The 56409-nt window shown below is 71.5% G+C and carries 49 protein-coding genes, 1 tRNA gene and 2 pseudogenes (1 of these 52 only partly in view); 33 read left to right on the top strand and 19 right to left on the bottom strand.

The features are described 5' to 3' along the window. A protein-coding gene (locus tag AB0J71_RS23855; protein ID WP_364416035.1) for a TetR/AcrR family transcriptional regulator C-terminal domain-containing protein crosses the window boundary here: on the bottom strand, nucleotides 1-599 show its 5' portion. 334 nt of this gene lie to the left of the window's left edge; the window shows 599 of its 933 coding nt (coding positions 1-599); its start codon is at nucleotides 597-599; its stop codon lies beyond the left edge, outside the window. Nucleotides 600-781: 182 nt separating this feature from the next. Here AB0J71_RS23855 and AB0J71_RS23850 point away from each other — a divergent pair, with 182 nt between their 5' ends. Then, a complete protein-coding gene (locus AB0J71_RS23850) occupies nucleotides 782-1585 on the top strand; it encodes an alpha/beta hydrolase (protein WP_352328420.1) in 804 nt (267 codons plus the stop codon). Between the two features lie 55 nt (nucleotides 1586-1640). Here the strand turns inward: AB0J71_RS23850 and AB0J71_RS23845 are convergent, their stop codons facing one another. After that, complete coding sequence (locus AB0J71_RS23845; RefSeq protein ID WP_364416033.1) at nucleotides 1641-5273, bottom strand: serine/threonine-protein kinase; 3633 nt, start codon at nucleotides 5271-5273, stop codon at nucleotides 1641-1643. A 296-nt stretch (nucleotides 5274-5569) separates the two neighbouring features. Here AB0J71_RS23845 and AB0J71_RS23840 point away from each other — a divergent pair, with 296 nt between their 5' ends. From AB0J71_RS23840 to AB0J71_RS23825, 4 genes are all read left to right on the top strand, one after another. Continuing rightward, nucleotides 5570-6136, top strand: coding sequence for a MauE/DoxX family redox-associated membrane protein (locus AB0J71_RS23840; protein ID WP_352328422.1), 567 nt, complete (start codon nucleotides 5570-5572; stop codon nucleotides 6134-6136). Next, nucleotides 6133-6687 (top strand): hypothetical protein, encoded by a 555-nt coding sequence (locus AB0J71_RS23835; RefSeq protein ID WP_352328423.1) that lies wholly within the window; start codon nucleotides 6133-6135, stop codon nucleotides 6685-6687. The genes AB0J71_RS23840 and AB0J71_RS23835 overlap by 4 nt, the downstream gene beginning before the upstream one ends. A gap of 33 nt (nucleotides 6688-6720) precedes the next feature. Continuing rightward, a complete protein-coding gene (locus AB0J71_RS23830; RefSeq protein ID WP_364389460.1) occupies nucleotides 6721-7089 on the top strand; it encodes a hypothetical protein in 369 nt (122 codons plus the stop codon). 206 nt (nucleotides 7090-7295) lie between these two features. Beyond that, nucleotides 7296-7856, top strand: a complete 561-nt coding sequence (locus AB0J71_RS23825; RefSeq protein WP_352328425.1) for a hypothetical protein — start codon at nucleotides 7296-7298, stop codon at nucleotides 7854-7856. Nucleotides 7857-7894: 38 nt separating this feature from the next. On the opposite strand, the gene AB0J71_RS23820 is transcribed toward AB0J71_RS23825, so the two are convergent. Continuing rightward, nucleotides 7895-8548, bottom strand: coding sequence for a hypothetical protein (locus tag AB0J71_RS23820; protein ID WP_364389462.1), 654 nt, complete (start codon nucleotides 8546-8548; stop codon nucleotides 7895-7897). A 72-nt stretch (nucleotides 8549-8620) separates the two neighbouring features. Here AB0J71_RS23820 and AB0J71_RS23815 point away from each other — a divergent pair. The 3 genes from AB0J71_RS23815 to selB all read left to right on the top strand — a co-directional run bounded on the left by AB0J71_RS23815 (nucleotide 8621) and on the right by selB (nucleotide 10927). Further along, nucleotides 8621-8716, top strand: a tRNA-Sec gene (locus AB0J71_RS23815). Next, the gene (locus AB0J71_RS23810; RefSeq protein ID WP_352327465.1) at nucleotides 8697-9197 is read left to right on the top strand and encodes a rhodanese-like domain-containing protein; all 501 of its coding nucleotides are present in this window, start codon (nucleotides 8697-8699) and stop codon (nucleotides 9195-9197) included. Before AB0J71_RS23815 ends, AB0J71_RS23810 begins: the two co-directional genes overlap by 20 nt. Continuing rightward, nucleotides 9188-10927, top strand: coding sequence for a selenocysteine-specific translation elongation factor (gene selB / locus AB0J71_RS23805; RefSeq protein WP_364416031.1), 1740 nt, complete (start codon nucleotides 9188-9190; stop codon nucleotides 10925-10927). Before AB0J71_RS23810 ends, selB begins: the two co-directional genes overlap by 10 nt. A gap of 28 nt (nucleotides 10928-10955) precedes the next feature. Here the strand turns inward: selB and AB0J71_RS23800 are convergent. Then, nucleotides 10956-11420 (bottom strand): annotated as a pseudogene (locus AB0J71_RS23800) (response regulator transcription factor); the annotation flags it as partial. 201 nt (nucleotides 11421-11621) lie between these two features. Between AB0J71_RS23800 and AB0J71_RS23795 the strand changes: the two are divergent. Then, nucleotides 11622-12293 carry a hypothetical protein gene (locus tag AB0J71_RS23795; protein WP_364416029.1) on the top strand — a complete coding sequence of 224 codons (672 nt, stop codon included), beginning with the start codon at nucleotides 11622-11624 and terminating at the stop codon, nucleotides 12291-12293. Nucleotides 12294-12357: 64 nt separating this feature from the next. On the opposite strand, the gene AB0J71_RS23790 is transcribed toward AB0J71_RS23795, so the two are convergent. Then, entirely contained in the window at nucleotides 12358-13326 is a 969-nt protein-coding gene (locus AB0J71_RS23790) for an oxidoreductase (protein WP_364416027.1), read from the bottom strand. 100 nt (nucleotides 13327-13426) lie between these two features. Between AB0J71_RS23790 and AB0J71_RS23785 the strand changes: the two genes are divergently transcribed. The 4 genes from AB0J71_RS23785 (at nucleotide 13427) to AB0J71_RS23770 (ending at nucleotide 17070) form a co-directional block, all read left to right on the top strand. Then, nucleotides 13427-14056: a TetR/AcrR family transcriptional regulator gene (locus AB0J71_RS23785; protein ID WP_352327455.1), complete on the top strand. Its 630-nt coding sequence runs from the start codon at nucleotides 13427-13429 to the stop codon at nucleotides 14054-14056. 566 nt (nucleotides 14057-14622) lie between these two features. Further along, nucleotides 14623-15420 (top strand): hypothetical protein, encoded by a 798-nt coding sequence (locus AB0J71_RS23780; protein WP_364416025.1) that lies wholly within the window; start codon nucleotides 14623-14625, stop codon nucleotides 15418-15420. Nucleotides 15421-15521: 101 nt separating this feature from the next. Next, a complete protein-coding gene (locus tag AB0J71_RS23775; protein ID WP_364416023.1) occupies nucleotides 15522-16001 on the top strand; it encodes a hypothetical protein in 480 nt (159 codons plus the stop codon). Nucleotides 16002-16134: 133 nt separating this feature from the next. After that, nucleotides 16135-17070: an aminoglycoside phosphotransferase family protein gene (locus AB0J71_RS23770; RefSeq protein ID WP_364416021.1), complete on the top strand. Its 936-nt coding sequence runs from the start codon at nucleotides 16135-16137 to the stop codon at nucleotides 17068-17070. Nucleotides 17071-17100: 30 nt separating this feature from the next. On the opposite strand, the gene AB0J71_RS23765 is transcribed toward AB0J71_RS23770, so the two are convergent. Next, nucleotides 17101-17343, bottom strand: a complete 243-nt coding sequence (locus AB0J71_RS23765) for a hypothetical protein (protein ID WP_364416019.1) — start codon at nucleotides 17341-17343, stop codon at nucleotides 17101-17103. Between the two features lie 395 nt (nucleotides 17344-17738). Between AB0J71_RS23765 and AB0J71_RS23760 the strand changes: the two genes are divergently transcribed. Together AB0J71_RS23760 and AB0J71_RS23755 are read left to right on the top strand one after the other, a co-directional pair. Beyond that, the gene (locus AB0J71_RS23760; RefSeq protein ID WP_364416017.1) at nucleotides 17739-18596 is read left to right on the top strand and encodes a CPBP family intramembrane glutamic endopeptidase; all 858 of its coding nucleotides are present in this window, start codon (nucleotides 17739-17741) and stop codon (nucleotides 18594-18596) included. A 168-nt stretch (nucleotides 18597-18764) separates the two neighbouring features. Then, entirely contained in the window at nucleotides 18765-20360 is a 1596-nt protein-coding gene (locus AB0J71_RS23755; RefSeq protein ID WP_364416015.1) for a histidine kinase, read from the top strand. A 171-nt stretch (nucleotides 20361-20531) separates the two neighbouring features. Here AB0J71_RS23755 and AB0J71_RS23750 read toward each other — a convergent pair whose 3' ends face one another. Both AB0J71_RS23750 and AB0J71_RS23745 read right to left on the bottom strand, forming a co-directional pair. Then, nucleotides 20532-21206 (bottom strand): alpha/beta hydrolase, encoded by a 675-nt coding sequence (locus AB0J71_RS23750; protein WP_352324677.1) that lies wholly within the window; start codon nucleotides 21204-21206, stop codon nucleotides 20532-20534. 217 nt (nucleotides 21207-21423) lie between these two features. Next, complete coding sequence (locus tag AB0J71_RS23745; RefSeq protein WP_352324676.1) at nucleotides 21424-22497, bottom strand: hypothetical protein; 1074 nt, start codon at nucleotides 22495-22497, stop codon at nucleotides 21424-21426. 177 nt (nucleotides 22498-22674) lie between these two features. Here AB0J71_RS23745 and AB0J71_RS23740 point away from each other — a divergent pair, with 177 nt between their 5' ends. After that, a complete protein-coding gene (locus tag AB0J71_RS23740) occupies nucleotides 22675-23199 on the top strand; it encodes a hypothetical protein (RefSeq protein WP_364416013.1) in 525 nt (174 codons plus the stop codon). Between the two features lie 42 nt (nucleotides 23200-23241). On the opposite strand, the gene AB0J71_RS23735 is transcribed toward AB0J71_RS23740, so the two are convergent. Next, entirely contained in the window at nucleotides 23242-24027 is a 786-nt protein-coding gene (locus AB0J71_RS23735) for an AraC family transcriptional regulator (protein WP_364416011.1), read from the bottom strand. A gap of 86 nt (nucleotides 24028-24113) precedes the next feature. Between AB0J71_RS23735 and AB0J71_RS23730 the strand changes: the two genes are divergently transcribed. Then, on the top strand, nucleotides 24114-24956 hold the full coding sequence (locus tag AB0J71_RS23730; protein WP_364416009.1) for an NAD(P)H-binding protein: 843 nt from the start codon (nucleotides 24114-24116) through the stop codon (nucleotides 24954-24956). A gap of 31 nt (nucleotides 24957-24987) precedes the next feature. Here the strand turns inward: AB0J71_RS23730 and AB0J71_RS23725 are convergent, their stop codons facing one another. Further along, entirely contained in the window at nucleotides 24988-25206 is a 219-nt protein-coding gene (locus tag AB0J71_RS23725) for an EF-hand domain-containing protein (protein ID WP_352324672.1), read from the bottom strand. A 170-nt stretch (nucleotides 25207-25376) separates the two neighbouring features. Here AB0J71_RS23725 and AB0J71_RS23720 point away from each other — a divergent pair. After that, a pseudogene (locus AB0J71_RS23720) lies at nucleotides 25377-25481 on the top strand (LysR family transcriptional regulator); the annotation flags it as partial. Between the two features lie 595 nt (nucleotides 25482-26076). Here the strand turns inward: AB0J71_RS23720 and AB0J71_RS23715 are convergent. The 4 genes from AB0J71_RS23715 to AB0J71_RS23700 form a co-directional block, all read right to left on the bottom strand. After that, nucleotides 26077-26205, bottom strand: a complete 129-nt coding sequence (locus tag AB0J71_RS23715; protein WP_364416183.1) for a hypothetical protein — start codon at nucleotides 26203-26205, stop codon at nucleotides 26077-26079. Between the two features lie 94 nt (nucleotides 26206-26299). Next, nucleotides 26300-26842: a hypothetical protein gene (locus tag AB0J71_RS23710; protein WP_352324671.1), complete on the bottom strand. Its 543-nt coding sequence runs from the start codon at nucleotides 26840-26842 to the stop codon at nucleotides 26300-26302. A 100-nt stretch (nucleotides 26843-26942) separates the two neighbouring features. Further along, nucleotides 26943-28190 carry an alpha-L-fucosidase gene (locus tag AB0J71_RS23705; RefSeq protein ID WP_364416179.1) on the bottom strand — a complete coding sequence of 416 codons (1248 nt, stop codon included), beginning with the start codon at nucleotides 28188-28190 and terminating at the stop codon, nucleotides 26943-26945. Nucleotides 28191-28217: 27 nt separating this feature from the next. Then, complete coding sequence (locus tag AB0J71_RS23700) at nucleotides 28218-29405, bottom strand: ROK family protein (protein ID WP_352324669.1); 1188 nt, start codon at nucleotides 29403-29405, stop codon at nucleotides 28218-28220. Between the two features lie 95 nt (nucleotides 29406-29500). Here AB0J71_RS23700 and AB0J71_RS23695 point away from each other — a divergent pair, with 95 nt between their 5' ends. The 8 genes from AB0J71_RS23695 to AB0J71_RS23660 all read left to right on the top strand — a co-directional run bounded on the left by AB0J71_RS23695 (nucleotide 29501) and on the right by AB0J71_RS23660 (nucleotide 40177). Continuing rightward, nucleotides 29501-30790, top strand: a complete 1290-nt coding sequence (locus AB0J71_RS23695; RefSeq protein WP_352324668.1) for an ABC transporter substrate-binding protein — start codon at nucleotides 29501-29503, stop codon at nucleotides 30788-30790. Next, nucleotides 30787-31755 (top strand): sugar ABC transporter permease, encoded by a 969-nt coding sequence (locus AB0J71_RS23690; protein WP_352324667.1) that lies wholly within the window; start codon nucleotides 30787-30789, stop codon nucleotides 31753-31755. The genes AB0J71_RS23695 and AB0J71_RS23690 overlap by 4 nt, the downstream gene beginning before the upstream one ends. Next, a complete protein-coding gene (locus AB0J71_RS23685) occupies nucleotides 31752-32603 on the top strand; it encodes a carbohydrate ABC transporter permease (RefSeq protein ID WP_352324666.1) in 852 nt (283 codons plus the stop codon). Before AB0J71_RS23690 ends, AB0J71_RS23685 begins: the two co-directional genes overlap by 4 nt. A gap of 17 nt (nucleotides 32604-32620) precedes the next feature. Next, nucleotides 32621-33595, top strand: a complete 975-nt coding sequence (locus tag AB0J71_RS23680) for a Gfo/Idh/MocA family oxidoreductase (RefSeq protein ID WP_364416007.1) — start codon at nucleotides 32621-32623, stop codon at nucleotides 33593-33595. Beyond that, nucleotides 33592-34557 (top strand): Gfo/Idh/MocA family oxidoreductase, encoded by a 966-nt coding sequence (locus AB0J71_RS23675; protein ID WP_364416005.1) that lies wholly within the window; start codon nucleotides 33592-33594, stop codon nucleotides 34555-34557. Before AB0J71_RS23680 ends, AB0J71_RS23675 begins: the two co-directional genes overlap by 4 nt. Continuing rightward, nucleotides 34557-38183, top strand: a complete 3627-nt coding sequence (locus tag AB0J71_RS23670; RefSeq protein ID WP_364416003.1) for a carbohydrate-binding protein — start codon at nucleotides 34557-34559, stop codon at nucleotides 38181-38183. The genes AB0J71_RS23675 and AB0J71_RS23670 overlap by 1 nt, the downstream gene beginning before the upstream one ends. A 225-nt stretch (nucleotides 38184-38408) precedes the next feature. After that, a complete protein-coding gene (locus AB0J71_RS23665) occupies nucleotides 38409-38927 on the top strand; it encodes a SigE family RNA polymerase sigma factor (protein ID WP_364344464.1) in 519 nt (172 codons plus the stop codon). Further along, nucleotides 38924-40177 (top strand): hypothetical protein, encoded by a 1254-nt coding sequence (locus AB0J71_RS23660; protein ID WP_364416001.1) that lies wholly within the window; start codon nucleotides 38924-38926, stop codon nucleotides 40175-40177. Before AB0J71_RS23665 ends, AB0J71_RS23660 begins: the two co-directional genes overlap by 4 nt. Nucleotides 40178-40256: 79 nt before the next feature. Here AB0J71_RS23660 and AB0J71_RS23655 read toward each other — a convergent pair whose 3' ends face one another. After that, complete coding sequence (locus tag AB0J71_RS23655) at nucleotides 40257-41093, bottom strand: hypothetical protein (protein WP_364415999.1); 837 nt, start codon at nucleotides 41091-41093, stop codon at nucleotides 40257-40259. Between the two features lie 90 nt (nucleotides 41094-41183). Between AB0J71_RS23655 and AB0J71_RS23650 the strand changes: the two genes are divergently transcribed. Then, nucleotides 41184-44237 (top strand): tetratricopeptide repeat protein, encoded by a 3054-nt coding sequence (locus tag AB0J71_RS23650; RefSeq protein ID WP_364415997.1) that lies wholly within the window; start codon nucleotides 41184-41186, stop codon nucleotides 44235-44237. A 123-nt stretch (nucleotides 44238-44360) separates the two neighbouring features. Further along, entirely contained in the window at nucleotides 44361-45632 is a 1272-nt protein-coding gene (locus AB0J71_RS23645; RefSeq protein WP_352323432.1) for an FAD-dependent monooxygenase, read from the top strand. 87 nt (nucleotides 45633-45719) lie between these two features. On the opposite strand, the gene AB0J71_RS23640 is transcribed toward AB0J71_RS23645, so the two are convergent. Further along, on the bottom strand, nucleotides 45720-46412 hold the full coding sequence (locus AB0J71_RS23640) for an SDR family oxidoreductase (RefSeq protein ID WP_352323431.1): 693 nt from the start codon (nucleotides 46410-46412) through the stop codon (nucleotides 45720-45722). A 95-nt stretch (nucleotides 46413-46507) separates the two neighbouring features. Between AB0J71_RS23640 and AB0J71_RS23635 the strand changes: the two genes are divergently transcribed. Both AB0J71_RS23635 and AB0J71_RS23630 read left to right on the top strand, forming a co-directional pair. Next, complete coding sequence (locus AB0J71_RS23635; protein WP_364415995.1) at nucleotides 46508-47077, top strand: TetR/AcrR family transcriptional regulator; 570 nt, start codon at nucleotides 46508-46510, stop codon at nucleotides 47075-47077. A gap of 943 nt (nucleotides 47078-48020) precedes the next feature. Next, nucleotides 48021-49685 carry a TROVE domain-containing protein gene (locus AB0J71_RS23630; RefSeq protein ID WP_364415993.1) on the top strand — a complete coding sequence of 555 codons (1665 nt, stop codon included), beginning with the start codon at nucleotides 48021-48023 and terminating at the stop codon, nucleotides 49683-49685. Between the two features lie 373 nt (nucleotides 49686-50058). Here the strand turns inward: AB0J71_RS23630 and AB0J71_RS23625 are convergent, their stop codons facing one another. Both AB0J71_RS23625 and AB0J71_RS23620 read right to left on the bottom strand, forming a co-directional pair. After that, nucleotides 50059-50964 carry a S41 family peptidase gene (locus AB0J71_RS23625; protein ID WP_364415991.1) on the bottom strand — a complete coding sequence of 302 codons (906 nt, stop codon included), beginning with the start codon at nucleotides 50962-50964 and terminating at the stop codon, nucleotides 50059-50061. Between the two features lie 105 nt (nucleotides 50965-51069). Further along, nucleotides 51070-52062, bottom strand: coding sequence for a DUF5937 family protein (locus AB0J71_RS23620; RefSeq protein WP_364415989.1), 993 nt, complete (start codon nucleotides 52060-52062; stop codon nucleotides 51070-51072). 68 nt (nucleotides 52063-52130) lie between these two features. Between AB0J71_RS23620 and AB0J71_RS23615 the strand changes: the two genes are divergently transcribed. Continuing rightward, nucleotides 52131-53039, top strand: coding sequence for an alpha/beta hydrolase (locus AB0J71_RS23615; RefSeq protein ID WP_364415987.1), 909 nt, complete (start codon nucleotides 52131-52133; stop codon nucleotides 53037-53039). On the opposite strand, the gene AB0J71_RS23610 is transcribed toward AB0J71_RS23615, so the two are convergent. Continuing rightward, the gene (locus AB0J71_RS23610; RefSeq protein WP_364415985.1) at nucleotides 52967-54466 is read right to left on the bottom strand and encodes a carboxylesterase family protein; all 1500 of its coding nucleotides are present in this window, start codon (nucleotides 54464-54466) and stop codon (nucleotides 52967-52969) included. The genes AB0J71_RS23615 and AB0J71_RS23610 overlap by 73 nt on opposite strands. A gap of 92 nt (nucleotides 54467-54558) precedes the next feature. Between AB0J71_RS23610 and AB0J71_RS23605 the strand changes: the two genes are divergently transcribed. Both AB0J71_RS23605 and AB0J71_RS23600 read left to right on the top strand, forming a co-directional pair. Next, nucleotides 54559-55170, top strand: a complete 612-nt coding sequence (locus AB0J71_RS23605; protein WP_364415983.1) for a TetR family transcriptional regulator C-terminal domain-containing protein — start codon at nucleotides 54559-54561, stop codon at nucleotides 55168-55170. A gap of 598 nt (nucleotides 55171-55768) precedes the next feature. Beyond that, nucleotides 55769-56278 (top strand): hypothetical protein, encoded by a 510-nt coding sequence (locus tag AB0J71_RS23600; protein WP_352329989.1) that lies wholly within the window; start codon nucleotides 55769-55771, stop codon nucleotides 56276-56278. Nucleotides 56279-56409 lie beyond the last annotated feature (131 nt).

The raw sequence follows: 56409 nt of genomic DNA, 5'->3' as shown, positions 1-56409 counted from the left end.
GCGCGGGGAGCGAGCAGGGGGCGGGTGAAGGAGACGGCCTGAGCCAGCCACGGGTGACGCCGATACATGGCCCACTGCTGCCTGGCCGCCGTCTCCAGACGGTGGCGCCAGCCGGGCGGAAGGGGCGCCGGAAGCGGGAACTCGCCGAAGGCGGCGTCGGCCATGAGCAGGATCAGCTGCTCTCTGCCGGCCACGTGGCGGTAGAGGGCCATGGTGGTGACGTCCAGCTCGGCGGCGAGGCGGCGCATGGACAGTGCGGCCAGCCCCTCGGCATCCGCGATGGCCGACCCCGCGCGGACGATCCGGCCCCGGTCCAAGGACGCCGCCGGACGTCTGCGGTCGTGCGGCGTCCTCGGGGAGACGCCCGGGGTGTCGACGACCGTGCCGATCCCGGGAACCGGCCGCGCCAGGCCGGCCTGCCGCAGGGCGGTCAGCGCCTTGCTGGCCGTGGCCATGGCGACGCCGAACTCCCGGACGATCTGCCGCGTGGAGGGCAGCAGATCACCGGGGCGGAGCTCGCCGCCTTCGATGCGTCGGCGCAGCTCGGCGGCGATGCGCAGGAAGGGCGGATCGGCGGAGGACTCGGCAGGGCTCGTCACAGAACTCCCTCCATGGGGCCGCACTAGTGCACCCAAGCTCGGGCTGGCCGTTGATCCGGCTTCATCATCCCACTTGAACCAGCTGCACTAGGGCGCGCTTGGCCGTGGGCACCTGCGCAGTCTACGGTGCACACATCCAGCCGGAACCCCTGGCCGGAGACCGAGACGAGCGGAGCACCGAGATGCCGAGCGCGATCCCCACCCCGGTACGCGCAGCACTGGAACTGGACGGACGCCACCTGTCCTACCTCGACTTCGGCGGCCCCGGCCGGCCCCTGCTGGCCCTGCACGGACATCTCGACCAGGGCGCGACGTGGAGCGGCCTGGCGGCCGAGCTGGGCCCGCACTGGCGGGTCATCGCGCCCGACCAGCGAGGGCACGGCGAGTCGGACCGAGCCGCGGACTACTCCCGCGAGGGGTACGTCGCCGACCTCGCGGCCCTGCTGGAGCACCTGGACGCCGGCCCGGTCGTGGCTCTGGGGCACTCTCTGGGCGGACTGAACGCCTACCAGCTCGCCGCCCGTCACCCGGCGCTCGTCCGCGCCCTGGTCGTCGAGGAGATCGGCGCCGTCGTCTCAGGTCCGAGCCGTCTGGACTTCCTGCTGTCCAGTCCGTACGAGGCCGCCACCCGTGACGAGCTGGTGGCCGGGCTCGGCGCAGCGGGTCCGATGTTCGCGGGCCGCCTGCGGCACCTGCCGGACGGCCGCTGGCGCCTGCCGTTCCATCCCCGCGACACGGTCGAGTCGGAACGCTCCAACTGGGGCGACCACTGGGCCGACTGGCTGGCGACCGACGTCCCCGCGCTGCTTGTGGTAGGCGAGAACAGCCCGATCACCTGCGGTCAGGCGCACGAGATGGCCGAGCGGCGGCCGCACACCCGGCTGGTGACCCTCCACGGTGACCACTTCGTGCACCTCCAGGACCCGGCGGGTTTCATCGGCGCGCTCCAGGACTTCCTGCGAACGCTCGACGTCCCCTCCGCGTGACCAGCGGGAGCCGGCATCGCCTGGGTCGTCGCGGCCCGTCTGATCGGACGGTGGCCTATTCGCAGGTGTTGACGTACTCGATCTCGCGGAGGTGTCTCTTCCACTCCGCGGGGCTCAACGGTCCGCGTGCCCGGTCGCAGACCGCCGTGGCGGCTCGCTCGCCGTCGAGGGGATGCGCGCGCACCACGCCGTCCGGCGTGGCGCTGAACAACGTCCGGCCGTCCGCGCTGAACGCCAGCGTCGCGCTGCTCTCGAAGCCCACGTCGACATGGCCGTCGAAGATCGTCCCCAGGGGTTGCCGGGTGTCCGCGTCCCACAGCCGGATTCTGTCGCCGGCCGCGTACGTGGCGATGGTCCGTCCGTCCGCGGACCAGACAAGGGTGTAGATCCCGCCGTCACCCACGGCCGGGAACCGGAGGCCGCTGGTGCCGGTGAAATCCGGACTCCAGAGCGACAGCGGCTCGGCCTCCATGCTGACGGCCACGCGCCCACCGTCAGGGCTGAACGCGTACGGTCCGCCGGGCAGGCTTCCCGCCCCTTCCGGCCGCGGCAACCGGGCGCCGCGCAGCGGATCCACCAGCGTGATCTCCGGTGCGAACCCGGCCACCAGCAGCTTTCCGTCAGGACGGAAGGCCATGTTCGCCGACCCGTGCACGTCCTTCACCGTCCGCACGGTGGAGGAGGACAGAGTCCACAGTTCGAGCGGGAAGGGCATGGCCCCGTCCACGGCCTCGCGGGCGGGGGCGACTGCGAGCGTGGCGCCGTCAGGACTGAAGGCGAGACCGTCGACGCTGTTCGCCTGCTTGTTCGCGACCCCGAAAGAGCTGACCGGCAGGGCCGTGGACGTGTCCACGATCATCACCCCGACAGGGGACCCGGCCATCCGTGGCGTGCCGCCGATGGCGAGTCTTCTCCCATCCCTGCTGAAAGCGAGCGCAGGGCGGTGCAACGTCCCTTCGCCCACGTCGATCGGCGGACCGAGACTTCTCCGGCGGGCCACGTCCCACAACCGCACCCGGCCGGCTCCGTACAGGGCGAGCACCCGCCCCCCGGGCCCGAGGAGGGCCCTTCCGCCAGTCGTTCCGGGCAGCGCGGGGCGGTCGTCCAGGCTCCGCAGGTCCATCGTCGACACGGTGCCCGTCAGGCGGACCCTCATGACGTGGTCCGGCTCGTCGAAACGGACCTGGTCGATCGGCGCGCCGAGTTCGCGCTGCAGGACCATCTGGCCGTCGCTGAGTCGCATCACGGTCAGGCTCTTCGCCCCCTCACCTTCGTAGGCGAGGAACCGGTCGCCGTAGCCGAAGGAGTAGATCTTGCCTGCCGGCCCCCCTCCGTCCCCCTTGAGCGCGGCTCCCGAGGGCACGCTTCGCAACAGGAGCCTGTTTCCCGCCACACCAGCCTGACCAGGCGGATGCGGGACGGCGGCCGTGACGGCCAGTGCCCGGCCGTCCTCACTGAACACGGCGCTCTGGACGTCCTTCTTCCGAGGCAGCCAGTCCGCCCGGAGCGCTCGGTTCGTCTTCAGCGCCCACAGCTCCGCCCGTCCGCCTCCGGTGGAGTAGACGACGCCCAGGGTGCCGTCGGCGTTCACGGCGTCCACGCCCGCGCCGGAGCCGGCGCGGATCTGGCGACGGGTGGCCACGTCCCACCAGTGCGCGCCGGTGCGGCTGCGCGAGAGGTCGGGGACGGCGAGGAACCGTCCGGCGGGGTCGAACGCCAATCTGCCCGCGTTGCCCTGACTTGCTCCGCCGGCGAAGCCGTTCCCCATCGCCGTGCCGGTCGGGACGTCCCACAACCGCACCTCGTGGTCGTCCTGGACCGCCAGGACTCGGCCGTCGGGACTCAGCGCCCCCATCACCGCCGTAGGGCTCACGCCCGGGAACTCGCGAACCTTCCGGTGTTCGCGTACGTCCCAGATCCTCACCAGACCGGCCCGGACGCTCACCAGCGTGCGCCCGTCCCGGCTGGTCGCGTAGACGGTGCCGGCGGTCACGTCCGGATCGGTGAACGAGTCGAGTCCGTCGTCCGACAGGGAGTCGTACAGACCGCCGCGCGACTGGGGGATCGAGGGGCTGAGCCGCCATGCCGCCACGCTCAGCCGCATCGCGAGCCGGGGGTCCCGCCGGCGCAGGTCGGCCGCGCGCAGCAGGAGCGACCGGGCCGTCGCCTCGTCGCGCTGGCGGCTGGAGACCTCCCGCAGGTGCTCCGCCAGGCCGAGCCCGCCGAGCGTCGCCACGAGCAGGACGACGAGCGTGACCGCGATCAGGCCGCGGCGCTTGGACTGCCGCCTGGCCTGCTTGGCTGAGACATCGAGGAACTCGCGCTCCAGCGCCCGCAGCGCGATGTCCCGGCGCTCGGCGGAAGCCCAGCCCAGCGTTCTGTCGAGGCCGGAGCCGCGCAGCAGGTCGGCGGGCTTGCGGCCGTGCTCGTCCCAGAACCGGGCGGCCGCGGTGAGCCGCCGGTGGACGTGCAGGCCCTCGCGGTTGTCCGCCACCCAGTGCCGCAGCCGCGGCCAGGCCTGCATCAGGGCCGGGCTGGCCAGGGTGTAGGCGGAGTCGACCTCGGTGATGAGGCCGGCGGCCACGTACAGGGACAACAGCGACTCGGCCGGTCCCGTCGCCTCAAGCTCGTCGCGGGGGACGTGCCTGACGGTCTCGCCGTCCTCCTCCGTGAGGCCCACCATCCGGAGGAAGAGATCAGGTGCGAGGGTCCGCTCGCCGTCGGAGAGCTCTCCGAACAGCTCCTCCGCGATGGTGCCCAGATCGGGCTCGGCCGGTAGCGGCGCCCGCACCGCCGCGGCGGCGTCGCCGCCCGCCGCCAGCAGCCGGTCGTCCAGCCGGCCGCCGTCGCGGGCGTCGTGGTGGACGTCGGCGCGGGCGTCATGGTGGACGTCGTCGCGGACGTCGAGCAGGCCGAGCAGCACTGTTCTGGCCGAGGGCCGTTCGTCCGGATTCCTGGAGGTCGCCGCCGTGACCAGCCCGTCGAGCGGCTCGGGCAGCACGCCGGGATCGGGCCGGAAGCCGAGCACGGTGTTGACCACCGACAGCGGCTCCTGCCCCGGGATCGGGTCGCGGCCGAGCGCGGCGAACAGGACGACCAGCGCCCAGGCCCACAGGTCGGCGGCCGCCGCGGCCCCGCTCCCCGTGAAGACCTCCGGCGCCATGTAGTTGGGCGTGCCCATGATCGGACCGGTCGTCGTCAGCGGCCCGGCCTCCCGGGCCACCCCGAAGTCGATCACCCTCGGTCCGCCGGGGCCCAGGATGATGTTGTCCGGCTTGAGGTCGCGGTGGACGACGCCCGCCTCGTGAATGGCCGTCAGCGCGGTGGCGACGCCGATGGCCAGCCGCCGCAGCGCGTCGCCTGCGTACGGCCCGGCCTCGGTGACGACCTGGCGCAGCGTGGGTCCGGGCACGTACTCGCTGACGATGTACGGCTCGGCGACGTCGGTTCTGGCCTCGATCACCCGGGCCGTACAGAACGACGACACCCGCTGGGCGGCCGCCGCCTCCTTGCTGAGCCGGGCGCGCGAGGCGGCGTCGCTCAGCCTGGGCACCTTGACCGCCACCCGCCGGCCCGTCTCGTCGTAGGCCTCGTAGACCACGCCCTGCCCGCCTGCGCCGAGCCGTCTGGCCAGCCAGTAGTCACCGAGCCGGTGCGGATCCGAAGGGGTGAGCGGAACAGGCGACATATGCGAATTCTGGGTCAAGGGAGGCGCGTGCCGGTACGCCGGCCGTTCATGAGCAGGGTCAGGCGGTCCCGGCTCCGGACTGGGATCGCGCGGTCGGCCGGGTGATGGCGGGGTCGGGGACGCGCGCGCATCGGGGCGGCGGTGGCGACGTTCGCGGTGCCGTGGGTGACGACGATCTGCTCGCCGGGGTCAATCCGTGAATTCCCGGCTATCCCGCGAAATCGATCTTGTCAAGAGTTGATCATTTAAGGCCGGTACCATACTTTTCGTTCATCCGACCCTGACGGGAGCGACGGATGAATCTGAATGCGGCAGTTGCGACCGGAGCCGCTGCTCAGGTCATACTCATCGTGGTTTTCCTGATAGCGACACTGTCAAAGACCATAACCCACCGCGAACTCGGCCGGACCATCGCACAACTCGGCCCGGCGGCTCTGGGAAGGCATGCCGCGATCGCGGTGATCGCCGTCGAGATGCTGGCCGTGATCGGCCTGACGGTGGCGCCGTCCGCCTTGTGGCCCCGCGTGCTCATCGTGCTGCTGTCGCTGGCGTTCGCCGGCGCCGGGATCCGCGCGCTGAGCCGTGGCGAGAAGATCAAGTGCGGTTGTTTCGGGAACGGCGGCGCGGTGCTCGGCTGGCGCCAGGTGCTGTACCTCCCGCTGTGGCTGGCGCTCGTCGTGCTGGCCGAGGCGAACCCGCCGACCTGGACCGGGCAGGAGGGCCTGCTCGGCCTGGCCGTGGCGCTGCTGGCCATGGTCGCCTGGAAGCTGAGGGCCGAACTGCGCCTGTTGCGCCCGCTGCGGGAGGACCGGATGGTGCTTCCCGACCCCACCCAACCCGAAGCGGAGGTGCACGCCGCATGACGACGGTGCTGCTCATCGTGATCTGCCTGCTGGCCGTGGTGCTGTTCGTCCAGATCGGCGCGCAGGTGGAGCTCTTCCAGCAGGTCAAGCAGATCCGGGGCTACCTCGACATGGAGGACAAGCCCACCCCGGTGGAGCTGGGAACCCTGGAGGGTGCCCCGCCGAGCCGCTTCGGCCTGCCGGCGGCCCTCGACGAGGCCGAGCGGGCCATGGTGCTGTTCCTGTCCAACAAGTGCGAGACCTGCCACAACCTGGCGTCGGCGCTGCGTGGGGGAGCGGTGCCGCCATCGATGTGGGTCGTGGTCGTCCCGGTGTCCGGGGACGGCAACGAGTTCATCGCCGAGTTCGGACTGTACGGCGACCGGGTCGTCCTCGACGAGGACGAGAGCATCGTCGGCAGCATCGGGCTCGACATCACACCCGTCGCACTCCACGTCACCGAGGGGAAGCTGACACGGGCCCACACGGTGCCGACGGTCAGGCAGATGTACGCGGCCGCCCCTGTTCCCTACAAGCACCACCTGGCCGGCAAGCCCTCCGTACGGCACTGATCCGATTTCACCCCACGGCCAGAGAGGGCCAGCATGGATCATCTCAACAAAATGTCGGACGGACCCGACGCGTCGGGCCGGCGCGGATTCCTCGGCTGGATGGGCAGGGTCGGTGTCGCGGCCATCGGCGCTGTCGCGGGCGCGACCCTGATGACCAAGCCGGCGGCGGCGGGCAACTGGCGCTGCTGCAACCTCGCACTTCCCAACACTTTCTGCAAGACCAACAGCAGCGGGCAGTACGTCTGCCCGTCCGGCTACAGCATGAAGGTGTGGCAGTGCTGTAGCGGCTCGGCGCCGTACCAGCGGAAGTACGCCTGCGGTGAGTGCACCAAGGGCGCCGACTGTGGTTCGGGCCCGTTCATCTGCTCGGCCGGCTGGACCGTCAACGCCAACGGCTGCTGACAGCGACCGGGTGGCCGGTCCGGCGCGACGTCCGCGGCCGGCCACTCCGGATGGAGGATGTCGTGTCCTTTGACACCTGGCTGACCTTCGCGCTGCTCCTGCTCGTCGCGAGCGCGGGCTTCGCGCAGTTGTTCAGCTTTTGAGGCCTTTCTTTCGTCGGATACCTCCGCCCCCTGGTCCAGGGGAGAGTTCCCGGGGAGAAGCCCATGTACCGGCCGATCCTCATGCTCATGCTCGGCTTCAGCCTCTCCGCGCCGCTCGCGTACGGGCTGGTGCATCTGCTCGGCTCCGGCCTGTTCGGCGGAATGCCGGGGACGGGCGCCAAGCTCGCCGCGGCGACGGTGATGCTCGCCTGCCTGGTCATCGACTCCGGCCTGTTCGGGCTGCGCACGCCCATGTGGCGGCGCCAGACTCCGCAGCAGCACTTCTACCGGTTCGGCCCGGCCAGGGGCGCGCTCCTGTGGGGGCTGGACACCGGCCTGGTCCTGACCACGTTCAGGGTCACCTCGCTCACCTGGGCGGCGCTCGGCGTCACGCTGTTCGGGCTGGTGCCGTGGTGGGCGGGTCTCGCCTACGCGATCGGCTTCACCTGGCCGGGCTTCGCGCTGGTCGCGATCGTGCCGCCGTCGAAGGACCTGGTGGAGATCCCTGAGCCGATGTGGCTGATCGACTGGCTCATGGAGAAGGAGAAGCCGGTCAGGCGGCTGATGCTGGGCCTGCTCACGGTCGCCTTCGCCGGCGTCGTCGCTTCGTCGTTCCTGGGCTGACGCGCCGCCCGCCGCTCGCGCGGGCGGCGCGTCGAAGGTCAGCAGGCGCCGTTGAAGAAGGAGATCTCACGCCGGACGACGGGCTCGCCCGGCACCCGGAACTCCAGCGGGACGCACCTGGGCTCCTTCACGTAGAAGCCGCCGACGAACATCGTGTCGTGGTCGGAGCACGCGGTGAAGGACACCGAGTGATCGGCCTCGGCCGGGGTGCGGGCGTTCCTGGACGGCTCGGAGTAGAGCAGGCCCGCGCTGTCGTGGAACTTCGCCGGGATGGACACCGTGATCGTCTTGCCCTTCCTGACCAGCGCGCCGACCTTGAACTTGTGGCCGCTCCCGTACTGCTCGGCCCGGGCGTCGCCCCACGCGAGCAGCCCGGGGATGAGCAAGGGCCCCACCACGAGGTCGTCCGGCTCGGCCGCGCGGCTCGCCGTCTTCTCTCCGGGGAACTCGCCGTTGCGGTTCGCGCAGTTCAGCACCCGCGGATTCGCCAGGCTTCCCGGCCGGCCGGACGACTGCGCCGCCGTTCGCGCGTCGGCCTCCCCGGCGGCACAAGCGGTCAAGGACGGCAGCAGCGCCACCACCGCCGCCCAGATCGATCCCCTGCGTACACCTTTGAAGATCATTATCCAGTTGTACACCTCGTCGCCGGAGGTGGCCAGACGCCAGTGGATCACCTTCGGCGCCGTGGTCATCGGCTGCCGGTGAGGGGCTCGGCGCAAGAAGGATCTTCAATCGGAGCCCCGGAGCGGGCTAAGATCACCAGCGGAGGCGTCCGGGTGCCTGGTGGCCCCCTCGGTCTTCAAAACCGATGGCGCCGAGCATCTCGGCGCGGCGGGTTCGATTCCCGTCCGCCTCCGCCAGACCTCACCCCCTGGAGTCCTGCTGAGCATCGACGCGTTACTGGCTCGGGCACGTGCCGGGCTGCGCCGCCTGCCGCCTGCCGAGGCCTTCGCCGCGGCGAGTCGTGGTGAGGCCTACATCGTGGACACCCGCCCGGAGTTCCAGCGGCGCAGCGGCGGCGAGGTGCCCGGCGCCATCGTGATCGAACGCAACCACCTGGAGTGGCGGCTCGATCCCCGTTGCGACGCGCGAATCCCCGAGGCCACCTCGGCGCAGATCCGCTGGATCATCCTGTGCGACGAGGGATACTCCTCCAGCCTCGCCGCCTCGGCCCTCAGGCAGATCGGGCTGGCCAACGCCACCGACGTGATCGGCGGCTTCCAGGCGTGGATCGCGGACGGGCTGAGGGTGAGCCGTCCCGCCGCCCTCACCCGGCCGCGGGGTCCGGGCGAACCGGGCACCGACCCGAGGCCGACGGCCGCCGAGCGCGCATGTGGGTGATCGCCACCGCCGGGCACGTGGACCACGGCAAGTCGGCCCTGGTCCGCGCGCTCACCGGGATGGAGCCTGACCGCTGGGCCGAGGAACGACGCCGCGGCATGACCATCGACCTCGGCTTCGCCTGGGCCACGCTCGGCTCCGGCCGGCAGGTGGCGTTCGTCGACGTTCCCGGGCATGAGCGGTTCGTCACCAACATGCTCGCCGGCGTCGGCCCGTGCCCCGCGGTCATGTTCGTGGTGGCGGCGGACGAGGGGTGGCGGGCCCAGTCCGCCGAGCACCTGGCCGCCCTGCACGCCCTGGACGTGCGGCACGGCCTGCTGGTGGTCACCCGCACCGACCTCGCCGATCCCGGACCGGCGCTGGAGGAGGCCCGCCTCCACCTGGAAGGGACGAGCCTGTCGGGGATCGACGCCGTCCCCGTCAGCGCCCGGACCGGCCAGGGCCTGCCCGAGTTGTCCGCCGCGCTCGACCGGCTCGCGGCCGGCCTCCCGGAACCGCGCCGGGACGGCCCGGTGCGGTTGTGGATCGATCGGGCGTTCACCGTCACCGGGGCCGGGACCGTCGTCACCGGCACGCTCACGCACGGCACGCTGCGGGTGGGCGACGAACTGCTCGCCGGGTCGCACCGGCTCCAGGTCCGCGGCCTTCAGACGCTCAACCAGCGGCGGGACGCGGTGCCGGCGACGGCTCGCGTCGCCGTCAACGTCAGGGGCGCCGATCGGGACGCGCTGCAACGCGGCACCCCGCTGCTGACCCCGGACTCCTGGATCACCACCCAGTCGGCGGACGTGCGCCTGGAGCCCGGCGCGGACGTCGGCCGGGAACTCGTCTTCCATCTGGGCTCCGCCGCCGTTCCGGCCCGGGTGCGCCCTCTCGGCGCGGGCACGGCCCGTCTCACCCTCGCCCGGCCCCTGCCGCTCAGGGGCGGTGACCACGGCCTGCTCCGCGATCCCGGCCGCCGGATGATCGTGGCGGGGGTGCGCGTCCTCGACGTGCGGCCGGCCCCCCTGCGGCGACGGGGAGCCGCGGCGGTCAGAGGGGCCGCGCTCGCCGGCGTCACCGTGCCCGCCGCCGCCGACCTGCTGCGCTGGCACGGACTGCTGAGCCGGGCCGAGCTGACCGCGATGGGCGCCGCCCCTGACGGGCCGCCGGTGACGGGCGACTGGTTCGCCGACCCCGGCCACTGGTCCGAGCTGCGGCGCCGCCTGAGCGAGCAGGTGTCGCAACACGACCAGGGGATCACGGTGGAGGCCGCCGCCCGGCTGCTCGGCCTGCCCGACCGGCGGCTGGCACGGGCGCTGGTCGCCGAGCCGCTGACGATCAGAGCAGGGGTGCTCGTCAACGGCGACCGGGCGCGGGCGCCGATGCCGCCGCAGGTCGAACAGGCCGTCGCCCGGCTGCGGAGCGACCTCGCCGGCCGTCCCTTCGACGCCCCCACCGCCGAGCGCCTGACCGAGCTGCGGCTGACCGGCGCCGCCCTCGGCGCGGCCATGCGCGCGGCGGCGCTGCTGCACATCGGGAGGAACGTCGTCCTCCTGCCGGACGCGCCGGAGCTGGCGGTCGCCGTGCTGAGCACGCTGCCCGCGCCCTTCACCGTCAGCCAGGCCCGCACCGCCCTGGGCACGAGCCGCCGCGTCGCCGTACCGCTCCTGGAGTACCTCGACGCCCGGGGGCACACCCGGCGGGTCGACAACGACTCCCGGATCTGCGTCCCGCCCGTGGGGCGCTGACGCACCCGTCCACCTGCGGGTCCACGGGTCAGAGGAGGGCGGCCTCGTGGACCAGGACCGCCGCCTGCACCCGGTTGCCGAGGCGCAGCTTGGCCGGCGCGCGGCTGACATGTGCCTTGACGGTCGTCTCGGTCATGGACAGCTCGCGGCCGATCTGCCGGTTGGACAGGCCGCGGGCGACGGCGAGGACGACTTCGTGCTCGCGGTCGGTCAGCCCGCCGAGGAGCCTGCGGGCGGCGTCGATCCTGGAGGGCTGCCGCCGTTCGGCGAACGCGCTGATGAGCCGCCTGGTCACGGTGGGGGCGAGCATGGCGTTCCCGGCGGCCACCGTGCGGACGGCGGCCGCGAGGTCACGCGGCGGGGTGTCCTTCAGCAGGAACCCGACGGCCCCGGCCCGCAGCGCTTCGTGCACGTACTCGTCGAGGTCGAACGTGGTGAGCATGACGACCTTCGGCGCGCCGGGCAGGGCCGCCATGCGGGCGGCGGCGGCCAGAGTTCGCCGCCCAGGCGACCGAGACGAGTGTCCGGGTCCGCACGCCGGACGCCGCCAGGTTGCGAGCGCTGCTGGAGCGTCCGGGGGCCAGGGTCCGCGTCGAGGACGACGCGCTGATCGTCACCGGCGCGCCCAGCTCCGTGATCGGCGAGGCCTGCGCCGCGAACGGGGTCGTGCTGCACGAACTGAGCCTCCGGCGCGGTGGTCGTCCCCATCGCCTTCGCCGCGCTGGCGGCGGGCGGCGCGGGAGATGCCGCGGCGATCACCGTCGGCGTCAGCCAGGCGGGTTTCCAGCTCGGCATCGCGCCCATCCTGGCGCTGGCGATGGCCTCGATCACCACCGAGTACCGTTACGGCACCATCAAGGCGACCTTCCACGCCGTGCCGAGACGCGGCTCGGTGCTCGCCGCCAAGGCGTCCGTGGCCGCTGCCGCGGCCGGCGCGCTCGGCCTGGTCTCCGCGTTCGGGTCGCTCGGCGCCGCGGCCCTGCTGGCGCCGGAGGCCGACCTCGCCCTGGACACGGGGGCCGACTGGCGGAACGTGGCCGGCATCGCCGCCTACTACGCGGTCGCCGCCGTCATGGCGGTCGCGGTCGGCGCGCTCGTCAGGCACACCGCCGCCGCCCTGACCCTGCTGCTGGGCATGCGATGTTCGCCGAGTCGCTCGTCCCGGCGATCCCCGGCATCGGCGCCGACATCCACCGGCGGCTCCCGTTCAACGTCGGCAAGCAGTTCCTCATCGGCGTTCCGGATCCCGCCGCGGCACCCCCAGGCCCACCCGCCCCACCTCCGTCGACGTCGCTGCTCGGCCCGTGGTGGGCCCTCGCCTACTACGTGGCCTTCGGCCTCGTCCTCCTCGCGATCGCCGTCGTGACGGCGAAGCGGCGCGACGCCTGACGACACCCGGAACAGTGGCGGGGAGTGCCACCGCCCCGGGCCTAACCTCTGTGGTCAGTACGGCTGGTCGCCGTGCACGCTGGTAGGGCGTAGGTGACTCCGGTCAGGCGTTCGGACAGTTGCCACAGGTGAGCGGCCGTGTCGGTGTCGCGGATGGCGCGTTCGCGGGTGCGGCGTACGGGCTCGCCGCGCAGTTGCAGCGGCCCGTCTGGAACGATGTAGCTGCCGCCGGACAGGTCCGGTACCGTCGCCGCGTACAGCGAGGTCTTCGCCCCTTCTGACGTCGGGCGGAAGGCTGCGCGCACCAGCAGGCGCGTGACGGTCGCGTACAGTCGTCCTCTGCCGCTGTTGGCGCCGCCGGTGAGCACGTTGGTGCGGGTGAGCCCGGGGGCGACGGCCATGCTGCGCAGCCGCAGCCCGGCAGCGTCGGCCCGGCGCTGCAACTCCATGGCGAAGTAGAGATTGGCCCGCTTGGACTGCACGTAGGCGAACGCCGTGCGATATCTGCGCTCGGCGTTGAGGTTGCGCAGGTCGAAGCGGGCGAAGCGCTGACCTTCGCTGCTGACGGTGACCACCCGCGGGTCGGGCGCGGCGAGCAGATGCGGCAGCAGCACGCCGGTCAGGGCGAAGGTGCCCAGGTGGTTGATGCCGAACTGCGACTCGAACCCGTCGGCGGTCCGGGCGTACGGCACCATCGCCACCCCCGCGTTGTTCACCAGCAGGTCGAGCCGGCCGCGGTCCCACCCGGCGGCGAACTCGCGGACGGAGGCCAGGCTGCCCAGGTCCACCTGGCGCAGTTCCAGGCGGGCGCGGGGCACCTCGCCCTGCATGCGGGTCAGCGCGCGTCGGCCCCGTCCGGGGTCGCGGCAGGCCAGGACGACGTGCGCGCCGCGGCGGGCCAGTTCGCGGGCGGTGATGTAGCCGATGCCGCTGTTGGCTCCGGTCACCACCACGACCCGGCCGGTCTGGTCGGGGATGGCGTGGAAGGTCCAGGCGGGAGGGCTGTGCATGATGTGCCACCTCAGAGGAAGGGGACCAGCGCATCGCAACTTTGAGTTGCGATAGATTGATCCTGTCATTCGCCCTCGAATATCGCAACTTGGAGTTGCAATGCGGTCTGGTCCATCGCCTGCCCGGCCGGTCGGCCGCGGCGTCAAGGTACGTGCCGCCGTCCACGCCGCCACGCTCGCCGAGCTCGTCGACAAGGGCTATGCCGCGCTGACCGTCGAGAACGTCGCCCAACGCGCCGGGGTCCACAAGACAACGGTGTACCGCCGGTGGAAGGACCGCGAGAGCCTGCTCATCGACGCCCTGGCCGAACACATGGCGACGGACATCCCGGTGCCCGACACCGGCGCGATCGAGACCGACCTGCGGGCGCTGGCGCGCTCGATCGTCCAGGCGTTCACCAGCCCGGCCGGGCAGGCCATCCTGGCCGCCATGTTCACGGGGGCGGCTCACCTTCCGGAGATCGCCGCAGCCCGCCGGCTGGTGTTCGACGACCGGCTCGCCAGGGCTGAGCCGGTGCTGAGGCGTGCCGTCGAGCGCGGCCAGCTGCCCGGGGACACCGATCCCGCCGAAGTGCTGAAGACCCTCGCCGCGCCGATCTACCTGCGCCTGCTCATCACCGCCGAACCCGTCGACGACGCGATCGCCGACCAGGCGGTGCGCGTCACGCTCGCCGCCGTGCGCGCGGGCGCCCTACGGCCAGGGCGCGACGATGAGCCGGGCGGCGAGTGAGGAAGCCGGCCCGGTTTCGGCCGCTGCCGTCGCCCCCCGGCGTCAGCTCTGCGCGGTGAGGTGAGCTTGCCGAAGATCTCCTCCGCCCGTCGGCAGGGCGGTCGCACCGGTACGTGCGCGCATCGGCTCTTGATCCACTTGGCCGGAGATCAGTAGGGTTGGGCGCTTTACTCCTCACCCCCCGTCCCGGAGTGCCTCATGCGCCGCCATCGTTTCGGCCGGCTCGCCGCCGGTGTCGCGGCCCTCTACCTGGCCGTCGTGATCGTCCTCGCCGTCGTCGGACTGGTCACCGGCGACCTCGTCCCTCTGTGGAGAGTCGTCGCGGACCCGGACGGCTACATGGCGGACGAGATCCGGCCGTGGCCGTGGCTGCCCGCCCTGCTGGTGCCCATCGCGGCGGTGCAGGCGTGGGCGTACCGGGAGGTGGCACGCGGGCGGCTGCGCGGGGACCCGGCGCGGCACGGCAAGGAGGCGCGCCTGCTGCGGGTCGCTTCCTACGCCATGGTCGCGCCCTGTGCCTGCTGCCCGCGGCGGACATGGCCCGCGGCCCCGTCACGGACTGCGTCATGCCGGAGCCGTGGCAGATCGACACGGGGGAGGCGGAGCCGCGCGAGCGCGCAGGAAGCCTGCACGTGTTTCCCGACACGACGCCCGACCAGGTCGTGCTCGCCTACGGACGCCACCTGTGCGGCGTCCACACCCGCAACGACCCGCGGGAGCTGGCCCGGCTGAAGGTCGACCGCGCGTCCCTCACCTATCCTCTGGACGGCATCTGTCCCAGCGCCACCACGATCGTCCAGGCCGCGAAGGCCGAGCAGGACAAGGAGATCGCGGCGATGGAGGCCGACTCCCAAGCCATGTGCGACGCCACGCCGCGCCACCGCCCGCGCACCAGGCCGGCCCGGGCGATCCGGATCAAGGAGCCGCAGTGGACCGACTACGGGGTGCTGCAGACGTACGAGGGGAAGGGAGAGGAGGAGACCGGGCCGGACATCGACCCCGGCAACGGGCTGGTCTCCTCCGCGCGCGGCATCCTGGCCGTCATGACCCACCCCGACTTCGACCTCTGCGTCACCCTGGAGACCTACACCCGCCGGCCGCCCGTCGAGACCAAGGGCTGGGACAAGGTGGTCGAGGTCGGCTACTACAGCCCGGGCGGAAAGATCGTGCTCTATGACAACGTCGGCGGCACCGAGTTGCCCAACCTCGCCCTCAACGGGCGCAAGGGGCACTACCGCATCCGCGTGCACTACGCCTGGTTCCCTTGGAAGGGCGAGGCGGAGGGCGGGCAGCGGCTGCTGATCATGGCGTATCCCGGCCAGGGCGACCGGGAGATCGTCCATCGGAACCGGAAGATGACCTGATCCTCTTTTCGGGGGTTTCATCCGATTAGTCGCCGATGGCACTGCCTGCCCGTGATCGTTTACTGAGGTTTCGGGAGTGCCGGGTCGTTAGAGTGCTCGGCGTGATGCTTGCTGATCTTCGCATTCGCCGGCTCGGCCGCTTCCCGGTCGGCTTCATCGTGGTCATGCTCGTCATGGCCGCCGGCTGCTCGGAACGGTCACCGGCGGAGCCGAGCCGGCCTGCACAGGTTCCCGCCCCTTCGCCGTCGGCAAGTCCTCCGCCGGCGCGGCAGTTGGTCGATCTGCGGACGAAGGTGAAAGGCAATGTCCTGTTGCATCATGTCGCCGACAGCGGTGATATCGAGTGGGTCGGCAAGCTCAAGGTGGGAACCTCGTACAAGATCGCTCTGGATTGTGCCGGTTCCCAGGGGAAGCTGACGATCGTGATGAGTGAGGGTTTTCAGGCGTTGCGGCAGTGCGCTGCGGGTTACACCACGTATACAATCGGTGATTACCCTGTCTCGAGACCCGAACCATACACGCTGACGATCAACGCTCCGGCCGATGCCAGGTGGGCGGTGCTGGTGGCAAGAGTCTCGTGAGAGCCGGCGGTCGAACATCGGCACGCCGCATCGATCGCGCTCCCTTCGACCATCTGCCCCCTGGGCGCCGGCCGGTTCTGCGGCGGCGGGAGAGTTGCGCAGTTCCTCACCGTCCGTGTCAGCATGATGGATCATGCCGGGATACGAGACGAGTGACGCGACCCTGGCCGCCATCGCCGGCCTGCTCGGGACGACCGCCGAGCGCGTACGGCCCCTCCCGCAAGGTGGGGCCAACCATGTCCTCCTGCTCGGCGACGACCTGGTCCTGCGCATCCCACGGACCGAGCAGTTCCTTCCGGACCTGGCCAAGGAGGCCGCGGTCATCCCGTACGCCCTGCGCGCCGGCGTACGCACCCCGGAGATCGTCGCGTTCGACGACACCTGCTCGGTGGTGGACGTCCCCTACATGGTGCTCACCCGGACGCCGGGAACGGATCTCGCATGCCTTGAACTGCCCGACGCGGACGCCGAACGTCTCTACCGGCAAGTCGGGCGGGAGCTGGGCAAACTCCATCGGCTCACTCCGGACACCGCACCCGCCCTGGCCGGCGTCCCCGCGGACGACGGCAACGCGGACCCCTGGGCGCTCACCGGCCGCCTCCTCAAGGACGGCTGGATCGACGCCGAGACCGCCCGCTGGCTCACCGGCTGGTTCGACCGGCTCTCACCACATCTCCCCACGAGCCCGCCTTCGGTCCTGATCCACGGCGACATCGCGCCCCAGAACCTGCTCATCTCCCCGCACACGGCTCGGCTCAACGGGATCGTGGATTGGGGCGACGCCGAATGGGCCGACCCCGCTGCCGACTTCGCCAAGATGCCCCTCACCGGCATCCCGGCCATGCTCGACGGCTATCGGCAGGAAACCGGCCAGGAAAGCGCCACGGGCACGCCGGCCTGGGAAGCTCGCGTGTTGTGGTTCCACCTCACCTGGGCGCTGGGACGCCTGGCGGAACCCGTCCCGCGCCCGGGCGAACGCCACTGGACCGCACCTCCGGCCAGCCGACTCATCGGCCTGCTCCGCTTCTTCACCTCAGCCCCACCCGCTCCTTGGACCGATCTGTCCTGAGGGACGGCGCCCTCCGTCCCCCGGAGACGCCTAAAAGAGCACTACTCCCGTGTATGTGGTCAATGTCGCAGCCCAAAGCAACCAGCCTGCGAAAAACTCCTTGTACCGACTTTGGAGCAGGCCCACCAGACCCGTGCTCAATAGCGCCACACAAACAAGCGAAAACCCGAAGGGCACGCCGATGGCAAGGCTGGTGAAGGCCAGCAGTATCAGCGAGCCGACTCCGGTCAGGAACAACCCGGCTGCCACGTGAACAGCCCTGCTGATCGTCACGACGACACTCCCTTATTCACGAGCAAGACGAAATCGCGATGAGAAGCGCAGCGGCGTCGGATATCGGCGCCTCGCCGATCAAGAGCCTACAGATCGTGCCGTCGCCGGCGAACGAGCACCCTGCCTCGAGGAAACCTCATGCACGTCACCTACAGCGGTCCCAAGTCCGGGCCATCCTGCGGGACCTGAACGTGCCTGACGGCGTGCAGATGGCGAGTCGCTCGCCACGGATTCCATCCTGACGGGCGGTGCCAGGTTCACCCCTTCGGGTGAGGCCGGAGCGATTCCGCCCGGCCAAGCTTCGAGCTTGTGCGTTTCCTCCGTCTCATACCTCTCAGCGTCGTCATGCTCGTCGACCGGACGACCTCGGCCTCGCGCTCCACCAAGATCACTCATTGCGCTGGATCCTCGCGCCCGCACGAATCGAGGTCATCATGACCGCGTCCGCCACGCGTTCTCGTTCTGCCGGATCATCTGTTGTCGATGTCACGTGGTTCTTCGCGATCGCCGTCCTGCTGTGTTTCGCGATGTCCGTCCCGATGGTCTTCCGGCTCGTCCCGACGGACCTCTACAACCTGATCACTCCGATCATGCAGCAGTCCCCGCTGCTCGCAGCGATCATCATGTGGCTTGCCCGCCGCCCCGGAACGTTCCGGGAGACGTTCGCCACCAGGTGGCGCGGCACACCCCAGTGGGCCGGCATCGGCATCGGCCTCATCGCCGCGATCGCCGCGATCCAGACCGCCGTCGCGCTGGCCTCGGGGATCTGGCGGCTCAACCCGCTCGACCAGATCCTCGCGGCGACCATCTGGATCGTTCCGGTCTTCCTCATGCAGTCGGTCCTCGCCATCGGCGAGGAGTTCGGCTGGCGCGGCTGGCTGGCGACGCGCGCCGCGTCATGGGGATTCTGGACGCTGGCCCTCGTCAGCGGTCTGGTCTGGATCGTCTGGCACCTGCCGGTCCTGGCCGTCATCGGTGATCGACCCCTCTGGGACATCGTCATCTACTTCGCGGGCATGCTGCCATGGGCGCCGCTGTTGCTCGCGCTTCGCCGGCGGTCGGGGAGCGTCTGGCCCGCGGTTCTGACGCATGGAGCGATCAACAGCGTCCGGGTGTACCTGCTGCAATCCGTCCCTAACGCCACGGATCACCTGCTCATCGAAGTGATCGGCTGGGTCCTCACGCTGGCCGCCGCCGTGTGGCTGATGCGCCCGAGCCGGACGCAGTTCGTCCGCGGGCCTGCCGAAGGTTAGACCGTGCCGAGGCGCCGGCCTCCGCGACCGGAACTCCGGCGACCGCCGCAGCAGGACGTCCACCAGCTTGGCCGCCTCGGCGTCGCCCGTGCTGCCAGGCAGGTGAGCCACGGGGGGCTCCTCCTCCGGGAGGATCCATCTCCAGGGCTGTCTGGATACCGTTGACGCATGCGATGGCGTGGCAAGGCGCTGGATGTCCTGCTGGTGACGGCCGCCATCGGCTTCGACGTCCTGACCACGTGGCACACCTGGGGGACCGCGTCGGCGCCCGTGGTGATCTGCGGCGCCTTCTCCGTGCTGGCCGGGGCGCCCATGGGGTTCCTGCGGCGGTGGCCGGTGGCGGTGGCCGGCTACCTGGCGGCGCTGCTCGTCCTCACCGACCAGCTCGGCGCGTTCACCGTCAACACCGTGCAGATCCTGCTCATGGCGGCCCTCGGGGTCGTCGCCCACCGGGCGCGGCCGCTCACCGTGTCCTGCTCGGCCCTGGTCGTGGGCGTGACCACCGCGGTCAACCTGGCCGATCCGGGCCACCCCTTCACGGCCAACGCCTGGTGGTACTGCGGCGGAGCCGTCGTGGTGCCCGTCCTGATCGGCGTCTACCTGCGCGGCCCGGCCGGACGCCTTCCCGAGCGCGACGTCACTCCGGATGTGCTGCTGGCCGGCGGCGGCCTCACCCTGGCCGTCCTGAACACCTGGACGGACTGGGACGCCACCGGCGGGCCGGTCTGGGGCACCGCATCGGTGGTGGTGCTCGCGGGCCTGTCCCTGGGCGTCGCGCGGCGGCTGCCGGGGCTGGTGTTCGTCCTTCAGGTCATCCTCATGCTGCTGGCCGACCAGTACTTCGAGGAGGCGACGGGCACCTGCGTCATGCTCGTCCTCGCTGCCGCGGGCGTGTTCGCCATGCGCGTGGCCTCCTGGCTCTGGACGTTCGTCGTCTACCTCGTCGCCGTTCTCGCCGTGGCCGCCTTCACCGCCGCGATGGGCGACGCCGGGTGGCAGCCGACGCGCGTCCTGGCGCTGATGACGCTCGTCATGGCGCCCGTGGCGAGCGGCCGCTACCTGCGGGCCCGGCAGGCCGCGAGCCAGGCGGAACGGCTGCGCCGTCGGGAGTCGCAACAGCGCGCGCTGACTCAGGTGCGCGCCGACCAGCTGGCCGAGCGCGAGAGCATCGCCCGCGAGATGCACGACATCGTCGCCCACCACGTCGGCGCCATGGTCCTGCGGGCCGGCGCCGCCCGCTACGCCGACCCCGGCGGGCCCTCCAGCCAGGCGCTCACCGACATCCGTGACACCGGCCACCAGGTGCTCGAAGACCTCCGCGGCCTGCTCGATCTGCTGCGTGACCCCGGCAAGCAGCCCGACCTGCCGGCCGACCCGGCCACCGTGATGCGCCAGTCGGCGGAACGCATGAGCGCGGCGGGGCTGCTCGTCGAGCTCGACATCGACCCCGAAGTGGCACGGGCGCCTCTGCTGGCTCGCGTCTCGGCTGCCAGGATCGTCCAGGAGGGGCTCACCAACGTCCTCAAACACGCGGGGGCGGGCACCTGGGTGCGGGTGAGCCTCACCGCGGCGCCCGGCGGGCTGGCCGTCGAGGTGCGCAACGGCCCCCCACCCGCCGCCCCGCTCAGCCTGCCCTCCTCCGGGCAAGGGCTGCGGGGCATCCGCGAACGCGCCCACGCGCTCGGCGGCACCCTCACCGCCGGCCCGGCCGAGGACGGCGGCTGGCTGCTGACCGTCCTGCTGCCCACCGGGCACGCGGCGTGATCCGCCCGGTCCGGCGATGGGGCGATCCGCAGGGACCGTCAGGAGGGGAGCACCGTCGAACAGCGGCACCGTCCGGAACTGCGGGCCGGTTCCCACTGCCGCACCTGTCCGACCCGGCCGCCACATCCGCCTGAGCCGGAAGTCCTCTGCCCGCTGCACTGCCGCGCCGGGTCAGCGGGCCGCGGAGCGCACGATGTCGTCGACGAGAGCGGCCAGACGGTGCGGCTGGGACAGGAACGGGCAGTGGCCGCTGGTCAGTCTGCGGATCTCGGTGGCTCGGGCTGCCATCCGCTCCTGCAGGGCGGGCGGGACGGCCTGGTCCCGCTCGGTGATGATGTACGTGGAGGGGATGTCGTGCCGGCCGGCCGTGTCGGCCTTCTCCGTGAAGGACCGTCTGGTCTGGTTGACCAGGCGGCTCATCTCCTGCTCGGCCTCGGCGTCCGGCAGGTCGCCGTAGAGCGCGGTGCGTGGCTGGTCGATGAGGGGGAACAGGCCGCTCGTGTCGTCGGGGTCCGGCAGGCCGTGGAGGGTGTGCAACGACTGTCCCCGGTCCGGCAGGTACGCGGCCAGGTAGATCAGCCCCTCGACGTTGTCCGCCCGGGTGGCGGCCTCGGTCGCCGGGATGCCCCCGTAGGAGTGGGCGAGCAGCACGACCGGGCCTTCGACCGCGGCCAGTTCCCCGGCCAGCACGGCGGCGTCGTCGTGCATGCCCGCGGTGGGACGTTCGCCGGCGCTCGGAAGCGCGGGCGTGCGCGTGGCGTAGCCGAGGGCGTGCAGCTCGGGCTGGAGCCTGGTCCAGGTGCTCGGCCGGTGCCAGGCGCCGTGGACCAGCATCACGGTGGTCATGAAGGGACTCCTCCTATGTGATCGATGGGGACATAGGGTGATGCGTCCTTCGGTCGTGGTCACCATGCGGCCGGAGCCGCCACCGGCGGAGTCGGATCAACTCGGCGCAGATGGCCACGGCCGTATCTTCCGACGTGCGCGAGCCGAGGTCGAGACCGATCAGCGAGCGCGCAGTCGGCGACTCCGCCCGGTCAGCCCCGGTCTGTCGCCCAGGGCGTCAGCAGGCCTGATCCTTCGCGCCGGGCGCGTGGCCGAGCAGTCGCAGGATCTCGTCGGACAGAAGCTCGTCCGGGCCCTTGAGAGCGTCGGCGAGTCTTGTGTCGGTGCAGAAGATCATGTCCGCGGCGATCTTGTCCTGCACGATCCGGGCCACGTTGTCCAGGGCGACGGGGATCGGCTCGGAGGGGAGCTCGGCCGTGGATATGTCGATCAGGTGGCTGTCGGCCTGGGCCGGGTCCATGAACTTCCTGATGATGATGGAGTTCTGGTTCCGGGAGGAGGTGGTCCAGATCGTGAAGACGACGACGTACAGGCCTTTCCAGGCGTCAGCGCCGAGTTGACCGCGCCAGCGGGTCATGATGTCCGTGACGCCTTCGATCTGCACCTTGGACGCCCAGTACATGTTGGTGCGGATGTTCGGGTAAACGCTGCCCGAGTAGTCCTCGAAGGAGTTCATGTCGAAGGAGCGGCTTCGTGTCGCGTCCGCGATGAATGCGCGTGACCTGTCGAGAATGTTGGCGCACGACTGCTGAAGGCCGAGGGGAAGTTCCGCCGATTCGAGTCGCCGCCGGGCCGTGTTGATCGTGGCGGAGACGTCCCGCAGCGGCTGGACCCAGCCGTCCCCCGGGCCCTTGGACGCGACCATGTCCAGGTCGTGCGGATCGATCCTGGCGCTCTGGAACGCCGGGACCTGCTTGGGCAGGTGAGGGGCGATGACGGTGAAGATGCCCAGCGGGAGGTGGGCGATCGACTTCGCCAGCTCGAAGATCTCGTCGACCGGGTGCAGCGACTCCAGGGTCCGCCCGTTCGAGACGAGGCTGTACAAACCACCCCGCCGGTCGTTCTGGACGACGATGACCGGGCTCAGGTGGTTGACGAGGTCGGCTTTCAGCGCGGCGTAGTTCCGCCGAGTGTCGGCGTTGACCGCACGGATCGCGTCGCGCGCCGTCCGTTGTCCGGCCGCGTCCGGCGGTGAGGCGCCGGCACGGGCGACGGGCAGGAGGTTGCCGCCGAGCAGCGTCGTGGCGCCGGCCGCGGTGGCGGTGCCGAGGAATGTTCTGCGTGTGACCACTGTCTGACCTGCCTCTCGAAAGCCGCCGTACCTCATGCATGTGGCAGGACCGGCGAGCCGTCCTGGGCCGGAGGGTTGACTTAATGTTTGTGTATGGTAACGGTAAGTAGCTGGCTCTTCGGGTCGCAACAGTGAGGGCCGCCGACTGTGGCCGTCGCGTCCTAGGCAGGAGGAGGAATGTCGATTCTCAAGGGGATGGCGATCGGCGGTCTCGCGCTGCTGGTCGCCGTGCTCGTCCCGGCCGCGACCGGCGCACGTGCCGCGATCGGGGTCACCAAGTGCACCGGTTCTCAGACGGTGACGTACACCCCCGGCCTCACCGATCAGCCCCGGGAGGTCACGGTCAGCGGGAACGCCCCCTTGATCGAGTGCGTCTCCAGCAGTGATCCCACCATCTCCCAGGCCACGTCGACCTTCTCCGCCACCGGGACGTTCTCCTGCACCTCCGGCACGAGGGCCGGGAGCCGGAGGATCACGTGGAACAACGGCAACACCAGCACGCTGTCCTCCACGTCCACCGTCTCCGTCAACGGCGCTGAAAGCCTCGTTCTGATCAAGGGCGTGGTGGTCGACGGCGAGTTCAAGGGAGCGCCGTGGACCGGCACGTTCACCATGTTCAGCACGAAGCCTCTGGCCTGTCTCACCGAGCAAGGGCTGGCCGGCGTCGTCGGCTCGCTCACCCTGAGCATCGGCTCACTGTGAACCGGGCCGGCTTCCGCGGACACGTCGTGGCGCGACTGTGTGTCAGCAGGGCTGGAGGGCGGGCAGGCGGCCTTCGAAGTAGGCGGCCGGTGTGACGCCCATCAGCGTACGGAACTCGGCCGTCATGTGGGACTGGTCGTAGTAGCCGGTGACGGTGGCCAGGTCGGCCCAGCGGGGGCCGTCGGCGCGACCGAGGGCGAGGGCTTTGCGGACGCGTTCGATGCGTTCGTAGCGTTTGGGCGACAGGCCGACGGCGTCGGCGAACAGGCCGCGCAGGTGACGTTCGCTGACGGCGAGGTGGCGGGCGAGCGCGGGCAGCGGTTCGCGTCGTGCGCCCGTACGACCGCGCAGCGCCCGGACGGCGGCCTGGACCAGGTCGCGCCTTGCCCCGTCCGCCGAGATCCTGGCCGGGAGCGCCGCCTCCAGATGCCGGAGTGCCAGGCCGTGGTGGCCGCCCGCGTGCCTCAGGGCGGCGACCAGCGGATCGCAGGAGGCGCCCCACAGGTCACCGAGGCGGATCACCCGGTCCACGACCTCGCTCACCGGGACGCCGAGCAACGGCCTGGTCGCGCCGGGACGCAGCCGCAACCGCAGGCAGAACGGGAGGTCCTTGCCGACGTGGTACGAGGCACGCGTGCGCGGGCCGATCACGAGCAGGTCGCCCTGCCCGGCGCAGGTCGTACGGAAGATCAGGGACGTGCCGGGGTCGGGGAGGTGCACCAGCGGCGGCCGCCCGCCCGCCACGGGATCCTCCGCCCTCAGCACGCTCACCGCCTCGACCAGCGGACGCAGACCGTCCGGCACGGTCAGCGGGGCCTCGATGCTCATGACCACACGGTAGCCGCGCCACGGGGTGCGCAGGTGTGCCGAAAGTTCCTATAAGGGCTGGTGGGCGGGGCGGCAGAGTGAGCCGCATGATTGTTGTCACAGGTGCCACGGGCACGGTCGGCGGTGAGGTGGTCCGGCTGCTGGCCGGCCGGGGTGAGCGGGTCCGGGCGATGACGCGGGAGCCGTCGAAGGTCGCGGTGCCGCCGGAGGTGGAGGTCGTCCAGGGGGATTTCGACGACCCCGGGTCGTTGGCCGCAGCGGCGCGCGGCGCCGACGCCGTGTTCCTGCTCAGCGCCCCCGGCCCGTGGCTCGCCCGGCACGACGAGGCGATGATCGTGGCGGCGCGGGCCGCGGGGGTGCGGAAAGTGGTGAAGCTCTCGGCGATCGGCACGGGCGAGGAGCACGGCGGCGCCAAGGTCGGCGGCTGGCATCAGGCCGGGGAGCAGGCGTTGCGCGCGGGCGAGCTGGACTGGACGGTGCTGCGGCCGTCCAGCTTCGCCTCCAACGCCTTGAGGTGGGTTCCGCAGATCCGGCAGGGGCGTCCGGTGCCGAACACGACGGGCCGGGGCAGGCAGGGGGTCGTCGATCCGCGGGACGTCGCGGAGGTGGCGGTGCGGGCGCTGACGTCCGACGAGCACGGGCGATCCGTCCTCACGCTGACCGGGCCCGAACTGCTCAGCGTCCCGGACATGGCCGAGGTGCTGGGGGAGACGCTCGGGCGGCCCGTCGAGACGGTGGACGTGCCGCTGGAGGTCTACCGCACGCAGCTGATCGCCGCCGGGATGGATGCCGAGTTCGCCGACGTCGCGGTCGACGGCTCCCGGCTGGTGGCGCGGGACGGCAACGCCCGGCTCACCCCTGACGTCGAGCGGGTGCTGGGACGTCCCCCTCGTACGTTCCGCGCCTGGGCGGCCGATCATCTCCGGTGACGCCGGCCGCCGGGTCAGGGCGGGTGTGCCGTCACTTGTTCCAGGCCACCAGGAACTCCGCCAGTGAGATGCGCCCGTCCACGTCCCCGTCGTGCTCGTCGGAGGAGTGAAAGATCGAGTCGAGTTCGGCCGCGGTGACCTCCTCGCCGCGGGCGTTCATGGCGAGCGCGAACTCCTCGCGGGTGATGTATCCGTCCCGGTCGCGGTCGAACTCCTCGAACGTGGCGGCCGGGTCGTCAAGGTCTGGCATCGGTGACCTCTCCTTCGATGTGCTGACAAAGCAGTATCGAAGCACAAGCGCGAACCCCGGCGAGGGACGACGGGCCGAAAAGCCGTGCGGGTGCACGCAGTCCGGCAAGCGAGGACGAGCACCGCGAGATCCAGCCCGCCTCCCCTCTGGACCTGCTGAAGTCGGGGGAGGTGGACGTGGCGCACCTGTGGCTGCCGATCCGCGAGCCCGATCTGACCGTCGTGCCGACCTCGTACGCCTCCGACGTGGTGTTGATGGTCTCCGCCGACCATCCCTACGCGGGACGTGACTCCATCTGCCTGGAGGACCTCGGCGACTGCACCGTGGTCGAGGGCCGGTCGATCCCCCCGTGCATGGAGGAGATCTTCAACCCCTGCCACACCCCTTCCGGACGCCCCGTCCGCCGCGGGCACAAGGTCACCACCTGGCGGAGACCCTCAGCGCCGTCGCCTCGGGCCAGGCCACCGCCGGAGTCACCACCGAGGCCGCGACCTTCTACCCCTGGCCCAGCCTCGCCTTCGTGCCGATCCGCGACGCCCCTCCGTGCCAGTGGGCCTTCGCCTGGCGTACGGCGAGCGAGACGCCGCTCGTCCGCGCCCCCGCGGCGGTGCTCCGGTCCGCGGCGGCGACGCATCGGGAGTTCCGACTTCCTCGACCGCCATGGCATGCGGCACGAGCAGCTGGCCGTCCGGACCGCCGCGCTGGCCGCCGCGCGGCGCGCCGGCGGCCGGCTAGGGCAGACGTGCGCCCACGGCAACCTGTCCGCCATGTACGGCATGCCGGGCCGGCACCGCGACGCCCTCGGCCACGCCACGCAGGCCCTCACCATGTACCGGGCGACGGGCCACCTGACCAGGCAGGCCCGCGAACTCAACCTGGTCGGCTGTCCAGGCGGACACCCTCGTCCGCCTCGGGGACTCCCTGGACGGGACGGGCCTCGGGGACGCCGCCGCCGACGTCCGGCGGCAGGCGCTTGCCCTCCTCGCAGAGCTCGGACACCCGTCGGCCGCCCGGCTCAAGGCCCGCCTGACCGGGTGACCGGGTGACCGGAATCCGCCGGCCGGGGCGGGCACGAGCACCACGACCGGCGGGCTCAGCGCCAGGTCGCCCGCTGGAGAACCGGGCCGAGCCGGCTGTCGCTCCACTGGTCGAAGACGAGGATCTTCGACTTGGGCAGGTGCCAGATCCGCTCCTGATAGGACACGCCGGTCCGCTTGGCCGACTGCGTCGAGCAGCCGACGCGCCAGACGCGGTAGGTCGCCTTGTGGCCCGCGCCGACCGGGCGGACACCGCGGACGACGAGCTTGCCGGGGAAGTCCTCTATGTAGCGCTTGTCCGGTGCGCAGCTCGCGAGCCCGTTGCCCGGGTGGTACGGCTCGTCGGGGTCGTACGGGTTGCCGTGCCGGGCCAGGGAGATGCCCAACGGCCCGACGAGGTAGAACCCGCGGCACTCGACGGCGAGCCGGTCACAGCCGCCGGTCCTGACGTGGATGCCCCACCTGTCCTCCTTCCCGACCTTCCAGGCCGCGGGGATCTGGAGCGTCATGCCGCGGAAGGTCAGCGGCTTGGTCGCCGCGCTCTGCGCGGGTGCGCCGGTGAACAGCAGGGAGGCGGTCACCACCAGGGTCGTCAACATGATCCAGAGGCTAGGGACGCCCGCTTGTGGCTCGGCTGCAACGCACTTGGAGTCCGCTCGAACGGCCCGCTCCTGCCGGGCGCCCCTCGGTCCGTGACGGTTAGTCGCGGCCGCTGCCGCGGTAGAGGTCCAGCTCGCCGTCGAGTTCCAGGGCGAGCACCGTGGCGTGCGGGTCGATCGCGTGCGCGGGCGGCGCGTCGATCCACAGGACGCCGGGCACGCCGTTGAGCTCTCCGGTGATCGAGTGCCCGAGCTCGCAGTCGGCGCCCACCACCCTGGCCCGCAGGACGGTGTTGCGCAGCCCGCGCACCGTCACCGTGTCGCGGGGCGGGTCGAAGCAGACCAGGTACAGGGTCCTGCGGTCGGCGGACAGCGTGCTCGGGCCGTAGTGGTGGCCCGCCGGCAGCCCGGCGGTCGTGCCGTACACCGCCTCGGCGTGCCGGTCGATCCAGGCGCCGAGGCCCTTCAGGCGGTCGGCCTGTTCGGGGAGTATGCGGCCGTCGGCGGTGGGGCCGACGTCGAGCAGGAGGTTGCCGCCCGCGCCGATGGTCTCGGTGAAGTAGCGGACCAGGTGGCCCACGGGCTTGTGGTTGGTGTCGTGCGGGCGGAAACCCCAGTTGTCGTTGACGGTGAGGCACAACTCCCATGGGCCGTCGGGCGGCGTGATGGGGACGCCCTGCTCCGGTGTCGCGTAGTCGCCGCGCGAGAGCATGCGCGCGTTGAGCACGGTCCGCGGCTGTACGGCGAGGATGCGGTCGGCGAGGGCGTCGATGCCCCACTGCTCCTCCGAACGTTCCCATTCGCCGTCGAACCACAGCAGGTCGGGCCGGTAGCGCTCGACCAGCTCGTCGACCTGGCCGTCGCGGTAGGCCAGGTAGCGGGCCCACGCGGCCGGGTCCTCCTGCCCCTCCGGGGGAGTCACGTAGGGGCTCGGGTGGGCCTGCGGGCCGCGGACGCTGGGGTAGTCGGGGTGGTTCCAGTCGGAGTGCGAGTAGTACAGCCCGACCTTCAGCCCGCGCTCGCGCAGCGCGTCCGCGAAGGGGCCGACCAGGTCGCGTCCCGCCGGGGAGGCGGTGACGTTCAGCTCTCCGTACGCGCTGTCCCACAGCGCGAAGCCGTCGTGGTGCCGGGTGGTGAGCACGGCGTACCGGGCTCCGGCCTGGGCGAACAGCTCCGCCCACGCCGCGGGGTCGTAACCGTCGGCGGTGAATCCGTCGAGCTGGGCCAGGTAGGCCTCACGGGAGATGTCGCCGTAGTAGAACGACCAGGACTCGGCCACTCCCTCGACGGCGTAGAGGCCGTAGTGGACGAAGATGCCGAGCTTGGCGTCGGGAAACCAGGGCTGCATGGGCACGGGGGGATCCTTCTCCGGTTCTTACCATTTCCAGGGCGGCGTCGAGGCGCTGGAGAGCGTCTTGCCGCCCAGGGCCGAGGCGTAGAGCTGTTCCATGACCGAGGTGGCGGCCAGGCCGCCCGCGCCGGTGATCGACGCGCGGTCCTTCAACGCCGAGGGGACGATCGGGGGCGCGGGCCGTACGGTGCACAGCCTCTCGACGTGACGGCGCAGCGGGTCGAGAAAGGTGTCGCCCGCCTGGACGTTGCCGCCGCCGACGACCACGATCTCGGGATCGACGGTGAGCACCAGCGCGGCGATGCCGATCGCGATGACGTCGGCGAACCGGTCGACGGCGGCCACGGCCAGCGGGTCGCCCGCGGTGGCGGCGTCGAACACGCCCTCTCTGCTGACCCGCCGGCCGTCGGTGAGCTCGACGTCGTGCAGGTGCTGCTGGGCATGCTCCCAGCCCATCTGCGGCAGTGCGCCGATCTCGCCGGCGGCGCCGTTCGCGCCCCGCACGACGGTGTTGTTCAGCACGACCCCCGCCCCGGTGCGGTTGCCGGAGTGCACGTAGACCATCGAACCGGCCTCGGCGGCGCTGCCCTTCCACGCCTCGGCGAACGCGGCGAGGTTCGAGTCGTTCTCGACGGCGATGGGGCACTCGAAGGACTCCGCGAAGGCGGCGCGGACGTTGAGCCCCTCCCAGTCGTCGAGACCGCGGGTGACGACGTCCTGGTAGACCACGGCGGGCACGGACACCCCCATCGCCCACACGTCGGCGCGCCCGCGGCCCTGCGAGCCGAGGAGCTGGTCGACCACCTCGACGGCGTCGGCCAGGACGGTCTCGGGCGGGTCCGCGGCGGAGACGGTGATCGAGCGGGTGGCCAGCACCTCGCCGTTCAGGTCGGCGAGCTCGGCCCGGGTGGTGTGCTGGCCGATGTCGATGCCGGCGACGACGGCCGCGGCCGCGTTGAAGCGGTAGCGGTTGGCCGGGCGCCCGGCTCCGGTGGGGGAGAGGGGCTCGACGCTCGTCACCCAGCCGAGGGCCACCAGGTCGCCCACCACCGTGTCGGCCGCGGTCTTCGACAGCCCGGCGACCTGGGCGATCGCCGGGATGGTGAGCGGCTCCGCGCGGATCGCCTCGATCACCGCCAGCGAGTTGAGGCGGCGCAGGCGCGACTGGCCGACGGGCTGGCGCAGCAGGCTCGCTTCACGTCCGATCAGCACTCACGTGGCCCTTTCGTTTCCTTGGACGTCTTCCATTAAAACACAAAGTGTATTTATTATTGCCAACCGTGCCTCCCAGCAAGAAGGGACCATCCATGCGCAATCGCGCCATAGCCGTCGCCACCTGCGCCTCCGCCGTGCTCGCCCTCGGCGCGTGCGGCCAGAAGCTCCAGGACGCCGGTCCGTCGGCGTCCGCTGGCGCCCAGCCCGCGAGCCTCCTCTATTGGGGCAAGTGGGCCAAGGGCACCCCGCAGGCGAACCTGTTCGAGAGCGTCATCGCCGACTACACCCAGCAGACCGGCGTCAAGATCGACGTTCAGTGGCTCGCCCAGGGCCAGGAGCAGCAGGTCAAGAACGCGGTCGCCACCGGCGCCGGTCCCGACTTCTTCGACACCGCCATCGACCACACCGCCGAGTTCCGCGCCGCCGGCGTGCTCGGCGACATGGGCCCGATCTTCCGGACCACGATCCCGGGCGAGGGCAGAACCGTCGAGGAAGTCCTGCCGAAGAGCGTGCTCAAGGCCGTCAGCGACGACAAGGGGTACGGCTTCGTCCCGCACAGCGTCTTCTCCATCGGCCTGTGGTACGACTCCGCCAAGTATCCCGACTTCGCCCCCAAGTCGTTCGACGAGTTGCTGGAGATCGCCAAGAAGGAGAAGGCGTCCGGCCGCGCGCCGATCGCGCTCGACGGCTCGGTCAACGCCTACAACTCCTTCTGGATCCACCAGATGCTGCTGTCCACGGCCGGCCCCGGCATCCTGCTGAAGCTCGCCGCCGACCCGGCCGCCTGGGATCTGCCCGAGGTGAAGCGGGCGGCCAAGGCGCTGGAGTCGCTGGTGAAGGCCGACCTCTTCGAACCCGACCACATGGCCACCAAGTTCCCGGCCGCGCAGAACGCCTGGGCGGCCGGCAAGCACAGCTTCATCCTGAACGGCTCCTGGCTCGGCAGCGAGACCGCCTCGCTGCGCGCCGCCGCGGTCAAGCCCCGCATCATCGCCTTCCCGCCGGTCGACCCCGCCAAGGGCTCGGTCGCCACGGTCGGCGCGCTCGGCTGGGGCGTGAACGCCAGGTCGAAGAACCAGAAGGCGGTCGCCGACTTCCTGGCCTTCGCCATGCAGAAGAAGTACATCGACCGCATCGGCACCGAGGCGGCCAACATCCCCTCGCGCGCCGACTCGCCCGCCCCGGTGGAGCTCCAGCAGCTGCAGGCGTCCATCCGCGACGCGGAGCAGGTCACGCTCGACGGCGACGGCGTCTCGACCGTGCAGCCCAAGTGGCTGGCCGACGTCTTCCTCCCGCTCGACGACAAGTTCGTCGCCGGCAAGCTCAGCGCCGAGGAGTTCCTGGCCGAGGGCAAGGCGAAGACCGCCGCCATGAACGGATGACCGTGACCGTGTCCGACACCGCCCCGCGGGCGCCGTCCGCGGACAGGCGGGCCAAGGTGTCCCGCGGCGCGCTCCAGGACGAGCGCCGCCGGTTGTACCTGCCGATGCTGCTTCCCGCACTGATCGCCTACCTGGTCTTCTTCGTGCTGCCGTCGTTGTTCGGCGTCGTGCTCAGCTTCGCCGAGTGGTCGGGGCTGGGGACCGAGCTGTCCTGGGTCGGGTTCGCCAACTACGTGTCGATGGCCGGGAGCGAGCTGTTCCGTGCCTCGTTCGTCCAGACGCTGGCCCTGACGCTGCTCGTGGGCCTGGCGCTGTTCCTCATCGCCGGCGCCTCCATGATCGTATTGCGTGCGGCGCGCGGCGGCGCGTTCATCCGGGCGGCCGTCTTCCTGCCCTTCATGATCTCGCCCATCGCCGTGGGCCTGGCCGTCTCGTTCCTGTTCAACCCGGACGGGCTGATCAACACCGTGCTGGGGGCCCTCGGCCTGTCCGAGTTGCGCCAGCCCTGGCTGGCCCCCGAGCTGATCCTCAACGTGATCATGGCCGGAGTGGTCTGGAGCGCGGCCGGCTTCTACGTCGTGCTGGTGATGTCCGCGGTCGACGGCATCCCGCCGAGCTACTACGAGGTGGCCAGGATCGAGGGCGCGAGCGAGCTCCAGCAGTTCCGCCACGTCACGCTCCCGCTGACCAGGGACATGCTGGCCATCGCCGCCTCGCTCTGGGCGATCGCCGGCATCAAGACCTTCGAGATCGTCATCGCCTTCGTCGGCACGGCGGGCACCCCGCCCCCCGAGGCCAGGACCCTCGCCGTCGAGCAGTACCTCCGGGTCACCGGCGGCCGTGAGGGCGGACTGGCCCAGCTCGGCGAGGCCGCGGCGATCGGGATCGTGATGACGGTGATCACCGCCGTCCTGATCGTCCTGTCGCGCAGGATCCAGCGGCGCGAACGACTGGAGCTGGCGTGATCCGCGCCGGGCTCGCCCTGATCAGAGCCCTGATCTGGGGCTGGGCGCTGTTCAACGTCGGCATGGTGGTCTGGGTCCTGCTGAACTCGGTGAAGAGCTCGCGGGAGATCTTCGACAACCCGGCCGGCCTGCCCGCCGCCTGGATGTGGGAGAACTTCGCCACCGCCTGGTCGGACTCCGGGCTCGGCGCCGCCGCGGTCAACTCGGTGGTCCTCACGCTCGTGTCCGTGGTGCTCATCATGGCGCTGTCCATCCCCGCCGCCTACGCGGTGGCACGGCTGGGCGGGCGCTCCAGCGGTCCGGTCGCGACCTTCTTCGCGGTGGGCATGAGCATCCCGTTCCAGGCGTTCGCCGTCCCCATGGTCCTCATCGGGGCGGGGCTGTCCCGGTTCATGATCGACTGGGTCACCGGTGCCTGGGACACGCGGATCACCGTCACGCTCTTCTACGTCGTGCTCAGCCTGCCGTTCAGCATCTTCGTGCTCATCGGCTACTTCCGCTCGCTGCCCGGCGACGTGGAGGAGGCGGCCGCGCTCGACGGCGCGTCGCCGTTCCGCACCTTCCTGCAGATCATGGTGCCGCTGGCCAAGCCCGGCATCACGACCGTGGCCGTGCTGAACGCGCTGAGCCTGTGGAACGAGACGGTGATCGTGCTGATGCTCGTCCCCGACCAGAGCGCGCAGACCCTCAACGTCGCCCTGCTCAACTTCTACTCCAACATGCAGTACACCTCGAACTGGGGCGGGCTCTTCGCCGGCGTCGTCATCGTGGTGCTCCCGATGATCGCGACCTATCTCTGGTTCGGCCGCCGCATCGTCAACGGCATGACGCAGGGCATCGGCAAATGACAAGAAACGGAACTCCCATGCACGCAACGGTCGGACTCATCGGCGCCGGTGGCATCGCCAACGCGCACCTCCCGGCCTGGCTCGACCTCGGCCACGACGTCGTCGTCCACTCGATCGCCGACGACGCCGAGGCGCTGATCCGGCGCCACGGGGGCGGCCGGACCGTCCCCAGCCTGGACGCCCTGTTCGAGGCGGCGGACGTCGTCGACATCTGCACGCCGACGCACACCCACTACGAACTGGCGCTCGCCGCGCTCGGTCACGGCCTGCCGACGATCTGCGAGAAGCCGCTGACCCGTACGCTCCCCGAGGCGGAGGACCTGGTCGCCCGCTTCGCCGACGCCCGCGTCCCGCTCTTCCCCGCGCACGTCGTCCGCTACTTCGCCGAGTACGCCGAACTGCACCGGGCCGTCACCCGCGGCGACATCGGCAGCGTCGCCGTGCAGCGGCACACCCGCCAGGGTCGCAGCCCGGCCGGCGGCTGGTTCCTGGACGAGGCGCTCTCCGGCGGCGTGCTGCTCGACCTCATGATCCACGACATCGACGTGGCGCGCTGGATCGGCGGAGAGGTCGAACGCGTCTTCGCCCGCACCCACGCGGTCGGCGGCAGCCAGAGCACCCAGGCGTTCCTCACCCACGCCAACGGCTCGATCTCCGTGCTGACGGCCACCTGGACCACCGCGCCGATCGAGTTCAGGACGCTGTTCGAGGTGGCCGGTTCGCACGGGCTGCTGCACGCCGACTCCGACGAGCGCCGCCCCTACCGCTACCAGGGCGACGCCGTGCCCGCGCCCGACATCCTGCCCCCCTTCTCCCCGCTGACCAGCCCCTACAGAGCCGAGATCGAGGACTTCGTGCGCTCGGTCGCCACCGGCGTCCCGCCGCGCGTCACCGCGCTGGACGGCCTGGCCGCCATGCGCATCGCCGACGCCGTCGCCCGCTCGGCCGCCGAAGGCCGGCCGGTCGACCTCAAGCCCCTGGAAGCCGCATGAAGATCGCCCTGCTCTCCTTCGCCCACCTGCACGCCGCCGAGTACGCCGCCGCGCTGCTGCGCTGCCGCGACGTGGAGATCGGCGCCTACGCCGACGGCCACGACGGCGTCCCGGACGGCGTCACCGTCTTCGCCACCGAGGACGAACTGTGGGCCTGGCGGCCCGACGGCGTGGTGATCTGCGCCGAGAACACGCGTCACCGGGAGTTCGCGCTGCGCGCCGCCGCCGAGGGCGTGCACGTGCTGTGCGAGAAGCCGCTCGCCACCTCGCTCGCCGACGCCACCGAGATGCTGGAGGCGGCCCGCGCGGCGGGAACCGTCCTCATGACCGCCTTCCCCGTCCGCTTCGCGCCGGCCTACGCCGACCTCCGGGCCGCGGTACGGCGGGGCGACCTCGGCCGGATCGTGTCGATCGCGGCCACCAACTGCGGCGGCGTCCCCACCACCCGCGACTGGTTCACCGATCCGGCCCGCAGCGGCGGCGGCGCCCTGACCGACCACGTCGTGCACGTCGCCGACCTGCTCGCCGACCTGCTGGACGACGACCCGACCGAGGTCTACGCGATCGCCAACTCCATCCCCAACCCGGGCAAGGCCGTCGAGACCGCCGGGCTGGTCTCCCTGCGCTACCGCGACGGAACCATCGCCTCCATCGACTGCTCCTGGTCGCGCCCGCCCGGCCGGCCCAACACCGGCGACCTGGTCACCCTCACCGTGATCGGCACCGAGGGCGTGGCCGACATCGCGCCCTTCTCCGGGGTCCTCACCGGATGGAACAGCGGCCCGCTCGCGCACGGGTACGGGGCGCCGCTCGACGACCTGCTCATCCGCGCCTTCCTCGACGCCGTCCGCGACGGCGAGGCCCGCCAGCCCGACGCCAGGGCGGGCCACCGGACCGTCGCCCTCGTCGAGGCGGCCTACCGCTCCCTGCTCGCCGCCGCCCCCGTCCCCCTGGAGCTCTGATGATCCGCCATCTCCTCGGCGTCACCGCGACGACCGCCGCCTTACTGGTGGCGCCCGCGCACGCCGCCTCCGCCGCCGGACCGGCCGCCGGCCGTACCACGGTGACCTTCTCCGACACCCACGAGATCCTGCACGGCAACCCGTACACCGGCACCGCGTTCGACGTGAACACCCACAGGACGCCCGGCACACCCGGCTACACCTTCACCGATGACCCGGGCATCACCGACTTCATCGAAGGCAGGAAGAAGATCCCCGCCGACGCCGACGTGGTGCGGCTCCAGATCGCCTGGGCCGACTTCGAGCCCGACGACGGCGTCTTCGTCTGGGACCGCCTCGACGCGTTCATGAAGCGGATCGGCGAGCAGGGCAAGACGGTCGAGTTCCAGCTGCTCATGTCGGAGGCGCCCGACTACCGGAACGACCCGGGCGTCTTCCCGTACGAGTACCCGCCGGCCTGGCTGTTCGACAAGGCCGGGGTGCCCTTCCGGATGGCGCCGTACAACGACTACTTCTCCAAGCAGCCGATCTACCACAACCCGATCTACCTGGACCGGCTCAAGCGCGCGGTGGACGCCTTCGCCGGCCGCTACGACGGCGACCCTGGCGTGGCGTGGGTGGACCTGCGCGCCTTCTCGCTGTTCGGCGAGTGGTCGGGCTGGAACGACGCGATGAACTTCCCGTGGCCCGACAACGCCACCCGCGTCTCGACGCTCCGGGCGATCCTCAAGATCTACGACGACGCGTTCGACAAGTCGATGGTCATGATGCAGAACGCCGGTGCGGAGGTGAACAAGAACGATCCCGACGCCGACACCCAGGCCAAGCGGTTCAGCGTGTACGGCTACGACAAGGCGGCCACGTTCGACAACTGGGGCGTGCGGTCCGACACGGTCAACGCCGGCTTCGTCTGGCACAACTACGGCGACACCGCGCAGGCCCCGTACGTCAACCGCAGGCTCCGCCGCGACATGATCCAGGTGTCCGAGGGCTCCAACTGGGACAACCCCACGATCATGCTGAACAACCCCCGCCTGTTCGTGAAGAACTCGCTGGAGGGGTACCACTCCAACCTCCAGGGCATCAACAACACCGGCTTCGCGAACTGGCAGCCGATGAAGGACGCCTACGGCGAGTGGTTCGAGACGCTGGCGCGGTTCACCGGCTACCGCTTCCTCATGCCCACCGCGACCTACGACACCGAGGTCGAGCCCGGTGGCGAGTTCCGCATCTCGCACACCTGGACCAACAACGCGGTGGGCTTCAGCCCCCGGCGCTACCCGGTCGAGGTGCGCTTCACCGACAGATCCACCGGCCACGTCGTGTGGCGCGGCACCGACGCCACCCTCGACCAGACCAAGCTCTTCAAGGGCGACGTCCGCCAGATCAACTCGGCCTTCACCCTCCCGGCCGACCTGCCCGCGGGCTCCTACGAGGTGGCCGTCGCCATGCTCGGCGAGGACGGCAAGCCGCGGATCGAGCTGGCCATGCCGGGCGGCAAGGACAAGGTCTACCCGATCGGCGCCGTCCGGGTCGCCGCGGGAGCCGTACCGGCCGGGCGGCCGACGACCCCGCTGACGCAGTTCACCGTCCAGAACGAGGACTACACCGCGGCCGTCGGCGCCTACGGCGTCGAGACCCCGCCCGAGGGCGGCCTCGGCGCGCTCTACATGGACGCGGCCGGCGAGTCCGCCGAGTACGACAACGTCGACGTGCCCGCCACCGGCACCTACCGGGTCGAGTTCCGGGCCTCCTCCGAGGAGGCCAACCACCTGAGGTTCGAGGTCGACGGCAAGGAGGTCACCACCGTCAAGGTGCCGGACTCCGGCGGCTACAACACCTACCGGACCTTCGAACGGCGGATCCCGCTCACCGAGGGCCGTCGCACGATCAAGCTCACCCGGCCCGACGGGCGCTGGTTCTTCCTCAACTGGATGCGGTTCACCCTGGAACGGCCCGAGTCGATCACCCTCCAGGCCGAGTCGGCGACCGGGCAGCAGGGCACCCAGAACACCGACCTCGCCGACAGCGACGACGGCACCCCCGGCGTCACCTCCATCGACACCGGCGACTGGTCGCGCTTCGACGCCGTCAGCGTCCCCGCCGACGGCAAGTACCTGCTGCAGCTTCGCTACTCGACCGTCGACGACAAGCCGCTGAAGTTCCGCGTCGAGATCGACGGCGCCGACGCCACGGGACCGCTGAGCCTGCGCCCCACCGGGGGCATGCTCAGCCCGCGGACCGAGGACTTCGTCCTGCCGCTGACCGCGGGCGAGCACTCGGTCAAGGTCGTCTGGATCGAGGCGAGCGCCGGCGTCGTGTGGAACTGGCTGCGGCTCGACCTGCAGGGCACGTCCGAGCAGACCGTCGAGGCCGAGCACTGGACCATGCAGTGGAACACCGACCAGGAGTGGAACTGGAAGGGTCCCGACACCGGCGTCGTCACGAAGGACGGCGTCGTCGGCGGCATCGACCCGAACGACTACCTGCGCTACGAGAACGTGTTCGTCCCGAACACCGGCATGTACAAGGTGACCTTCAAGGGCTCGGCCGCCCAGGACACCACGTTCAGGTTCGAGGTGGACGGCGACCGCACCACGGTCTTCGTCCCCAAGTCCGACGACGCGAACGTGACGACCTGGGGCAAGATGACCGCCGGCCTGCACACCCTCCGGATCGTCAGCGAGGGCAGCGGACTGAAGCTCGACAAGTTCACCATCACCGCCACCACCGCCGCGATCAAGGCGCTCGATGTCACGGGCGCCGGCACCCTCAAGGTCGGCGAGCCCGCCCGGCTGTCCGTCGCGACGGTCGGCGCGGACGGCACCCGCACCCCGGTCACCGAGGGCGTCACCTTCAAGAGCTCCGACCCGTCGATCGCCACCGTGGACGCGGACGGTCTCGTCACCCCCCGCACCTGGGGCACCGCCACGATCACCGCGATCCACGACGGATTCTCCGGCGAGCACAAGATCACCGTCACCGACCCGAAGGTGCTGCTCACCTACGTCAACGACACCGACAAGCGCATCGTCTACCCCGAGGACGACTTCACCTACAGCCCCGACCGCGGGCTGGGCGACCACGACGACGACGTGCACGCCGGCTGGCGCGCCGGGCAGGCCGTCGAGTTCGCCTTCACCGGCACCGGCATCAGCCTGCTGTCCGAACGCTACTCCGACATGAGCACCATCGACATCTACGTCGACGGGAAGCTCAAGGCCACGGTCGACTGCGACTCCCCGGTACGGCTCGCCGCCCAGCGGGTGTTCCAGCTCAGCGGGCTGCCGATGGGCGATCACACCATCAAGGTCGTCAACGGCGCGGACAAGTTCCTCATCATCGACGCGTTCGTGGTCGAGACGCCCAACACGTGGAACGGCGCCGAACTCGGGGTCGGCAACGTCAACGCCAAGTCGGTGACCCTGACCTGGCCGTCCGTGCCGGCCGCCACCGGCTACGCGGTCCTCGACGGCGGCACGCAGGTCATGCGGGTGACGGGGACGACGGCTCGGGTCACCGGGCTCCGGGGCCGTACGAGCTACACCTTCATCGTCCGCCCGCTGGCCGCCGACGGCACGACCCTCCCGATCGAACTGTCGGCCACGGTCCGCACGAAGGGCTGACCCTACCCGCCCGGCCGCCCCGGCCAGCCCGAACGCCCGGCCGCACCGGCCCCCTGGCCGCACCGGCCGGGCGGGCCGGCTCGGCCGGGGCGGCCTTCGCCGCTGATCTGCGGGCTGTTCCAGCACCACCATGAGCGCGCCCACCCGGCGGCCGGCACGCGCTCGACGTGGATCGTCTCCAACCGGCTTCCGGCGTCCCGCGTTCATTAGGGCGGAAGGAGTCGCATGGACAAATATGAGGGATTCAGGGAGTTCGTCAGCGCCCGCCAGCAGGCGTTGATGCGCACCGCGTACCTGCTCACGGGAGACGCCCACCGGGCTGAGGACCTCCTGCAGACCGTGCTGACCCGGATCGCCAGGCACTGGCCCAAACTGGCCAAGGACGGCAACCCGGAGGCGTACGCCCGGCGGGCCCTGGTCAACGAGCACGTGTCCTGGCTGCGGCGCAGACGAACGGACATCCTGACCAGCAGCCCGCCGGAACCGGCCTACGATCCGGAGTCGGCCGGGCTGCACCGGATGGTCCTGCAACAGGCGCTCGTCCGGCTGACTCCACGCCAGCGCGCCGTCCTCGTGCTGCGCTTCTACGAGGACCTCAGCGTCGAGGAGACCGCCGAAGCGCTGGGCTGTTCACCTGGCACGGTCAAGAGCCAGACCCACTACGCCCTGGGCCGCCTGCGCGTCCTCGCGCCCGAACTGGCCGATCTGCTGTCCGAAATCGATCCGGTGGAGGTGCCGCGATGACGAGGTTCCGTGACGAGCTCGACGCGATCGCCCGGCAGGCGCCCGACGTCGATCTCGCCGAGGTCGCGCTGCGCGGCGCCCGGCGTACCCGAACGACCCTGATCAGCGGCTCCGCGGTCGCGGCCGTCGCCGCGTTGACGCTGGCCGTCAGCCTGCTCGTCGATCCCGGCGGGCCCGCCGACGTCGGCGCCGTCACGAGCGGGACGCCCTCCTCCGCTCCGACCTTCCGCGGCATCCCCGCGCGGCCGACGCCGTCGCCGGAGGACCTCGTCCCCGTCCGCGCCGTCCTGCCCGCGTCCGGGGTGGGGCCGGCGCGCTACGCCTACTACGACTTCTGCCAGGACGCGTGGAAGCCCGGCCAGGACAACGCGCCGGTGGCCGACGAGACGTGCCTGCAGTGGAAGGTGGTCCTGCAGGACGGGACCCGGTACCGGGTCGCCGACGCGCTGAGCGTCTACACCGACCAGAGCAAGAAGAACTACATGAACACCGCCGCCCCGCTGGCGATCTCCCGCGACGGACGCCGCATCGCCTACTACGCGTCCGAGCGCGAGCGTTTCGCCGTCCGCGAGCTCGGCACCGGTCAGGTCTGGGAGATCCCGCAGGTCGTCAGGCGCACGACCATGGTCAAGGGCGGCGGGGTGATCACCTTCTCGCCGGACGGGCGCCGGCTCGGCCTGAACCTGGCCGGCGTCCCCGAGGTCGTCGTGGACGTGGAGAGCGGGCGGGTCGTCGATGAGGTGCCCAAGGGCTGGCACTCCCTCCATCCCGCCGACGAGGGCGTGCCCATGGTCGTGGAGCACGAGCGAGGCCGGCTCGGCGTGCTCTCGGACGGCAAGGTGACGGTCTTCGCCGACCCGAAGACCCTGGCGCTGACGGGAACCGTCGGCCCGGACGGCACGACCGTGGCCATGCTGACGGGCCCGTCGGCGCCGGGGGAGACCGTGACGAACGGCGAGCCGTACGACAAGGTCGTCACCGTGGACCGGGCGAGCGGCCAGGTCCGATCCGAGGTCAAGCTCGACCGGCCGCGGCAGCTGAGCCCGCACCGGCTCGGGTACTGGCTCAACGAGCGTGAGGTCCTGGCCCTGGGCGGCGCCGTACGGGAGCCGGGCTCCGACCGGTGGCCCGACCTGGGGGACACGGCCTACGCCATCGATGTGACCACCGGCGGGATCCGGAAGCTCGGCGCCTACCGGCTGCCACCGTGGGGCGGCAGCGTCTCGGTGCCCGGCTTCCCCAGCGGCTGACGAGCGCGAGTCGGCGTCGACACCGGATGCGCCCTATGGGCAGGGTGGCGGCTCGATGGTCCCGTTCGCCGGGCGAGGGTCAGTCGTGGAAACGGCCCTCGCGCGTGTACTTGCAGGACAGGCAGTCGGGGTCGGAGCCCCAGGTGTCGTCCTGGATGACCCTGCGGTAGCGGTTGACGAGCCCCTTCTCGACGTGCTGCTCCTGTCCCGGGTACACCAGGGTGTCGCTCTGCTCCGCCCACTTGCCGAGGGCGTTGTTGAAGTAGAAGAGCCGATGGCGGGCGGCGATCTGGGGCGGGTTGCCGGCCGCGGCACAGTTGATGAGCCAGCTGTCGGCGTTGACGTACTTGCCGCCATAACTGGAGGAGTAGGAGTCCCTGGGCAGCATGCCGGGGTGGCCCACGTCGCGCCAGTGGTACCAGGGGTAGTAGGTCTTGTTGCAGTTGACCGCGCCGGACATGGTCCGGACCGCGGGGGCGGCGAGGCCGTCGGCCTCCACCGGCTCCTCGGTGACCGTCCGGCGCTGGAGCTCAGCCGGCAGCGGCTCGGCGCCATGGGCCTCCACCAGCCGCCGCGGGACCGCGACCGAGGCCGGGGTGATCTTCAGGTAGGTCTCCAGGAAACTGTCGCCGCTGTCGCGGACGAACAGGCCGGCCCGGCCGATGAAGGCGGTCTGGACGATGCCCACGTCGCCGGAGGGCCGGCTGTCGTTGAACTCCACGGTCAGCCCGTTGCGGTAGCGCAGCATCGCGAGCTTGACCTCGGCCTCCGCCTCTTCGGCGATCGGCGCCGCCCGCAGTTCCTCCGCTGTGGGCTCGTTCACGGCCTTCGTCGTGGCTGTGGCCGGGGTGGTGGCTGGCGCGGTCAGCATGAGAACGCCGGCGCTCGCCGCGAGCAGGCCTGGGATGACTCTCACGATCTTCTCCTCGCTGGTCGGGACTGAGGACAACGGTAGAAATGGATCTTTCAGTTGCCTTAAAGTCCAGCCCGGCAGATACTTCTCGCTGTGACGGCGACCGAGCCTCTGCTGGCACGAGCGCAACTCACCGCCCTTCTCGATCAGATCCCGCGACACCGGCTCACCGTGGTGACCGCCGGCCCGGGCGGCGGTAAAACCTCAGCCGTACGCGGCTGGGCGCGGGCCCGGCCTGATCATCCGGTGGCCTGGCTGACCTGGGCCGACGACGCCACCCTGATCGAGGAGATCTGCCAAGCCCTGGGCGCGCCCGCCGGATGGATCCGCTCCGCCGGGCTCGCCACCGAGCTGGCCGCCGCCGTCTGCCGGCCGACCGTGCTCGTCATCGACGAGGTGGAGCGGATCGAGCCGGGCACGTCCGGGGCGCGCCTGCTCGAAGAGCTCTGTCATCACGGCGGCGACGACCTTCACCTGGTGTTGATCTCACGGTCCGCCGTGCCCTTCCCGATCCAGCGCATGCGCGGCCTGGGTCACGTCTTCCAGGTGTCGGCCGAACAGCTGGCCTTCACCGCTGCCGAGACCCGCTCACTCACCTCGATCGTGCTGGGGTCGGACGACCTGGCGGAGGAGGTGCACGAGCTCACCAAGGGGTGGCCGGTCGCCGTACGGCTCACGCTGAGCTGGCTGAGCGGCCTGCCCCCGGTGGACCGTGCCAGGCGGATCGCTGCCACGCCGGTGTTCGACTATCTGGTCGAGGAGGTGGTGAAGGACGAGCATGAGGAATTCCTCCGCGCGACCGCTGCGCTGCCGTGGTTCACCGACGAGCTGTGCCGGGCGATGGGCGTCGCCGTCAGCCGCGAGGAGCTTCGCGCTCTGGCCGCCCAGCACATCCTGATCACGACCTGCGATCAGGGCTATGTGGTGTCGAACCTGGTCCGGGAGTTCATGGGCGATGCCGGACGGACGTCGGTGGCGGCCCACTGGTACGAGTCGCACGGGTTCGTCCGGGAGGCGCTGGCGGTTTGTGACGAGCCCGGCCATCGGGTGGCGATGATCGAAAGGTGGCATGCGTCGCTGCTTGCCGAGGGGCACGCGGCCGAGCTCGTCCGGGCCTGCGGCGCAGTGCCGGAGAAGTCGCGGACGTGTGCCGTGAACCTGGCCGAGGGGCAGGCGCGCCAGGTCCTGGGGGACTGGGCGGGCGCGCTGGAGTGCCTTCGCCGTGTCGATGCCACCGACCCCGCGGTGGCCTGGCGGATGGGGATGATCTATTACCAGCGGGGCGACTACCAGGCGGCGTTGTCGACCTTCGAGCTGGCCGGTGGCTTCGACGGGTCGGCGTTTCCGCTGCCCTCGTCGAGCTCCTCGGACCGGGCGATGTTGCTCGCCTGGTCCGCCAGCGCCCGCTGGCTGGTCGGCGAGAGCGCGCAGGCGACCCGACTGGCCGAACAGGCCCTGGCGATGGCCACCCTCTGCCAGGACGAACGCGCTGCCGCCTGCGCCCACACCGCGCTGGCCATGGTCACCCACGACGCCGGCGACGGGGCCGGAAGCGAACGGCACAGCGCCCTCGCCCTCGCCGCCGCGGAGAGCTCAGGAGACCTGTTGTTGTCGGCCCGCGTCCTGGCCAACCGCGCCGCGAGCCGCGCGGAGGAGGCCCGCTACGAAGAGGCCATCGCCGACTCGGACCTGTCGGCACGGCGAGCGGACGTGGTCGGGGACCCCGTCCAAACCGCGATCGCCCTGCACAACCGCGCCGAGGCACTCATGGGCCTGGGCAGGCTCGACGAAGCCCTGGCCGACTTCCGACGGGCACGCGACATCTTCAGCCGGGTGGGCAGCGACAAGCTCGGCCACCCACTGGCCGGGCTCGGCAAGGTCCACCTGGAGCGCGGGGAGCTGATGCACGCCCGGATCAGCTTCGAGAACTCCCTGAAGCATGCCGAACAACTGCGAAACGCCCATCTGACCCAGACGGCCCTGGCCGGACTGGCCCGCGTGCACGCGGCCGACGATCCGGCGCTGGCCGTACAGCTGGCCGAACGCGCGGTCGCGGCAGGCGGCGGCTCCAGCCGGGTGGACGCGCTGCTGGCCGCCGGCTGGGTCCGGGCGGAGACCGGCGACCGGACCAAAGCCGGCGCCTACGCCCGGTCCGCCCACGAGGCGGCCGTCAGCCGCCGCGACCGGGCCAAGATGGCGGAAGCCCTGGAACTGTCGGCCTTCACGGTGGCCGAGTCCCCGGGCGAGCGGGCGGACCTGCTGGCCTCCGCCGCGGAGATCTGGGCACAGATCGGCAGCCCGGTGGACATCGCGCGCAACGCCTTCGCCCGCGCGCGGCTCAACGGCTCCGGCCTCGACGAGGCGGAGCGGGAGCTCCGCCGGGCCGGCATCCGCGGGCCGCACAGCTGCGGCGCCGGCCTGCTCCGCGTGATCACGCTCCTCGACCATGACGCCGTGCGGTTGTGCATGCTGGGCGGGGTACGGCTCAGCCGCCGCGGCGGCGCCGTCGAATGGCAGTCCCGCAAGGCGCGCGACCTGCTGACCTGGCTGGCGTGCCAACGCGGCCGCACTGTCGCCCGGGAAGCGGCGATGGAGATCCTCTGGCCGGGCGAGGAACCCGCGTCCTGCTCCAACCGGCTCTCGGTCGCTCTGTCCACCGTGCGCTCGGTCCTGGATCCGCAGCGGAAGTTCGGGCCCGCAGAGTTCGTACGCGCCGACAAGTACAGCATCCAGCTGGTCGGACTCCGTACCGATGTCGAGGAGTTCCTCTGCGCGGCCGCCGGGGCGCTCGCCGCCGGAGAGGAGGATCTGCTGGTCGCGGCGGAAGCTCGCTACACCGGGGACGTCTGCGAGGACTCTCCTTATGCCGAGTGGCTGGAGCCTCTCCGTGAGGAGGCACGCGCCGTGCACCAGGCCCTGCTCCGCGAACTGGCCGCACTCGCGGAGCAGGCCGACGACCCCGACAGGGCGGTCCGCTACCTGCTCCGGCTGCTCGAACGGGATGCCTACGACGAGGCGGCCCACCTGGACCTGGTCCGGACGCTGACCAAGGCCCGCCGCCATGGTGAGGCCCGTCGACGCTACCGGCTCTATGCCGAGGCGATGAGAGAACTCGACGTGGAACCGGCGCCCTTCACCCTCACATGAGCGCAGAAACGCCGCGCGGCGATGAGTTCTGTGCGGATGCGTGGTCGATACGGCGGGACACACCGGCAGCGGTGGGCCCGTGCTGGGAACGTCCAGCGCGGGAGGAAGCACATGGAGGCAGTGATGAGCGTCGGCGACGCCAAGCAGGAGCACACCATCCGGACCGGCGCGCAGCGGGCGGGCGGTCCCAGGGTGCTGGTGGCGGGGGCGAGCATCGCGGGACCCGCGCTGGCCCACTGGCTGCGCCGGCGCGGGGCCGAGGTGACCGTGGTGGAGCGGGCTGCCGAGCTGCGTCCCGGCGGGCAGGCAGTGGACGCGCGCGGGGTCGCCAAGGAGGTCATCGCGCGCATGGGGCTGGACGCGGCGGTGCGCGCGGCGTGCACCGACACCGCCGGCGCGCACACCGTGGACGCGGACGGCCAGGTCCTGGAGACCTTCCGCGCCGACGACGACGGTGGCGACGGGTACATCGCGGACATCGAGATCCTGCGCGGGGACCTGTCCCAGCTGCTCTACGACGACACCCGCGACGGCGTCGAGTACGTCTTCGGCGACCGGATCGCGGAACTCGCCCAGGACGCGGACGGGGTCGACGTGGTCTTCGCGGGCGGCGACCGGCGGCGCTTCGACCTGGTGGTCGGGGCCGACGGGCTGCACTCGGCGCTGCGGGCGACGGTCTTCGGGCCGCATGAGCGGTTCCTCCGCCACCTCGGGCACGTGCTGGCCTTCTACAGTGTGCCCAACAAGTTCGGGCTGGACCGCTGGCTGCTGGAGTACCAGGATCAGGAATCCGGGCGCTCCGCCCTCCTGCGGCCCATCCAGGACGCCACCCGGGCGATGGCCATCTTCTCCTTCCCCTCGGCCGACTTCGACGTCGACCACCGGGACATCGCGGCCCAGAAGGACCTGCTGCGTGCGCGGATGGCGGGCCTGGGCTGGTTGACCCCGGACATCCTCGCGCACCTGGACGACACCCCGGACTTCTACCTCGACCAGGTCGCCCAGGTGGTGATGGATCGCTGGTCCAGCGGACGGGTGGGGCTGCTCGGGGACGCGGCGTTCAGCTCTTCGCCGATGTCGGGGCAGGGCACCGGGCTGGCGCTGGTCGGCGCCTACCTGCTGGCCGGAGAGCTGGCCGCCGCCGGATGGGACCCCGCCGCCGGGTTCGCCCGCTACGAGGCGCGGATGCGCCCGTTCGTCGAGGCCAACCAGGAGATCGGCCGGTTGAACGCCCGCAGCCGCCTCGTCCCGGGGCCGGACGCCGAGCCGCTCCCCGATTTCACCGGCGAATGGTTCACCGAGCTGGTCGGGCGCGCGATCAACGGCGTCGAGCTGCCCGACTACGCGGGCATACCGGACTCCGCAGCCCCGATCACCTCGTCGGCCAAGCCGTAGAAAGACCATGCCGCGCCCGCCGCGTGATCCCGGCGGGAGCGGCGGAAGGCGGCGCGCGGAACGGCCGGTCCGGCTCGCGCCGGGCGATCACCCGCCGGTCGGGACGGGCCCCCGTGCCAGGGCCTGACGGATCCGGCGGGTGAGGTCGTCGGCCAGGATCTCGGCCTGGCCGGTGGCGAGTCCGTCGAGTGCCTGGGTGGCGACGTCGGCGGGGTCGGCCTTCGGGACGCCGTCCAGCCCGGCGGTCATGTCGGTGTCCATGAAGCCGACATGGAGGGCCGAGACGCTGATCCCCCTGGGCTGGAGTTCCTCGCGGGCCGCGTCGGTCAGTGCCCACGCGGCCGCCTTCGCCGCCGCGTACGCCCCGGCTCGCGCCGGGTGCAACCACGAGATCACCGACAGGACGTTCAGGATCGCGCCTCCGCCGTTGGCCTCGATGACCGGGGCGAACTCCCTGGTGACGGCGAGGGGGCCGTAGAAGTTCGTCTCCAGTTCCCGGCGCACCGCGTCGAGGTCGCCGCCGATGAGAGGCGTGCCGGTGGAGATCCCGGCGTTGTTGATCAGGACGTTCGCGTCGGCGGCGATCCGCGCGGCGGCCCGGATCGACGCGTGGTCGGTGACGTCGAGGAGCAGCGGGGTGACTCCTGGCAGGTCCAGGTCGTCGGGACGGCGGACGGCCGCGTAGACCGATGCGCCGCGGTCCAGCAGTTGTGCGGCCAGGTGGCGTCCCAGACCCCGGTTCGCCCCGGTGACCACCGCGACCGCGCCGTTCAGAACCATGCCTGCCTCCTTGATGCGGGTGAAATAGATGATGAACGTAATCTATGTGTCGCAGCATAGGATAGATGACAACTGACATCCGAATGGGGGCGCAGATGGGACGCGGATCACAGGCGCAGGCGCGGCAGAACCGCCGGCGGGTCGTCGACACGGCGTCCCGCCTCTTCCGCGAGCAGGGCACCGAGGTCAGCGTCGCCGACCTGATGAAGGCCGCGGGTCTGACCCACGGCGGCTTCTACAAGCAGTTCCCCTCGAAGGAGGCCCTCATCGGCGAGGCGACCGCGCGCGCCTTCGCGGAGCACGCCGACGTTCGGGCCGGCGCGCTCGAACGGCACGCGGGAGATCGCGAAGCCGCCCAGCGGGCGTTCATCGACGCCTACCTGTCCGGCACGCACCGCGACAACGCCGCCGACGGCTGCCCCGCCGCCGGGCTCGCCGTCGACATCGCCCGCGGTCACGGGGACGCCGAGGCCCGCCGCGTGTTCACCGAGCAGGTCGGCGACATCGCGGCCTGGCTCGCCACCGCCGACCAGGACGGCGTCGCACGGCTGTGCACCATGGTCGGCGCCCTCGTCCTGGCCCGCGCCACCTCGGGCGACCCGCTGTCGGACGACATCCTCGCCGCCGCCCGCACGGCGCTGACCGGCGACCGGGCCACTCCCTAGAGAGACACCGCACGTGATTCGCCCGTTTCGCGACCCGCGGTGAAAGCTGCGCCTGCAGAACAGCCGCTTCAGCGACGCCTTCGCCACCCCGCGGCGCGGGGACATCGACGTCCTGATCGCCTGGTTGTCCAGGTCACCCGCCGCACGTCGGTCCCTCTGGACACGCCCGAGATCGCCCGCTGCCTCGGCCCTCTTCCACCTCAGAACTGACCTGTCGAGCCATGGACTGACATTTCCCCATCTCGGCAATATTCAGATGTGACGCGGCACGCTGATCGCTACTGTGGGATCAGCTTCGCGAGACCCGGAAATGCGTGGGTCGAATGGGCATCGGTTATCTTTCTCCAACAAAGAACCCTCCGGTGCTCGTCACGCACATCCGCGCCTTTCCGGGCCGCGCGAAGCTGGTCAGGTCTGGTGCCGGCACGGGTCGAATCTCATCGGTTATCGCCTTCTAAGCCGGTGGTTGCGGGTTCGAATCCCGTCACGGACTTCGGGTTCGTGTAGCTCAATGGCAGAGCACCGTAAACGGCCGGTGGGTCACCCACATCCGTGCCGGTTCCAGACCTGATCGCACGTCAGCCTTGCCGGCGGTACGGGTCGAATTCGATCGGTTATCGATTCCCATTCGAGTCGTCCGGGTTCGAATCCCGGCGGCCCGCACTCGCGGGCCGTGGTGTAACCGGCAGCACGCTGAAGACCGGTCGGAACCCCCACATCCGTACCGCCGGCAAGGCTGACGCGCACAGGCAGGGGAGCGGGTCGAAGTTCGTCGGTTATCGGGAACAGGTTGTCGCAGGTTCGAGTCCTGCCCGCCCGGCCCGGCAGGACCGGGCGGTAGCTCAGCTGGAAGAGCGTCTGTCATAAAGACCGGCGGACATCACCACATCCGCTCCCCTTCGTCATATCCGCCCTCGGGCGGGTCGAAAGGAAGGAGCCCACGATGGCACGTGACCCTCTCGCGAGCGTTTCGGCGATCACGACCCCGCAGACGCAGCCGATCCCCGGCCGCACCGACCAGGTCATGAACGCCGCCGCCGGCTACGTGTTCGCCAAGGACGTGTGGCGCAGGCTGGAGGACTTCCTCATCCTCGGCACCACCGGCGGCACCTACTACGTGGACGAGAACACGCTGACCGCCGAGAACGCCGGCGTGCTGTTCCAGGCCATCGCCGAGGACGGTCCGCGCGTCGTCGGGCTGCTCACCGACATCTCGACGGCCCGGCCGCCGCGGGCGCCGAAGCAGCGTCCAGCCCTGTTCGCTCTCGCGGCCTGCTACGCCAAGGGCGACGCCGACACCCGGCAGGCGGCCAAGGCGGCGCTGGCGAAGGTCGCCCGGACCACCGACCACCTGGCCCAGTTCTTCGGCTACTACAAGAACCTCGGCGGCAAGGCGACCGGTCGAGGCACCGCGCCCACGATGGGCCGGAGCCTGCGCACGGCGCTCGGCTCCTGGTTCCTCACCGGTGAGGCCGACGCGGTCGCGTTCAAGGCGTGCAAGGCGGCCCAGCGCAGGACGCCGCAGGGCGAGGCGTTCGCGCTGCGGGACGTGCTGCGGATCGCCCACCCGGTCGCCGACTCCGACCAGCGCAGGACGCTGTTCGGCTGGATCGCCGGCAACGTCTCCGACGACGAGGCGCGCGACGAGCTGCCCGCCGTCGACCGGTTCCTGACCGCGAAGGCCGTCACCACGGCCGAGGACGCGGTCCGGGTGGTCACCGAGGCCAAGGTGCCGTGGGAGTTCCTGCCGGACCCGGTGCTGAGGGAGCCGTCGGTGTGGGAGGCGCTGATCGAGACGGTCGGCCTGACCGCGCTCATCCGCAACCTGGCCCGCATGACCCGGCTCGGCGCCCTCAAGCCGGCGGCGGACGCCACGTCGCGGGCGGTGCTGCGGCTCACCGACCGGGAGGCGATCCTGCGCGCCCGCATCCACCCGATGGACGTCTGGCTCGCGATGCGCGTCTACGCCTCCGGGCAGGCGCAGCCCAACCCGCGCGCCGACCGGCACACCTGGCAGCCCGTCCCGGCCGTCCTCGACGCGCTGGAGGAGACGTACGAGTCGTCGTTCGGCGCGGTCGAGCCGTCCGGGAAGCGGCTGCTGGTCGCCGTCGACTCGTCCGGGTCGATGAGCTGGGGCGGCGGTGTCCGGGTGGGCGGTTCCCCGATCGGCTCCCCGTACGAGGTGGGCAACGCGATGGCGGTCATGTTGTCGCGTATCGAGCAGGGCGGCGTGCACGTCATCGACGTCGACACGTCCGTGCACGCCTCCAGGGTGACCCCGCGCACGAACCTGCGCGAGATCGCCTCGTGGCAGCCGTCGGGCGGCGGCACGGACCTGTCGCTGCCGTTCACGTGGGCGCGTGAGCAGCGCATGGAGGTGGACGGCATCATCGTCCTCACCGACAACGAGACCTGGGCGGGACGCTCCCACCCCACCCAGGCCCTGGACGCCTACCGCCGCACCGTCAACGCCGACGCTCGCGTGGTGGTCGCCGCGATGACGGCCGCGGGATACTCGATCGGCGACCCCGAGGACGAAGGCGTCCTGAACGTGGTCGGCCTGGACGCGTCGCTCCCGCTCATCGTCAACGGCTTCATCCGCGCCTGACCAGCGCGGCCCTTCGCCCGAAAGGCGCGACGCGTCACCTCCGCTTCCGGAGACGTGTGCCCCGGCCAGGAAGATAATCCCGGCCGGGGCTTCCCCGTACGCGCGCAGGCGATCGCGGCGGTTGCGTTGGCGGTCGGCGCGAACAGCCACGCCTCCAGGTCGCCGGAACGTCCTGGGCGCGAGCACGACGAGTAGGGCCGAGCCCTTTCGGCCGGACGCCCTTCTCCCATGCCTGTTCGCTCTGCCGGGTGTCCTCGCTCTCATGCCCAGGCCGGTCCCGACCCCCTCCCGCGGGCTGTTTCCTGTAAAGATCTCCGAAGGCCCGTGACCGCGTCACGCGTCCGGCGCCACACCGACGACGGGCCCGACCGCGTCAGCCTGCCGGCCGGGCGAGGGCCAGGGCGTGCGCCCGGTCGAGGGCTTCCGCGGCGGCGCAGGGGATGTCCGGCTGCACGCCGGTGCCCTCCCAGTTCGCGCCCGAGACGGGGTTGACGGCGCGGCCGATGGGGACGGTGGCCTCCAGGTGGGGGTGCACGGTCCAGCCCTTGCACGGGTGCGCCCCGCCGCGGGTGGGCTCGCCGACGACGACGGCGCGGCCGAGCTGCTGCAGGTCGTAGGCCAGTTCCTCGGCGGCGGAGAACGTGCTGCCGCTGGACAACACGTACAGCGGTTTGCTGCCGCCGAAACGCGCGCCCGGGACGTGCGGCAGGCTCCAGTACTGCTCGCCGCGCTCGCCGCCGCGCCAGTGCATGGTGTTGAGGTGGGTGCGCTCGTCCAGGAGGTAACTGCAGACGAAGGCGACGGTGTCCGGGTCGCCGCCCCGGTTGTCGCGAAGGTCCAGAATCAGCGCCTGGGCGCGGGAGGCCAGGGTGAGCGCGGCGCTCAGCGGTTCGGCGGCCCACTCCAGCGGGAACAGCATCGGCGCCAGCTCCACCACGGCGACCCCTCCGTCGAGCAGCTCCACCCGGGGCGCGCCGCCCAGCGAGGCGTCGTAGTCCCGGCGGATGGACTCCAGGGTGGCCGCGCCCTGCTCGGGGGAGACCGGGTCGGCGTGGTGCTTCAGCCTCAGGTGTTTGTCGCCGTTGACGGACTGCAGGTCCGCGGTGACCAGACGGGCGAGTTCCGCGGCGCCGCCGACGTCGTAGGCACCGTCGGCGAGGCGTCGTCGTAGCAGGTCGGCGACTTGCTCGGCCACCTCGGGGAAAACGTAGTGCTCGGTCAGCAGGCGGGTGGTCTCGTCGATGACGGGGGCAGGCCGAAGGTTCGTCAGGGGCGTCATGGCAGGAAGTAGAGCACCGCCCTTCCGAAGACGTCAAAGACGTTCAACGCCTTCGAAAGGCGGCGAAACGGCCTGCGCGGTCGGTTTCCGGTGCCCGTCGTCGGGTCACCGCGTGAGCGCGTCCGGGAAGCCGGCTGGGAGCGGGCCGTCCATCAGGTGGGTGGCTCGTTCCGTGCGCAGGTGGAGGGCCGTGCGGCCCTGGCGTTGTGTGGACACCAGGCCCGCCCCCCGCAGCGCGCCCAGGTGTTGTGAGACCGCGCTCGGCGTGATGCTCAGGCGGCTGGCCAGGGCCGCGGTCGTCAGGGGTTCGGCCAGGGCGGCGAGGATGAGCGTTCTCGTGTGGCCGAGCACCGGGATCAGGCCGGTCACCGCCGGCCGGGGCGACTCCCAGAGCAGGCCGACGCCCATCGCCGGATAGCGGATCGACGCGGCGGCGATCGGCGCCTTGTCGACGCCCACGTCCGGCCAGTTGAAGACGCTGGGCTGCAGGACGAGGCCGTGTCCGCCGGTGTCCACCGTGTACACCGCGTGCGGGGTGCGCCGGCCGTGCACGACCAGCTGGCCGTCGTCCCAGGCGATGTCGCGGTGCAACTCGGCGAACAGCGCCTGCACCCCGCCCTCCACCAGGGTCAGCGCACGCCGGCCGAGGTCGGCCTCCAGCACGGCGCGCATCCGGCCCCAGTGCGGCGCGATCAGCAGCTCGTGGCAGCGATGCAGCGCCTCGGCCAGCCGTGGCAGTACCGTCGCGGGCTCGGGGGCGTCCTCGGCCGGCATGCCGAGGACCGCGCCGTACTCCTGCCGGAAGAAGTCCTCCTGCGTGCCGCGTACCAGGTCCAGCTCTGCCGCGATGGACGGCAGGCGCTGCGCCGGCGCAGGGAACAGGAACGACGGCAGCGGCCCGGCGATCAGCGCGCGCAGCAGCGGCAGCTCGCGTTCGCGCGCCAGCAGCGGGCGCGCCCGGCGCACCCAGGGCCGGTGGACGGCATGACCGCCCGTGCCGAACAGGATCCGCAGCGCCAGCACCGTCTCGCCCAGCGGCGAGACGGCGAATCGCACCTTCGCGACCGACGCCGCGGTGAACCTGATCTCGACCGCCATCCGCCCTCATCATGTAGCTGTGGCTGAACGATAGCCGAGGCACGCCGTTTCCCCGCAGGCTGGCGGGCATGGACTTCTTCACCTCCCACGACGGCATCGAGCTCGCCTGCCACGTGTTCGGCGACGGCCCCCCTCTGGTCTGCCTGCCCGGCGGGCCGATGCAGGCCTCCGCCTATCTCGGCGACCTCGGGGGCCTCTCGGCGCACCGGCGGCTGATCATGGCGGACCTGCGGGGCACCGGGCGGTCCGCCGTGCCGCCGGACACCGCCTCCTACCGTTGCGACCGCCTGGTGGAGGACGTCGAGGCGCTGCGCGAGCATTTCGGGCTCGACCGGATGGACCTGCTCTCCCATTCCGGGGGCACGAACCTGGCCGTGCTCTACGCGGCTCGCCATCCGGAACGCGTCAGCAGGCTCGTCCTGGTCACTCCGAGCGTCGCCGCCGTCGGCATCAGGATCACCGAGGAGGTCCGGCGGGAGACCGCCCGGTTGCGCGAGGGGGAGCCCTGGTTCCCGGGGGCGTTCGCGGCCCTGGAGAAGGTCATGTCAGGGCAGGCCACGCCTGACGCCGTCCAGGCCATCGCGCCCTTCTGGTACGGCCGCTGGGACGAGACGGCCCAGGCGCACAAGGCCGCCGAGGACGAGCAGCGGAACAACGAGGCGGCGGCCGTCTTCGGCGCCGAAGGCGCCTACGACCCCGACGCAACCCGTGCCGCGCTCGCCCGCTTCACCTCGCCGGTGCTGCTGCTCGCGGGCGAGAGGGACCTGAACTCCCCTCCCGCCGCGGTGGCCGAGCTCGCCGCGCTGTTCCCGCACGCCGAGCTCGTCGTCCAGGCCGGGGCGGGGCACTTTCCGTGGCTCGACGACGCCGACCGGTTCGTGGCCACCATCTCGGCGTTCCTGCGTCAGGTCGGCAGGAGATCGAAGGGCGCGGGGGAGTGGCCCGCCCAGATCCGGCGGGAGACCTCTTCGGGGTAGGGCAGAGTGGCCGGTACGGCGTCCAGGACGCGGGTGAGCCGCCGGCCGGGCCGGTACGCGGCCCATCCCGCGTCGCCGGTGGTCACGAAGCGCACCCATGCCTCCCTGAGCTCGCGGGAGAGCGCGACGGCCTCGGGGGCGCGCTCGTCGCCGAGGAGCTGCGCGCCGACGGGGCTGTCCAGCGTGCCGAACGCCAGGGGGACGTCCAGGCTGTGGCAGGCGCCCAGAGCGCCGCCGAGCGCCGGGGCGGTCCAGCACAGCTCGAACAGGTACGAGGTGCCGCCGGCTGCGGCGTTCGCCTCGGCCAGCTGCTGTGACGGCATGCGGAAGAGCGCGTCGGAGTACACCGTCTCCACCAGCTCCTCCGGCCCGGCCTGCGGAAACCTGGCACGGTACGCCTGCCCGCCATGCGGCTGAGGGGCGAGCATTTCCAGGGCTGTGCGCGCGTCCTGCTCGGTGAAGCTGCCCTGCCGTCCGCTCATGACGCTGAACAGCCGGAACTCGTCCCGGGTGTGGCCGACCAGCAGCTCGATCCCGCTGGCGCGCCCGCCGGTCAGCGCGGGCCAGGGCGTTTCGGGCAGAACCTCGCCGTCGACGACGGGGCACAGGGCGGTGCCGGTCTGCGTGAGCCGTCCCCAGCTCTCCCGGTGCGCCTGGAGGCCGGCGTTGAAGGAGGTGAGCTCCGCGGCCAGGCGCCAGGGGTCGAGGTCGCGCAGGGCCGCGGCGGTGGGGGCGGCCGCGCCGAGCCGGTCCGCGAGCGCGGCGGTGACCTGCCGGGCCAGCGCGGGGGTGCTGTGCAGCCCCGGCACCGAGTGGGCGAGGGCCCGCCGGAACAGGCCGCGCGCCGCCTTCATCGTCAGGAGGGCGGCGACCGACCCCGCCCCGGCGGACTGCCCGGCCACGGTGACCCGGCCGGGGTCGCCGCCGAACGCGGCGATGTTCCGCTGCACCCACTCCAGCGCCGCGATCTGGTCGAGGAAGCCGCGGTTGGGCGGCGCGTCGTCGAGGAACGCGAAACCCTCCGCGCCCACGCGGCAGTTGACGGTCACCACGACGAGCCCCGCGCCGGCCAGCACCGCCGGGTCGTACATCGGGTCGCTCGACGCCGCCGAGACGTAGCCGCCCACGGGGAGCCACACCAGCACCGGCAGCCCGGCCGCGCCCGGATCCGGGGTGCCGACGTTCAGCGTCAGCCAGTCCGTGCCCCGCGGCGCGCCCACGTCGACCGGCAGGGAGAGCGGCACCGGGGGGCCGAACTCCGCCGCCTGCCTCGTCCCGTCCCAGCGGCGCGGCGGGGCGGGCGCGGCGAAGCGGAGCGCTCCCACCGGCGGCTGGGCGTACGGGATGCCGCGGAACACCGCGTGCCCCCGCCGCCGGCGCCCCTGCACCACCCCTTCCGCGGTCCGCACCTTCGGCTCCTCGGGCATGACGCCTCCTCCCTCGAACGGACCCTCATGGTTATAGGTCAGGTGTATTATGTCAACTGTATGGGAAAGGCTCGACGAGGGAGAGACCCGGGATGCCGAAACAGGTGGACCACCGCGAACGCCGCGAAGTGATCGCCCGCGCGTTGTGGCGGGTGGTGGAACGGCGCGGCGTCACCCACCTGACGACCCGGGTGGTGGCGCAGGAGGCGGGCATCTCACTCGGGCAGCTGCAGCACTACTTCGCCTCCCGGGCCGCCATGCTCTCCTTCGCCATGGAATTCGCCGCCGAGCAGACCTCGCTCCGCGTCGAGCAGGGCCTCGCGGGGCTCGGCGACCGGCCGCACCCCCGCGACGTGCTGCGACTGACGCTCGCGGAGATGCTTCCCCTGCACGCCGACGCCCGCGCCACCAGCCGGATGAGCGCCGCCTACGTCCTGGAGGCGCTGCACGACGAGGCCGTCCGCGAGCGGGCGCGCCGCGGCCTCCTCCAGGGACGGGCCCTCGTCGAGCGACTGGTCCGCCAGGCGATCGCCGACGGGCACCTCGCCCCCGACCGCGACCCGGCGACCGAGACCGACCTGCTCCTCGCCCTCACCGGCCTCACCCCCCTCCTCGAACTGGACGTGATCACCCCCCAGGACGCCCTCACCGCGATCGACCTGCATCTGGACCGGCTGTTCGCCGGGCCGGCCCGAAGCGGGTGACCTGCGCCCCTACGACTGCCCGGGAAAGCGGCACCAAAAGATCTTCAACGTCACGACGCGCCGGGGGACGACCTGAGGCCCGGCGGGGACGTCCAAGGACGTAGCGGCGGGAACGGCGCCGTCAACCTCGCCGACCCGCACATGGGATCCGGCGGCGGCGGTGGCGGTGGCGCGCAGGGCGGCGGCGCCGGCGGCTCCTCCTCCGGCAGCAGCTGTACGGCGGCGGCGGTGGCGGAGGGGCGAGGACCGGCGATCTGGACCCGGGTGAGACGGCCACGATCAGCTACACGGTGATCGCCCGCACGCCCGGTTGCCTGCGCAACACCTGCGCAACATGGTCACCTGGCGCTGCAAGTCGGCCGAGGCCCGCTTGGCCTGCACCGACAGCACCATCGTGAAGGTCGTCCACAAATCACCGCACAAACCCCGGCCCTGGTAACCGGCCCATGCCGCACGGGGGCCCCAGACGCGGCCTGAGGCCCCCGGAGGTCCCCCCGCCCGCCGGCGGCACCAGCCGCACCCACGTCCGCGTCCCGGTCGACCGGCGTGACAGGTGATCACCAGTGGATCACAAGACGGCGCCGGTAGACCAGGACGGGTGAACGATGCTCTTCATCCGCTCAGCCGCAGGGAAGGCCCGTCCGGGGCGGACGAGCCGTCCGAGGCCGAGCGGCCGGTGATTCCGCTCGACACCTCGTTGCCCGACGTGTGCGTGCGCCTGCCCGCGTGCCTGGCGCGGCACGTCCGGTCGGAGGGCGGGATGGGCCGGCTGCTGGGCGGCCTGGCCCTCGCGTGGGGGGCGTACGGGCTGCTGTGGGTCGCGGCCGGGATCTGGCTGCCGGGGCAGCCCGCGCTCGCGGTCGCGACGGCCATGACACTGCCGCCCACCCTGGTGTCGCTGGTGCTGCACCGCAGGTGGGGGCATCGGGGGTGGTGCTGGGTTCTGCGGTCGCTGGACCCGGACGCGGTCATGATGGTCCTGGCGCTCCTCCTCGGCCCGTTCCGGTGGCTCGAACCGGTCTTCTGGGCGGCGGTCTGGCCGTTCCGTCAGGTCCTGCGGTTGTTCGCCTGGATCGGGCGGGTCCTGTCGGCGCTGGGCGATCTGTAGCGCTTGCGTGCGCGGCCGCCTCGACCCCGGCCGGGGTGGAGGCGGCCGTACGGGTGTGGGGACGGTCCGCAGGTGTAAAGTCCCACACCGGTGTACATGCAGGCACCGCCCAGGCAGGTCGGGTTTGACAC

This window comes from Nonomuraea sp. NPDC049637, from assembly GCF_040675235.1.
Taxonomy (GTDB): domain Bacteria; phylum Actinomycetota; class Actinomycetes; order Streptosporangiales; family Streptosporangiaceae; genus Nonomuraea.
Note: the sequence above shows the minus strand (reverse complement) of the source record. Positions and strands in the feature narration are given on the sequence as shown.

Bases quoted from the DNA above. Each gene is read 5' to 3' on its own strand.
- AB0J71_RS23850 (WP_352328420.1), top strand. From the start codon at position 782: ATGCCGAGCGCGATCCCCACCCCGGTACGCGCAGCACTGGAACTGGAC.
- AB0J71_RS23845 (WP_364416033.1), bottom strand. From the start codon at position 5,273: ATGTCGCCTGTTCCGCTCACCCCTTCGGATCCGCACCGGCTCGGTGAC.
- AB0J71_RS23840 (WP_352328422.1), top strand. From the start codon at position 5,570: ATGAATCTGAATGCGGCAGTTGCGACCGGAGCCGCTGCTCAGGTCATA.
- AB0J71_RS23835 (WP_352328423.1), top strand. From the start codon at position 6,133: ATGACGACGGTGCTGCTCATCGTGATCTGCCTGCTGGCCGTGGTGCTG.
- AB0J71_RS23830 (WP_364389460.1), top strand. From the start codon at position 6,721: ATGGATCATCTCAACAAAATGTCGGACGGACCCGACGCGTCGGGCCGG.
- AB0J71_RS23825 (WP_352328425.1), top strand. From the start codon at position 7,296: ATGTACCGGCCGATCCTCATGCTCATGCTCGGCTTCAGCCTCTCCGCG.
- AB0J71_RS23820 (WP_364389462.1), bottom strand. From the start codon at position 8,548: ATGACCACGGCGCCGAAGGTGATCCACTGGCGTCTGGCCACCTCCGGC.
- selB (WP_364416031.1), top strand. From the start codon at position 9,188: ATGTGGGTGATCGCCACCGCCGGGCACGTGGACCACGGCAAGTCGGCC.
- AB0J71_RS23790 (WP_364416027.1), bottom strand. From the start codon at position 13,326: ATGCACAGCCCTCCCGCCTGGACCTTCCACGCCATCCCCGACCAGACC.
- AB0J71_RS23785 (WP_352327455.1), top strand. From the start codon at position 13,427: ATGCGGTCTGGTCCATCGCCTGCCCGGCCGGTCGGCCGCGGCGTCAAG.
- AB0J71_RS23780 (WP_364416025.1), top strand. From the start codon at position 14,623: ATGCCGGAGCCGTGGCAGATCGACACGGGGGAGGCGGAGCCGCGCGAG.
- AB0J71_RS23770 (WP_364416021.1), top strand. From the start codon at position 16,135: ATGCCGGGATACGAGACGAGTGACGCGACCCTGGCCGCCATCGCCGGC.
- AB0J71_RS23755 (WP_364416015.1), top strand. From the start codon at position 18,765: ATGCGATGGCGTGGCAAGGCGCTGGATGTCCTGCTGGTGACGGCCGCC.
- AB0J71_RS23750 (WP_352324677.1), bottom strand. From the start codon at position 21,206: ATGACCACCGTGATGCTGGTCCACGGCGCCTGGCACCGGCCGAGCACC.
- AB0J71_RS23740 (WP_364416013.1), top strand. From the start codon at position 22,675: ATGTCGATTCTCAAGGGGATGGCGATCGGCGGTCTCGCGCTGCTGGTC.
- AB0J71_RS23735 (WP_364416011.1), bottom strand. From the start codon at position 24,027: ATGAGCATCGAGGCCCCGCTGACCGTGCCGGACGGTCTGCGTCCGCTG.
- AB0J71_RS23730 (WP_364416009.1), top strand. From the start codon at position 24,114: ATGATTGTTGTCACAGGTGCCACGGGCACGGTCGGCGGTGAGGTGGTC.
- AB0J71_RS23725 (WP_352324672.1), bottom strand. From the start codon at position 25,206: ATGCCAGACCTTGACGACCCGGCCGCCACGTTCGAGGAGTTCGACCGC.
- AB0J71_RS23710 (WP_352324671.1), bottom strand. From the start codon at position 26,842: ATGTTGACGACCCTGGTGGTGACCGCCTCCCTGCTGTTCACCGGCGCA.
- AB0J71_RS23705 (WP_364416179.1), bottom strand. From the start codon at position 28,190: ATGCAGCCCTGGTTTCCCGACGCCAAGCTCGGCATCTTCGTCCACTAC.
- AB0J71_RS23695 (WP_352324668.1), top strand. From the start codon at position 29,501: ATGCGCAATCGCGCCATAGCCGTCGCCACCTGCGCCTCCGCCGTGCTC.
- AB0J71_RS23690 (WP_352324667.1), top strand. From the start codon at position 30,787: ATGACCGTGACCGTGTCCGACACCGCCCCGCGGGCGCCGTCCGCGGAC.
- AB0J71_RS23680 (WP_364416007.1), top strand. From the start codon at position 32,621: ATGCACGCAACGGTCGGACTCATCGGCGCCGGTGGCATCGCCAACGCG.
- AB0J71_RS23675 (WP_364416005.1), top strand. From the start codon at position 33,592: ATGAAGATCGCCCTGCTCTCCTTCGCCCACCTGCACGCCGCCGAGTAC.
- AB0J71_RS23670 (WP_364416003.1), top strand. From the start codon at position 34,557: ATGATCCGCCATCTCCTCGGCGTCACCGCGACGACCGCCGCCTTACTG.
- AB0J71_RS23665 (WP_364344464.1), top strand. From the start codon at position 38,409: ATGGACAAATATGAGGGATTCAGGGAGTTCGTCAGCGCCCGCCAGCAG.
- AB0J71_RS23660 (WP_364416001.1), top strand. From the start codon at position 38,924: ATGACGAGGTTCCGTGACGAGCTCGACGCGATCGCCCGGCAGGCGCCC.
- AB0J71_RS23645 (WP_352323432.1), top strand. From the start codon at position 44,361: ATGAGCGTCGGCGACGCCAAGCAGGAGCACACCATCCGGACCGGCGCG.
- AB0J71_RS23640 (WP_352323431.1), bottom strand. From the start codon at position 46,412: ATGGTTCTGAACGGCGCGGTCGCGGTGGTCACCGGGGCGAACCGGGGT.
- AB0J71_RS23635 (WP_364415995.1), top strand. From the start codon at position 46,508: ATGGGACGCGGATCACAGGCGCAGGCGCGGCAGAACCGCCGGCGGGTC.
- AB0J71_RS23630 (WP_364415993.1), top strand. From the start codon at position 48,021: ATGGCACGTGACCCTCTCGCGAGCGTTTCGGCGATCACGACCCCGCAG.
- AB0J71_RS23625 (WP_364415991.1), bottom strand. From the start codon at position 50,964: ATGACGCCCCTGACGAACCTTCGGCCTGCCCCCGTCATCGACGAGACC.
- AB0J71_RS23620 (WP_364415989.1), bottom strand. From the start codon at position 52,062: ATGGCGGTCGAGATCAGGTTCACCGCGGCGTCGGTCGCGAAGGTGCGA.
- AB0J71_RS23615 (WP_364415987.1), top strand. From the start codon at position 52,131: ATGGACTTCTTCACCTCCCACGACGGCATCGAGCTCGCCTGCCACGTG.
- AB0J71_RS23610 (WP_364415985.1), bottom strand. From the start codon at position 54,466: ATGCCCGAGGAGCCGAAGGTGCGGACCGCGGAAGGGGTGGTGCAGGGG.
- AB0J71_RS23605 (WP_364415983.1), top strand. From the start codon at position 54,559: ATGCCGAAACAGGTGGACCACCGCGAACGCCGCGAAGTGATCGCCCGC.